Below are 57,671 nucleotides of genomic sequence, written 5' to 3' on the forward strand. Positions count from 1 at the left end.
AAGAAAATGAAATCATTGAACTCATTTATGATGCTGCCTTAAATCCAGAGCTTTGGAATAAAGTGCTGGGAGAAATTGTTGCTTTTACCCAGAGCACCACTGCGATTTATACCTACTTGGATCAGTTAAATCCTGCACAGAATTTTGTTTTGACTCATAATATTCCTGCTGAAGGCCTGGCGAACTACCATAAAGAGCATCTTGATGTAATTGACATGAAATTACATGGGGAGACGATGAAAATATTAGGCGTGGGGCGCAGTTATACCTTGGATAGCAAACCCTATGAGTTGATGAAGAATACAGATGCACAGAAATTTTATTTAAAATGTCTAAAACCTTCCAATATACGCTACCTGAATGGGGTGTTATTGGAGCATGGTGCTTATAAGTGGGCGATGTTTGCAGTACATCGTGCAGATCAATTGGAAGGTTATAGTGAACAAGATAAAAAAATTCTGGAAAGATTTGGAAAGCATCTAAGACGATCACTACAAATTTATCGACAGATTATTGAATTAAAAAATGAAAATAGTAAAAACACTCAAATTCTGGATAAATTGAAAGTGGGTGTGATTTTACTGAATGAAAATATGGAACTTAGATTCAGTAACCAGTATGCTCAAAATATTCTGAATCAAACTCGGTTATTATGGGTTGATCAAAAGCAACGTATAAAAACCTTAGCACAGTACCAGCCACAATTAGAAAGCCTGATCCAAAGTGTGTTAAATAAAAACTCTAAAGCTGCAATCAATCATGAAATAGGCGGAGTACTCTGTATTAAAAACGCAGAAGAGCATCCACTGATGTTAACTGTAGTGCCTTTAAATTATATTCCAGATCATGAATTTATAAAGATTAATAAAGCAGTCGCAATTTTTATCAGTCAATTAAATTCTCGATATTCACTGTCTACTAAGGTCATGAAAGAGGTATATGGTTTATCACCAAGAGAAATTGAAATTTGTGAGCTATTTTTAAATGGCTATGATTTAGAGAGTATTAGTCAGTACTGTAAAATTACCATGAGTTCCTTAAGAACATATTTGAAAACGATTTATTCTAAGACCAAATGTACTTCCCAAGTGGAATTACTTCGGTTGTTGATGAGCTTAACTTTGAATTTTGAGCATATTGAATAACTTAGCCTAATCAAGTATTAGGCTAAGTATGTGTAAATTATTATTTGTACCGATTTAAGGTATAGCTACCTTCTCCTGCAACTGTGAAGGTTAGTTTATCTGCCTGAATATTCAGGGAAAGACCTGATTGCGCATTCGTATCTGATAAACCTGCACAACCATTGGTGTCAATGATAATATCTCGAGGATCGATGTAGAGTTTATTATCTAAAACACGATATTTTCCATATTCAATCCCAGGGCCACCACAAGGTGTATCTCCAGGTTCTACTTGGTCATCACCCACTGGATCAATTAGGAAATAGGTATTATTAACATTGAATATGAAGATATGGGAACTCGGACTCTGCCAAGCACCAATAATTCCATTAACATTGTTTGCTAATCGGCTAAAAGTCGCACCTTCTTCTGCATTCTCAGCTTCTTCAATTCTTAGTTTTTCACCATCAAATTTAAGAACCATAGAGCGTACTTTGTGTGGGTCATGTAATCCCCAATCATCATTGGTATCAATAGTAGTCTCTGCTGTAAAGATACCAGTTAAAGGATCTAACTTGATCTTACCAACTTCCATTCCATTGAATTCTTTATCTTCTTCGTTAAAGATGGCTTCACCCATGGTATAGCTACCATCTTCTTTTATGATCAGGGCTAGTTCTGATTCTTCTTTATCACTTCCCTGAACATACCAGATCCCAGCAATGTCTTTTAAGATAGTTTTACTAAAATTTTCTTTAGCTTTTTCAGGGCTAACTACCGTATTATTTTTCAGTTCAGGAATATTTTTTAATTGAATTTGTAAGTCTTGAGCAAATTCTTCGGGTTCAGCTGAAAAATTAATTGTTTCTTTAGAAAGTGATGAAATATCTGAGGGGAGTTTGATGCCATCATCATGATCACCCTCTGTATCAAGTGATTGTAAGAAAACCATTAGATTAAGCTGAGTTTTTTCGTCTTTTGCTAATTCTAGTGGAGTAATTCGGCTATCACCTTTTACTTTTCCAATTTCAATATCGCCAACACTAAAGGTGATTTCATCTCCTTCTTGATATTCAAACTCTCCTCGTTCATTGGTCTGCTTAGTCACACCATTAATGGTGTAATTTGCACCTATAATGACACCATCAGTCAATACACCAATTTTTGATGAACTTTGTGGTGGTTGAGGCGTAGATGAAGAATCATTTGATGAGTCCCCGCCACAAGCAGTTAATAGTCCAGATAATGTAAGTGCAAGTAATGTTTTTTTCATTTCGCTTCCCTCACGTATTAGTCTTGTTAATATAAAGATTCATATGAATAAGGTGATATCCCTATTTAGGGAGGGTGTTATAATAAATTATTATTTTTATGAGCTAATTTATTTTAATATCTATTAAGAATTTAATTTATTGCTTTATATATAAGGTCTTGGAGTGTGTTCTTTAATTGATATATTTTATAATGTTTTAATAATGATAATTGATCCTAGACAGTATCGTGGACAATCGATCCCTCTAAACTTTTAATATATTTCTGTTCAAAGGCTTCTGGACTTAACCAACCGTTTGCAGAATGCCTTCTGACCCGATTGTAATAAATCTCAATATAGTCAAACAAGACCGCATTCGCCTCTTTTCGAGTGACAAACACACTGCCATGCACCACATGGCCTTTCAATGTATGAAAGAAGCTTTCAGTCACGGCATTATCCCAACAGTTTCCTCGTCTAGACATACTTTGAATACAATCATTTGTCAGCAAGAGTGCTCTAAAATCACGACTACAGTACTGACTGCCTTGGTCCGAATGAACCATAACACCTGTTGGATAGCCCTGACGAGCCATTGAATAATGAAACGCATCACACACCAATTGGCGGTCTATTCGATGGCTAGTTTGCCATCCCACGATACGACGACTAAATAGATCCAGCATCACACATAAATACAGCCAACCTTGCTTGGTACGGATATAGGTAATATCCGTTGTCCAAACCTTGTTAGGCTGCATGACTGTAAATTGGTGATCTAACAAGTTTGGTGCTGTAGGCAAACGATGCTTTGAATCAGTCGTAGGCTTGTATTTACGTGCAATCTTGCTCCGTAGACCAAGTTTTTTTAGCATTCTTCCAACGGTTCGTTCGCTCATGGTGTACCCTAAATCATGCATGTCATGTACTAATGAAGGTGCACCCAATCGTGCATGATGCTGCCAATATACGGCTTTTAAATCATTATATTTCTGCGCTGGATTGGCCTGGCGTTTTCGCCAGGCATAATAGCCTGAAGTGCTGACACCCAGGCATTTACAGGCAGAAGATACAGTGACTTCATTCACATCCAGATCTTGAATTACCGTGTACTTTTCTTGGCATGATCTGTCAGAAAGTACACATGCGCTTTTTTTAAGATGTCATTGGCTTCCCTGAGCTGTTTGACTTCTTTCTCTAATTCTAAAATCCGCTGTTGTTCTGGTGAAAGTTGGCGTTTGCTTGAACCCGCCGGATTGATTTCACGAATCCATTTATCCAATGTTGAATAACCAACACCTAATTTCTGGGCGATTGCAGCTAAAGATTCGTGCGAGTTTGAAAGTGCATAATCAATTGCTTGCTGTTTAAATTCAGGACTAAAACGTTTAGCCATTTCTTGAATCTCCAAAGATTAAAGTTACGTTATCTTTAGAGGGACGTGCTGTCCATTATTTTGTCTAGGATCACTAGCTTGGCTCGACAAAAGCTTACATGATGAGGACAAATTTTATCGGTGGTATTTTGAGTTTGCCTTCTGGACAGGCTGTAGACCTTCCGAAATGATTGCTCTTAGAGAAAGTGATATTGACTGGTTCAACGGTACATTCAAGGTCAGCAAAAGCCGTGTACGTGGTTTAGAAAAAAAGGTGACAAAAACACATACGTCTCGAGAAGTATATCTGAATGAACGATCAATTCTGGCTTTGAAAGCTTTGCTTCAATTTAAAAAGGATCAAGGCTACCAAACAGACTATGTGATGCTATGTCCTAAGACTAAGGAACCCTTCTTTAATGAAAAACCACCTAGAGAGCGTCTTGTAGAAGCGATGAAAGCGTGTTCTATACGTCACCGCCCTGCATACAATGCAAGGCATACTTATGCGACGATGTTGCTGATGGATGGCGTCAATCCAATGTTTGTAGCCGATCAACTTGGACATAGTCTACAAATGCTGATCAAACGCTATACAAAATGGTTGCATGGGGATAAAAATAAACAAGAAATTGCGAAACTTAGCGTAACTCGTACAGCCTAAATACGTCGAAATCAAAAGCTCTTGCAATGAAAAATGTGGCAAATGTGTGGCAATAAAAAAGCCACTTAATATAAGTGGCTGATTTATAAAAAGAATCTTGGTGGAGATGGCGGGAGTTGAACCCGCGTCCGCCAACACTACGCTCGAGAATACTACATGCTTAGATATCGTCTATTGTTTTAACACCAAGAGACCCGACGAACAGGGTTCAAGGTGCGATCCTCTAGATTTGGTATAAAGCCCCGAGGCTTGACTCTATACGGACTTGTGTGCGTTCGCTTCAGTCGGGATCTCTAACCACAAGTATTCAGAGATGCGGACAAGCAGCCCTTAGGCTGCTAGAGCGTAAGTTTCGTCGTTTGCGACTATTTAAATGCAAATTTTATTTACGAGAGAAAATGCGCTCTCGGCATGCATCTATGAGTTTCATCATCGGCGTCGAAGCCAAGAACATCCCCAAAGTACAAGCTCATCATAGCATAACTGGCAAAAAATACGATGCATTTTCTACACAAATACACTTTTGAATGCGCCTGATTACATAATTGCGCTAATATTTCATAATTCAAGTCAGCATTTAAAAAAATTATGAGCTATTTATTAGCACTCGATCAGGGAACGACGTCCAGCCGTGCAATCATCTTTAATGAACATGGGCAGGTCCAGGCAACAGCTCAACGCGAAACTCATATCCAGACCCCACATTCCGGCTGGGTTGAGCAGGATGCACAGGAAATCTGGAGCTCGCAGATTGCAGTGGTACAACAGGCCTTAGCCACTGCCCGTATTCTAGCTAAAGACATTAAAGCGATTGGACTGACCAATCAGCGTGAAACGACTGTGGTATGGGATCGCCGTAATGGCAAGCCTCTTGCACCAGCGATTATCTGGCAGGATCGTCGTGCAGCCGACTGGTGTAATCAGCTGATTCAGCAGGGCTTGATGGATCAGGTACAACGAAAAACCGGATTACGGATTGATCCCTATTTTAGTGCCGGGAAACTGGTCTGGTTATTAGAAAATATTGATGGCTTACGTACACTCGCAGAGCAAGGTCATGTGGCTTTTGGCACCATTGATAGCTGGCTGATCTGGAACCTGACTCAAGGTGCTGAGCATATTATTGAAGCGAGTAATGCTTCCCGCACCATGTTGATGAATCTGCAAACTCAACGCTGGGATGACGAACTACTCGACCTGTTTAATATCCCCGCTTCAGTTTTGCCACGAATCATCAGTTCTGATTGTCATATTGCAGATACGGCACCGGGTTTATTAGGGGCTACGATTCCCATTACCGGTATTCTGGGTGATCAGCAATCTGCCTTATTTGGCCAGTCTTGCTTCGAACCCGGTATGGCAAAAAATACCTATGGCACCGGCTGTTTTATGCTGTTCAATACCGGTCATGATATTCAGCTCAGCCAGAACAAATTACTTTCTACCCTCGCCTGGCAGGCACAGGAACAGACCAGTTATGCCCTGGAAGGTAGCGTTTTTATGGCCGGTGCTGTGGTGCAGTGGCTGCGTGATGGGCTCGGCATCATTCAGAAAAGCAGTGATATAGAGAAGCTGGCCTGTAAAGTAGAAGATACTGACGGCGTGGTCTTAGTCCCCGCCTTTACTGGGCTCGGTGCACCGCATTGGGATAGTGAAGCGCGTGCCCTGCTTTGTGGCATGTCGCGAGGAACCAATAAAGCCCACATTGCCCGAGCTGCATTAGAGTCCATTGCTTTTCAGGTCTCCGATGTACTGACTGCAATGCAATCGGATATTGCCCACCCTTTAAAAGAGTTACGGGTTGATGGCGGTGCGAGCTGTAATGATATGCTGATGCAGTTCCAGGCTGATCTGCTCAATGTGCCTGTTTTACGTCCGAAGATGCTGGAATCCACGGCTTGGGGAGCAGCAGCCATGGCAGGTCTAAAGTCCGGGGTATTTTCTAACCTAAATGAAATTTCTCAATCCTGGCAGCTAGATCGAGCCTTTGAACCAAAAATGCAAAATGATGAACGTGAAGCGCATTTAGCCAAATGGAAAAATGCCTTGAAACGAGCCAAATCAGATTTATAAGATCGAAAAAACCGCTAAATAGTTAGCGGTTTTTTATTTTGGAAAATATTAATGTGATGGCATTCCACCCACACCCGCTTTAGGTCGTGGTGCCAACCAGACGATTAAAGCAGCAAAAACAAAGACCATCGCCAAAATCAAAAATAGGTGATTGGCAGACAGCGTTAATGCTTCTTTATCCACCAGACTGGAAATATAACCCAAGGCACTGTCCGAACTCATACCCTGAGATATTAAGGTATTCTGGGTTTCTTCAACATTCAGTTTACCGACCAGCTCACTGCGGGCCACTTTACTATGATCATCCCAGATCGTGACTGCAATTGAAGCCCCGATCGCCCCTGCCATAGTCCGCAGAAAGTTCATCAAACCTGCGGCTGATGCCATTTCTTGTGGCTGTACTGAGGCTAATGCCATATTGGAGAGTGGAATGAAGAAGAATGGTACCGCAAAACCTTGCAGAATCTGCGGCCAGGCCAATGCCATAAAATCCGCATCCGTAGTCCAGAATGCCCGCATTAAGGTCACCACGGCAAGCAAGGTCAAACCAAAACTGGCCAGAATGCGCTGGTCATATTTAGTCGCCATCTTCGCCACAATCGGTGACATCAATAGACTGCCAAAACCCATGGTCGCGGTTAAATAACCTGCCCAAGTGGCGGTATAGCCGAGATTAATCTGCACCCATTGTGGAATAAGAACAATACTGGAGAAGAAGGCACCAAAAGCAAAGGCCAGTGACAGTACGGCAAAAGTAAAACCGCGATATCGGAAAATCCGGATATCTACAATCGGATGCCGTTCAGTCAGTTCCCAAATAGTAAAAATGATTAAACCGACCACAGCAATCACTGCCAATGTGCCGATAAAGGAGCTGCTAAACCAGTCATGTTCATGACCAAGATCCAGCATCAATTGCAGCGCACCAATCCACAGAATCAGCAGGAACAAACCACCTTTATCAATCTTCAGGGCATTGGTTTCAGTTTCGGCTGGTTTTAATAGCTTCAATGCAGCCAGACCACAAAACAGACCCACTGGAATATTGATAAAGAAAATCCAGTGCCAGGACAGGTTATCACTAATCGTACCGCCGAGAATTGGGCCTAGAATTGGTCCAACAACAGTGGTCATCGCCCACATACCCATCGCTTGGGATTGTTTTTCAGGTGGGAAGATGCGTAGCAATAAAGTCTGGCTGAGCGGCATAATCGGGCCGCCAAACAGCCCCTGCCCGATCCGGCAAAACACCAGCATTTCCAGACTGGTCGAAATCCCGCACAGAATTGAAAAAATGGTAAAACCAAGCAAGCAGACACCAAACAGGCGTACGCTACCAAAGCGACCCGCCAGCCAGCCTGTCAAAGGTACACAGATCGCTTCTGCAACTGCATAAGACGTAATGACCCAGGTGCCTTGCGAGCTGGACACTGCCAGACTACCGGTAATATGCGGCACCGAGACATTGGCAATGGTCATGTCCAGCACGACCATGAAATTGGCCAATGCCAGAACAAAGGCCGCCAGCATCAGCTTGCCGCCAGTCAAATTCCCATATGGAACATATTTATTCATAGGGAATTACTTCTTAAAGTGGATTTCGGCTTCCATCGACAGACCCACACGTAGCGGATGCTCAGCCAGCTCTTTCGGATCCAGCTGAATACGCACTGGCAAACGCTGTACCACTTTGATCCAGTTACCCGTTGCATTCTGAGCCGGAATCAGAGCAAAAGCTGAACCTGTACCGCCAGAGAAGCCAACCACGGTGCCGTGATATTTCACCGATTTTCCATACAGGTCAGAGGTCAGTTCAGCTTTCTGCCCCACGCGGACCTTCTCCAACTGGCTTTCCTTGAAGTTTGCATCAACATAGAGCTGATCTACTGGTACGACCATCATCAGCATTGTACCTGGTGCAACACGTTGACCCACCTGAATTGAACGGCGTGAAACCACTCCATCAAATGGTGCCTTAATTACAGTACGTTCTAAATCCAGTTCAGCCTGTTTCAGTTTGGCTTCAGCCACGAGTACATCAGGAGTCGAATTTTCATTCGCACCTTGAATCAAGGCCTCATTCGCCGCTAAATTGCTTTGCGCTGCTTTCTGGCTGGATCTTGCTTGTGCCAGACCCGCTTCAGCAGAAGCTACGCCTGCTTTGGCAGTATCCAATGCAGATTGTGCGGTACTGAGTTCTTCTTTAGACACTGCACCGCTCGCACTGAGTTTTTCACGACGCGTATATTCATCTTGTGCCTTATGTAAGGCTGCCTGAGCCTGAGCCAGCTGAGCTTCGGCACTGCGAATCGCATCATCACTAACCCCAATCTGTGAGCTTAAAGCCCCACTATTGGCCGCAGTCTGTTTGTACTGGCGCTTGGCTTTGGTTAGCTCTGCACGTGCCTGAGACACTGCAATTTTGGCATCACGGTCATCGATTTTGGCCAAGATATCGCCCTGTTTGACCGCTTGAGTATCATGGACAAGTACTTCAGCAACCTGGCCACTCACCATAGACGTGATAGAAGCCGTTTCAGCACCGACATAAGCATTTTCAGTACTGACTGAATTGTTCAGAAAGAATTTCCACACCAGAAACAGCACCAGTGCAATCACCATAAGGAGGGCAACAATACTCAGGGCTTTTTTACGTTTATTTTTTAAAGCTTGATCCGAAGTTGTATCTGATGCGTTTTCTGGCAGGGTGTCTTGTACATCTGTCATTGATTTTTTCCTAAATCCAACAGACTTGGTCACGCAGCCACACTGACCAGCACTGACATGAATGTATAGATTCATATCCCGTTTATTGATCAATGGGTAAAATGAGAAAGCCGTATTAATTTAATTTTCATGCATTCTAATAATAAAAATTAGAAAATATGCAAAAAAATATTACTCGGAAGTTTAAAAAACTAAGCCCCTATTCCAGGAATAAGGGCTTAGTTCGGGCCCGAAGTGAGCCAGGATCGAGGAGATAAACTTAATTAATAGGCATATGAAGCAATCGCTGTGGCAATCGGCTTGTCATCATCGTTGACCATGGTCATGCGCATGGTGCAGCCCTTACGCCCCAAACGTAAGGTTTCTGCACGGGCAATAAAATATTTACCACGACCGGGAGCCAGATAATCCACGCGCATATCTACCGTCGCCAGACGTGATACCTTTTTAATCGTATCGGCAATGGTTTCCGGTTCGGCTTTCTTATACAGCTCACCCATCGCCACAATTCCACCAATACTGTCGAGTATGGTGGCTGCAAGACCACCATGCAGAATCTGAAAAGCCACATTGCCAATCATAAAATCCTGCATTTCAACATATGCTTCGATCTGACCATCGACCACCCGCATGGTCATGCCATTATGCTTAAAAAAAGGAGAGGTATTAAAAGCGTGTACTAACTGGTTTAAGACCACTTCAATATCCACTTTTGCACCTAAATGTATATTACCTGTCCAATTTCTTTCTGTCTTAGTCATAAGTCTGCCCGAAGCTACAACAATAAAAAACCGCTAATTTATGCCCAAAAAATTCAGATAGGGCTACAATAGGGGCCTAGTTTAATACTGATTACTGAGATTTTTATGACCTATACGTTCAATCGTCCCGCGTTTCCTGCAACTCGCATGCGTCGTATTCGTAAAAATGAGCATTTACGTTCTATGGTACGTGAAACCCATCTCAGTGCTGATCACTTGATTTATCCAGTATTTGTGCTGCCGGGACAAAACCAGACCCAAGACATTCCAAGTATGCCAAATGTGCAGCGCCTGTCTGCTGACTTGTTGTTAAAAAAATCAGAACGTTTATTGGAACTGGGTGTCAATAAACTGGCGCTGTTCCCGGTCACACCACAAGAAGATAAAAGTCTGACTGCAGAAGCGGCTTGGCATGAAGATGGTCTGGTACAGAAGACTGTTCGCCTGCTGAAAAAAGAATTACCGGAAATGGTACTGATTACCGACGGCGCGCTAGACCCTTATACCACGCATGGCCAGGACGGCATCATTGATGAAACCGGTTATGTGCTGAATGATGAAACGGTTGAAGCACTGATCAAACAAACTTTAAGCCATGCCGAAGCCGGAGCTGATATTGTCGCTCCAAGTGACATGATGGATGGCCGCATCGGTGCAATTCGTCAGGCCTTTGAACAGAATGGCCATATCTATACCTCTATTATGGCTTATTCAGCCAAATATGCGTCTAGCTTCTACGGTCCATTCCGTGATGCGGTTGGTTCTGCCAGCAACCTGAAAGGCGGCAATAAATACAATTACCAAATGGATTTCGGTAACCGTGCCGAAGCACTGCATGAAATTGCCCTCGATATTCAGGAAGGTGCAGATATGGTCATCGTTAAACCGGGGATGCCTTATCTGGATGTGGTTCGTGAAGTCAAAGATACTTTCGGTATGCCAACCTTTATCTATCAGGTTAGTGGCGAATATGCCATGCTGGCCGCTGCGATTCAGAATGGCTGGTTATCTGATAGCGTGATTCTTGAGTCCCTGATGTGCTGCCGCCGTGCCGGTGCAGATGGCATTTGGACCTACTTTGCGGAAGAAGCTGCGCTCAAACTGAAAGACATGAAATAAAATAGAAGGACCTTGGCGCAATGCATATCGCCATTATCGGAGCGGGCATCACTGGCTTGATGTCAGCTCTGGAATTGCTTGAACAGGGATGTTCTATTACGATTTTTGATCAACACGCGGCTGGACAGGCAGCTTCTTGGGCCGGAGGTGGCATTCTCTCCCCGATGTATCCCTGGCGTTATCCCGATGCCGTCAATGCCCTCGCCCGCCATGCCAAACCCTTGTATCAAGCCTGGAACCAGAAACTGCAACCGATCACCGGGATTGATTTCCAGATTCATGAAACCGGTATGCTGATTTTTGATGAAACGGATTTTGAAATCGGACTGCGCTATGCCGAGCAATATCAGGATCCACAGCAACATGCCGAATATCTGAATCAGCCTCAAATCCAGCAGATTAATAGTAAAGTAGATCCAAAATTTAAACAGGCGATCTATTTTCCAGAACTTTCCAATATCCGCAATCCGCGACTATTACAGTCCATTATTGCTTACCTCAAGCAGCATCCGCGTGTCAGCTGGCAAGAGCATTGCAAAATCACTCAGCTAAGTATCCGGCAAGATCATGTGCACAGTGTTTCTACTGAAAATGGCCTGAGCTTTAAAGCAGATCAGTTCGTCATTGCCACCGGTGCATGGTCTGCACACTGGTCTGAACAGCTCGGTCTGGATATTCCAGTTCATCCGGTTCAAGGACAAATGCTACTGTTTAAAACACCAGAAAACTGGCTGCCAACCATGTGCATGAACAAGGTCTTGTATCTGATTCCACGTCGTGATGGTCATGTACTGTGTGGTTCCAGCATGCGTCAGGTCGGTTTTGATACTTCGCCTTCTGCTGAAATCCGTCAGGATATTTTGGAAGCCTGCCTGGAAATGGTACCAGAATTGGCTGATTTCCCAATTGTGAAACAGTGGGCTGGTCTACGACCAAGCTCTCCTCATGGCATTCCCTATATCGGCAAAATTCCACACCTAGACAATCTCTGGACCAATTTCGGCCAGTTCCGTAATGGCTTATGTATGGGCGCTGCTTCTGGAAAACTGCTGTCTCAGTTAATCCTGGAACAACCGACTATCGTAGATCCACAGCCTTATAGTCCGATACAGCGTTTACAGCTGCACTCTTTAACGGTTTAAAATTTCAATCAAGGCTTCTTTCAGGGTCGGATAGCTAAATTCAAATCCGGCTTCCTGCAAAGCTTTGGGCTGGACATATTGACCATTCAGAATCAGTTGTGACTGTTCACCCAGCATCATTTTCATACTGCAAGCTGGTAAGGGCAATAAAGGTTTTCTTTTCAGCACCTGTGCCGCGATCCGGGCAAACTGCGCCTGACTGACTTTTTCTGGAGCAACTACATTAAATACCTGTTGCTGGGTTGGCTGCTGCATCAGAAATTCAATCGCACGCATGACATCCTGTAGGTGCACCCAGGTCACCGGTTGGCGCCCATGGCCAATCCGGCCAAACATATTCAGCTTAATCGGCAATAACATCTGCGGAAGAATCCCGCCTCCTTGACCAAACACCACAGCAAAGCGAACAATTTTGGTGTCCTGCCCGGTATAGGACAAGGCCAGTTTTTCCCATTTCTCACACAGTTCTGACATAAAAATGGATTGTGGTGGACTTTGTTCAGTACACACCGTATCCCAGCGTTCTTGCGGATCGATTCCGTAGTAGCCAACCGCTGAAGTCGAAATAATACGTTTGGGCTTGATCTGATTTTTCTCTAGATAATCATATAACTGCTTGGTGGTATTTAATCGACTGTCCAGCAATTTCTTTTTGCGTGCAACTGTCCAGCGACCCTGACCGATACTTTCACCGGCCAGATTAATCACATAGTCAATTTGATGTTTTTTCAGTTCTTCCAGATCATTAATCCAGTGAAAATCAGGATGTTCTTCTCGCAATTTTTTCTGTCGGGTCAGGCCGATCACTGCATAATCACGAGCCAGTAAAAATTTCACCAGATGGCTGCCAATAAAACCGCTGGCGCCTGTCATAAGGACTACAGGTTTATACATGGTTATTCTGAGCCATTATTATTGTATTGCCCAAATTATACGTCACTTATGAATCAGAATGTTGGATGAAATAGGCTGGATCGGTAAATGAGGAATTGTTATCAGGCTATACGGAAAACTTCTGATTTTCTATCAGCCTGATTTAGCATCTTGAATTTGATCTCAACGATTTTGATATAAAGCGTAGGAAATTTTAGCCAAACATTTTATCAGCCATACGCTGTGCCTGTTTGCCATAAAACCAGTAGGTCAGCAGATAAAGCGGAATCGCGATGAGCAGGAACATAATCACGACAATGCTCATAAATTGTGGCTGTTGCAGATATAGTAAAAAGTCCTGCCAGGCATTCGGATTGGAACGCGTCGCAATGGCAATCCCTAAAATTAAAAATGCCAGGTTATAGCCCCAATAAATCAGGCTAAATCCCAAGGTGAATTTTTTACGCTCTACCTGGGTGGGCGCCCGTTGTTCCTTTTTTAAAAACTTAAACAGTACCCAGATCATCGCCACCAGATAAGGCACAATGGTTAATACTGCGCCCATGCCAGTCGGCATCAACGCCGCCACAACCCCGCAAATGCAGGTAAAAATAAAGCATAGGAAGAAAAACCAGAGAAAATAGCGAGTTAGAGACACCATCAGCAGGACTCAAGGACGATTAATCAACTAGTATAAAAAAAATTAATTTTTTTTTCATTTTATTGTCAACCTAAAGCGAGATGCTGACGTTATATAGGGTACAAGGTTCGGAAATTTGGACTGGCATCCACAAATTTTCGTTCTCTTTGCTAAAGCAATAAGTCCAGTGTTTTAGAAAATTTTGAATAGCAGCCAAAATTTTCACTATACACAAATCTTTGACCGACGATTTCATCATCACTCGAATCGTCGGTTTTTATTTTTTGGACGAACCGTTTTTAGCAATTCGCCTGCAAATTTTTATCAGTTTCTTATGCAGCATAAAATAATGATCGGCTGCATTTTTTCAAGTCTGTTTTTAGCAATTTTTATAAAAAATATTGGTTCTGCGATTCAGATGTTATGAAATTGCCTGAAGTAAAATTTAAAATAAAAACGCTGTATTCAATACTTTATATATGAACATCACATTTTATTGATTTCACTAGTATTATTCTGATATTCAAAACTACGCTGAAAATAGTTTCAATGACGTGTAGCAATGAAATAGATCAAAATATTTTTTTCAAGTAGATTTTTAGCTGGGCTTTTTTCTATAGTAGGAAGGCAAAAATAAAGGTGGGTATACATGGCAGTTCATTTTCTACATACTTCTGATTGGCATTTGGGACAGTTTTTCCATAACCATGACCGTGAATTTGAACATGCACAATTCCTGAATTGGCTCCTTGAACAAATCAAGGAAAAACAGCCACATGCCCTACTGATTGCTGGTGATATTTTTGACGTCATCAATCCTGCTTCCAGTGCCCAAAGACAGCTATACCAGTTTCTTGCTGATGCCCATGAACTGGCACCGTATATGCAAACCCTGATGATTGCCGGCAACCATGATTCAGGTTATCGAATTGAACAGGTTCAGCCTTTATTGACCAAATTTAATGCCAAAGCGGTGGGTATTGTCGGCCGGACTGCGGACAATGCTCTTGATCTGGATCGTTTGCTGGTTCCGATTTATGACCAGCAGCAAGAGATTATTGCCTGGTGCCTAACCTTGCCTTATTTACGCAGTGCCGAAATTACCGGCATTAATGAACATACCCATAATAGCCAGAATGCCATCAGCTATCTGCACCAACAGTTGATTGCCGAAGCCAAAGCACGTAAGCAGCCACATCAGGCACTGATTCTCATGTCACATGCGCATATGCAAGGCGGTGAAACTTCCGATTCCGAACGCCCCATTATTGTCGGCAATGAAGAAGCTCTCTCAACGGCGTTATTTGATGAAGTCATTGACTATGTCGCTCTGGGACATCTGCACAAACCACAAAAAGTCGGTCAGCCGCATATCCGCTATAGTGGCTCCCCGATTCCCTTATCCTTTAGTGAGATCAACTATTCGCATCAGGTCGTTGAAGTCAGAATCGATCCTGAGCAAAATGCTGAACAGCGTTTTCAGTTTGAAGCGCTGAAAGTTCCTCGTACTGTCGAGCTGTTTAGAATCCGGGAAAATCTGGAAAATCTGCTCAGCAAAGTAAAAGCACTGCCGACTGGGGAAATTGAGCATCTGGCAGCACGACATTTTCTGGAAATTGAATACACTACCGATGCACCGCCACCGGTAGATTTACGTCAGCAGATTGAACAGGCACTGCCGCCAAATCGTTATCGTCTGCTACGCATCAGCCGAATTTATCAACGACAAGCAGAAGATCAGGCTGATAGCTCTAAAATTGACTTGGCACCTCCAACACCTGAATCACTGTTTTTCAATATCTGGGAAAAAATGGGCTATAGCCAGGATCATTCGGTGCAGCAGGATTTTCAGCAGTTACTGGTCGAAGCCCAACATGAACTTGCACAAAAACAACAAGCTTAGGATCAGCCATGAAAATTATCCGTCTGAGCCTAAATAACCTCGCCTCTCTCGCTGGTACACATCATATTGATTTTGAATCGAATCCACTGGCACATGCCGGACTGATTGCGATTACCGGAAAAACCGGTGCTGGTAAATCTACTCTGCTCGATGCCATGTGCCTGGCGCTGTATAACGAAATTCCACGTTTAAAAGGTGCCACAGGTAGTCTGAAAGATGCAGGTGGACAGGATGTCTCGATCAAGGATTCCAAAAATATTCTGCGCCGTGGTTGCGTACAGGGTTTTGCCGAGCTTGAGTTTATTGCCTTAGACCAAAAACGTTATACCGCACGTTGGGAAATTCGTCGTGCCCGGCAGAAAGTGGATGGTAATTTAAAGGTCGATCGTGCCATTACCTGTCTGGATGATCAACGGATTCTAAACCAGAAGATTTCTGAATGCACGCCGCTGATTGAAAAACTGGTCGGCTTGAGTTTCGAGCAGTTTACCCGTGCGGTTCTATTAGCACAGTCTGAGGTTGGTGCCTTTTTAAAAGCCAAAGATAATGAACGTGCCGATTTACTCGAATATCTGACCAATTCTCAGATTTTCAGTCTGGTCAGCCAGAAAGCATTTGAAAAACACAGTGAAGTGAAGCAGAAACGCGCTGACCTGGAAAAATTAATCGGTCATCTGGAACTATTATCTGAAGAAGATATTGCTGCCTTACAGCAGCAACACACTATTTTAAAACAGGCGGTTGAGCATCTAAACCAGAGCGAAAAGGTACTGGAAAATGACCTGAAATGGCATCGCCAACAGCATTATCTCTATACTGAAATTCAGGCCAAAAAAGAAATCTATACGGTTCAGCTGGATGCTGAACAGAAAATGGCACCGCAAAAACAGTTATTAGATCAACTGGACCAGTTTCAGCAGATTCGGGAACAGTTTGTCCAGCAACAGCAGTTTCAGAAGCAGCGTAGCCATTTACTGACTGAGCAACAAAACTTTGTTGCCGAATTCACGTCAGTGCAGCAGCAGCGTGATAGTGAACAGCACAAGTTGCACCACATTCAGCAACAGCAACAACAGCAGCAACAAGACTTTCAGAAGATCAAACCTTATCTGGATCAGGGACTCAAGCTGGATCATGAAATGCTGTCGATTGGCGAGCAGTATAAACAGCTTCTAGCTGAACAGCAGACCTATAGAACCCAGCAGATTCAGCCTGTTCAGAATCAACTGGTGCAGACTGAACAGCATTTACAACAGGTTCAGGCTCAATATCTACAGATTCAAAAGCAACTGGAACATCAGAGCTTCTTAGCGGTTTTTGATGACGAACCCCAGGCGACTCTGCAACGCTTACAGGATTATCAGGAACTGCACCAGAAATTCATGCGGCAGCACCCGGCACTTTTCCAATCCAGCCGGCCTGAATTGGAACAGCAGCAACAGGCTTTATCTGCTAGCTTGCAGGAACTCACTCAGCGTTATACTCATCTGGATCAGCTTGAACAGCAGATCCAACAGTTCCATACGCAACAGCAGCAACTCAGTACCCAGCATTCGAAGCTTGAAGCTTTAATGCGCACTGTACAGCAAATGGCTGGCTTAGAAACTGAAAGCCTGCAATTGAACCGCGAGTTAGAAAGCTATCATGACCGCTTAAAGCAACTAGAAACTGAGCTGGTTCAATTACAGCAACAACGTCAGGAAGCAGAACAGGCTTTCGAACAATTGCAACAAGTATTGGCTCAGCAACGTTTATTACAGGCACAAAGTGTGCAGGAATTACGTGCACAGCTGAAACCAAATGAGCCTTGTATGGTCTGTGGCAGTCATGAGCATCCTTTTGTACAGCATCAGGAACTGCTAGAAAATGCTTTGCAACAGCTACATGACCAGCAGCTTCAGGAAGCTCAGAAAAAACTACAGCAACTGACTCAGGCATATCAGCAAGCACAAATCCAGCAATCTCAACTACAAACCTTAATTGAGCAACATCAGCAACGCAGCAGTCAGCTCAATACGACACTACAACAGCAGAAGGTTCAGTTGAATCAGGATCTTCAGCAATTTGATTTGCTGTTGGATTTAAGCCAGAGTACAGATCATTTGCAGCAACAGCTTGGCCAGTATGTGCTTCAACTTCAACAAGAGCAACAGCAGCTAGCACAGACCCTGCAAAATCAGCAAAGTGACTGGAAACAATGGCGTCAGCAACAGCAACAGCTGGATCAACTACGTTTTAGCATGCAGCAGCATTCACAGCTAGAACAAATGAGTCAGCCAGTTCTTCATCTACTGCCTGAGTCCTTGCAGAAATCCTGGATTACTGATGCCTCATCAAGCTGTCAGCAGTTATCTCAACAACTGCAACAACGTCAGAAACAGTCTCAGGAATTCAAAACCCTAGAGACTCACATGCAAAGCTTAAATCAGCAGATTGAAAAGGCACGTGATCAGCTCAGCCTGCATCAACAATATGATGGACAGTTACAGCAAAAGATGAATACGGCGCTGAATATGGGTAAAGCGCTACGTGAACAGCTCAACCACCTGACCCTTACCCATGCCGGACAGATTTATCCTAAGGCACAGGAATGGCGTGACCGTTTGGAGCAACAACAACAGGCGTTGGATGAACAGCTACGGGCACAGAGTCTGATGACCCAGCAGCATGATCAGCGTTTACAACAGGCTGAGCTGAAAAAGCAGAGTTTCATCACCCAGATTCAGCAACTGGAACAACAGATCAAGCAATGCCAGCAATCTATTCAGGACTGGCAAAATACACATCCTGCGTTTGACGCTGAACATATCCAGCATTGCCTGAATATTGACTTGCAACAGCATCAGCAAATTCGCCAGCAATTACAGGCACAACATCAGGCGGTTGAAAATGCCAAAACGGCTTGGGACATTCTGGAAGAACAATATCAGCATCATTTGAAGTCCAAGCCTGAACTTAGCTTTGAAGAAGTTGAACTGCGCTTAAGTAGTCTGGCACAGGAAAAAGCTGAACAGGAAAATGCCTGTAATGAAGTAGCCACCAAATTAAGAATACATGCCAATAACCAGTCGACCTTACAACGCTACCAGCATCAGATTGAACAGGTCAAAGCTGAAGAATATCGTTGGGGCCGGATCTATGATCTGATCGGCCATAAGGAAGGCACCAAATTCCAGAAAATCGCGCAGGAACATCATCTGGATATTCTGGTCGAATATGCCAATCAGCAACTACAGCCTCTGGCTCCGCGTTATCAGCTGTACCGGATTCCAGACAGTTTGAGTCTGGCGATTATCGATCTGGATATGAACAGCGAAGTGCGTCCTGTCCTGTCACTCTCTGGCGGTGAAACCTTCCTGGTCTCTCTGGCTCTGGCCTTGGCGATTGCCAATATGGCTTCCGGCTCAATGAAACTAGAATCGCTATTTATTGATGAAGGTTTTGGTACTTTAGACCCGGCTTCCTTACATATGGTCATGAATGCACTGGATCATTTGCAGAGTCAGGGCCGTAAAGTAGTGCTGATTTCACATGTGCAGGAGATGCATGAACGGATTCCGGTTCAGATTCAGGTTAAACCGGTTGGTGCCGGTGCCAGTACCATTCAGATTATAGGTTAAAGCATGAACTCCACCCCGAACAAGCTCTCGCCCCATTTCAGCTTACAGCTCGAGAGCTTGCGGGGGATCAGCGCCATTGTGGTGCTATTTAGTCATAGTTTTCAGGCCTTTATTGCACCTTTTGATCTGAGCTTATATTCCTGGGTACGTCTATTAGGCCAGGCTGCTGTGATGATCTTTTTTGTGCTTAGTGGCTATTTAATCGGGACTTCGGTCCAGAACAACATCCAAAAACATGAAAATTTTAATCTGCGGCAGTATATACGGCAGCGTTATCGCCGTATTTTACCGCCCTTTCTGTTTGCATCCGCTTTCAGTCTGATTCTATATGTACTAGCACCTACATTTTTTGCTTCACATAGCCATGAGTTCCAGAACAGTTTCGGCATGATGATGCGGACTGCCTATAACATTGATACTCAGGATTTTTTGGGTTCTTTATTCTTTCTCAATGGCTTTATTACACCGACGGTATCTGCCAATGCTCCGCTCTGGAGCCTGAGCTTTGAAGTCTGGTTTTATGTGCTGGCCGGATTTCTGCCTTTTTTAAAAGATTCTGGAATCGCTAAAATCGGCTTTTTTATCTTGCTTCTAGGGCTTTCCATACTGAACTTTCAGTTTCTGTTTTATTTTCTGCTCTGGCTGGTTGCCTTTGCCAGTTCATTCCGGCAGATCCAGCTGCATTTTTTGAGTCGACTACAACCCGTTAAATTAGTGCTCTTTGGTTTGGCGTTTATGATTGCCTGTGCGGATGCTTACCAGTTTCATGTCATTGAACAGGCTGACTTATATCGTGTAAATTATTTTGTGCCGTTTAACCTGTGTATGGGACTCGCCTTTGTCTGCTGGATTGTGCAGCTGCAACATCAACAAAGCCAATTTCAACCAGTTTGGCCTCAGTCTGCAAATTTCTCCTATACACTCTATGTCACCCATTTCCCTTTACTGCTTTTTATTCTAGGCTGCTTTCCTGCAACGCTTGATCATGGTCTTGAAGGTGCCGTTTTATCCTTATTTATGAGCATGTGTAGCTTAATTTTCTTTGCCTGGCTCATGGCCCTATGGCTGGAACCCCAAAGAAAAAAAGCGTTATCAACTACTCTGCAATAACGCTTTTCCATAACTCAATTGTCTGTATACATCAGTCCGTTTTTTTAGGACGTGCGCCAAACAAGGCTGTTCCCACACGTACCATGGTAGAACCTGCTGCAATCGCCTCGGTCATGTCGGCAGACATCCCCATACTTAAAGTATCCCAGTCTTCAGGTTTTGCATGATGGCTTTTGACCTGTTCGAACAAGGCTTTGGCATCTGCAAAGGCCTGGGTATTTTCTGGCGCAGGAATGACCATCAGACCACGTAAGCGCAAATTCGGTAATTGACTGATCTGTGCGACCAGATCAGCTACTTCCTCAGGTTGACAACCGTCCTTGCTATCCTGTCCATCAATATTGACTTGCAGACAGATATTAAGCGCAGCTTGAGAATCACTACGCTGATTAGATAAACGTTCAGCAATAATCAGACGATCTACTCCATGCACCCAGGCAAAATTTTCTGCCAGGTGTTTGGTCTTGTTGCGCTGCACATGACCGATAAAATGCCACTCAATATTCAGATCTTTGAGTGCCGTGATTTTTTCCAGCGCTTCCTGTAAATAGTTTTCACCAAAAGCATGCTGACCAGCCTGATACATTTCTGCCAGCACAGGGCTAGGCTGGGTTTTGGAGACGGCCAGAAGTTGCACCGAATCCGGCTCACGCCCGGCCAGAGCGCAGGCGGACTGGATCTGAGCTAAAACCTGATTTCGTGACTGTTGCAGCATTTTCATTGATGGGGTTCTCATTTCGTGCGGATTTTTTTCCCTTGCTCATCAACTAAGTGTTGGTTAAGCTGTGGGAAAGCCTTATTATTCTAGCAAAATAAATAATATTTTAATGAACTCGGGGACCTTATGGATATTACAGAACTGTTAGCCTTTTCTGCTAAAAATGGTGCGTCGGATTTACACTTATCAGCAGGCTTGCCACCCATGATTCGTGTGGACGGGGAAGTACGCCGCATCAACCTGCCTGCACTAGAACATAAAGAAGTACACAAACTGGTGTACGACATTATGAATGACAAGCAACGCCGTGATTATGAAGAAAATCTGGAAACTGACTTCTCTTTTGAAGTTCCAGGCGTGGCCCGTTTCCGTGTGAACGCATTTAACCAGAACCGCGGTGCAGGCGCAGTATTCCGTACCATTCCATCGAAAGTGCTGACCATTGAAGATCTAGGCATGGGCCAGATCTTTAAAGATATCTGCGAATATCCACGTGGTATTGTACTGGTAACAGGACCAACCGGTTCAGGTAAATCAACGACGCTTGCAGCGATGCTGGACTATATCAATGACAACCGCTATGACCATATCCTGACCGTCGAAGATCCAATCGAATTTGTACACCAATCAAAAAAATGTCTGATCAACCAGCGTGAAGTGCATCGCGATACGCATGGATTTAATGAAGCATTACGTTCCGCATTACGTGAAGACCCGGATATTATTCTAGTCGGTGAGATGCGTGACCTTGAAACCATCCGTCTGGCATTGACTGCTGCGGAAACCGGTCACTTGGTCTTCGGTACCCTGCATACTACCTCAGCAGCAAAAACCATTGACCGTGTGATTGACGTATTCCCGGCCGAAGAAAAAGACATGGTCCGTGCCATGTTGTCAGAATCTCTACAAGCCGTTATTTCACAAACCCTATTGAAGAAAAATGGGGGTGGTCGTGTGGCTGCACACGAAATCATGATCGGTATTCCGGCGATCCGTAACCTGATCCGTGAAAACAAAGTGGCACAGATGTACTCTGCGATTCAAACCGGTGCCAACTATGGCATGACCACGCTGGATCAAAGCCTGAAAACGCTGGTATCGAAAGGCATTATCAGTCCGCAAGTCGCCCGTACTGCAGCAAAACAGCCTGAATCATTCTTATAAAAATAATTAATTTTTTGGGGTTTTATCATGGACTTTAACGGCTTACTCAACTACATGGTAGAGAAAAAGGCCTCGGATCTGTTCATCACAGCCGATGTTGAACCCTCTATCAAAATTAATGGTCAGATTGTACCGATTGGCTCGGTGAAATTACCGGGCGCGGCTGTGGGACAGCTACTTAACTCGATCATGACCGAGAAGCAGCGCAAGGAATTTGCTGACACACGCGAATGTAACTTCGCCATCAGCAACCCGGACAAATCAGCACGTTTCCGTGTCAGCGCTTTTCAGCAACGCGATCAGCCAGGCATGGTATTGCGCCGTATTGAAACCGTCATTCCGACTATGGATGAGCTGAAGTTACCGCCTATTCTAAAAGAACTGGCGATGACCAAACGCGGAATCATTATTTTTGTGGGTGCAACCGGTACGGGTAAATCGACTTCCCTCGCCTCTTTGATTGGTTACCGTAATGAAAATTCCAAAGGTCATATCATTACTATTGAAGACCCGATCGAATTTGTGCACCAGCATAAAGGCTGTATCATCACCCAGCGTGAAGTCGGGATTGATACCGATTCCTTTGAAATTGCCCTGAAAAACACCTTACGTCAGGCGCCGGACGTGATTCTGATTGGTGAGATTCGTTCGCGTGAAACCATGGATTATGCGATTGCCTTTGCCGAAACCGGCCATCTGGTCTTTGCGACCCTGCATGCCAACAACGCCAACCAGGCCATTGACCGGATCATTCATTTCTTTGAAGCAGACCGGCATAACCAGCTGTTCATGGATTTGTCGCTGAACATGAAAGCCATTGTGGCACAGCAACTGATCCCAACCATCGATGGCAATGGTCGTCGTGCCGCGATTGAGATTCTGATTAACTCCCCCCTGATTGCTGACCTGATCCGTAAAGGTGATGTGCATGAGATCAAGGACCTGATGAAGCGTTCCCGTGAACTGGGCATGCAAACCTTCGATCAGGCACTGTATGACCTGTATAAGGCCAAGCAGATCAGCTATAAAGATGCGCTGAAACATGCGGATTCACCCAATGACTTACGTCTGCAAATCAAACTGGCAGAAGAAGGCGGCAGTCATTTATTACGTGCACATTCCAATATCACCTTTGATGGCCAGTCCTGATCAGATTGAGCACATAAAAAAACAGGCTTCAAGAAGCCTGTTTTTTGTTTCAACCGGAGTGCAAATTATTTTTTACGAAACACTTCCTGACAGGCCGGCGCATCGCAGTAGCCATACAGATTCAGAGAGTGACCGGTTAATTCAAAACCAAATTTTTCAGCAACATCATGCTGCTCTTTTTCAATCGTATCATTGATGAATTCAACGACTTTGCTGCAATTCAAACAGACCAGGTGATCGTGGTGATCTTCCTGCATGATCTCGAAAACGGAATGATTGTTTTCAAAATTATGACGCTCAATAATACCCGCGGCTTCAAACTGTGTTAACACACGATACACAGTTGCTAAACCTACATCTTCACCCTGATCGAGTAAAGTCTTGTAAATATCTTCCGCACTTAAATGATGTTGTCTTGAATTTTCTAATAGTTCTAATATTTTAATTCGTGGAAGGGTAACTTTCAGTCCAGCTTTTCGTAAATCTTGGTTTGAAATAGTCATGTAAAAAGGTCTCTCAACAAAATCAAAGTTGGAATAGGCAACAAAGTTTAGATGCAGTATGATCTATCCTTGGATCAAATGCATCATAATTAATTTGGGATAGTGTAGCAAAATGCAAAAAATCATGCTGACGTTATTCGTCACTTCATTGCTTGTCGGCTGTTCGACATTAGGTGTGTACAAAGTTGATATTCCTCAAGGAACACCTTTAACTCAAGCACAAGCCTCTAAAATTCAGGTAGGAATGAGCCACCAACAGGTGCGTTTCCTGCTCGGTAGTCCAACAGTATCTGATCCGCTCAATCCGCTACGCTGGGACTACATCTACAACTATACCCCAGGAACCTATGCTAAAAAAGCCAAGATCCCAGCAGCCCAAGGCCAGCATCTAAAAATTTACTTTAATCAGTCTGGTATCGTAGAGCGTATTGAAGGTCTGGAAACCATTCCAGAATCTCAGCCAGGTCTACCAGGTTCCAAAGAAGCGATCTTAAATGCCCCACCACTATAATCGGTTTTGCATAAAAAAACCCCTGTATGATCAGGGGTTTTTTTAATTAAATAGATTGATTTATCAAATAATCAGACCATCTGTTCAATAAAGCCACATTCCACTAATCTGAACGTTTATTTTGCTTGAAACGGTTACCTTTGGCATAACGACCCACCGGATTCTTTTCAGCGCGCTTACGGCGGATATCCTTGGGGTTGATGGTTAAAGCACGATAAATTTCTACCCGATCTCCTGCTGCCAATGGCTGGGTATGATCCTGTAGCTTAACGCCAAAAATGCCCAGACTCAGAGGTTCAGGCAATTCCACCTGTGCACGGATGCCACTTTGGTCAATTGCATCCAGTGCAGTCATGCCGGGCTGGAAAGGTACGGCAATATGAAACTGTTGTTCCAGGGTAGCATAGGCTACCCAGATCATTGCCTCAGTCATCAGAAAAATTGTCCTAATACAGCAACAATCGCCAGAATAATTGATACTGGCAAGACAATACGAACCGCAATACGCCAGATGTTATATACCGCTTCTGAGCTGAAGTTCATCGATTTACGCAAATGACTAATCTTCATGATCCAGCCAGCAAACAAGGCATAAATCAGACTGATCACCAGTCCCCAAAGAATCAGCAGATTATTGAAAATCGGTGCAACATTTGGAATTAACCAGACCAAGGTGGCAGCGATCACAATCGCCCACTGAATGATGATATTCATTTGGCGTTGCTGTAACTGCTCACGTGCCATTTGCATAAGCAAAGCAGCGGCTGCGACAATGGCTGCGATTAAAGCAAATGCAGGGATTTCAGCTTTTACTGCAAAGAAACCAAAGGCGATGATCGCTAATAGCTGCGCGACCCAAATCGGTAAGGCTGTTTTAGTCGCAACATCCTGCTGTTTTACGACAGCCAGACTTGATTGCCAATACAGCCCCATACCTAGACCACTCGCCACCAAAGCCAATACAGTGGCATTGCCCCACTCTACGAATTGGACGGGTGTTACCTGCCAAGCCGGTAATTCAGTTCCCATCACATTCGCCATAATCAAAGATGCAAGTACGCCGATCGCAGTGATCCCAACCAGAATTAAACGTGGCACCAGCGATAATATAAATGCAGCAATTGCCAGCACCGCAAAAATCACTGGCTGCTGAACATCAAGATTAGCAACTGCAATCACATTAGAAGCATGATTAAGCATTGCACCCGCGAGGAATGGAATAAATACAACTGCCAGCCAGCCGACGATCCGCCAGCGCTGAGAACTATCAGCTTCACGGGTAAGGCTCGACAATGCCTGTAGTGCAGTGGTTTTTGAGCGTTTCGCCAGAGCAATTTCCAGATAACAGACTGGAAGGGCCAGAATTAGCATGGTCGCTAACCACAACATCCAGAAATCAAGCTGACGGTCAATCTGAATACCTGTTATCGGTGCGAGTGTCGCAATAATAAGAAAGGATAAACAGAAAGCCATCAGAGGCGATAACCATTTTGACATAGCATTGTCCTGCATGATGTATTCCTATAAAAATCTAGCGCTATTTTGCCTTGTGAGGCGATGAAAATCAAAAACAAAAAAGCAAACCACCATGCCCGTGATTTGCTGCGCAAATTTATTATTAAGCTTTATTTTTTATTTTCCCGATTTGTCTTTATTCTAAGAACAATCGAGTTATGAGAAGAAACGGGCAAACCAGTTTTTACCCTTTTTCTTTTCTTTATCTTTAATGATTCCCATCATATTTTCTTTTACCGCACCGACATAATCCGCGTCATCGTGCTGAATATGATTGATCAGCCATTTAGATAATACTTCATGTAATTCCGCTTCAATAGATTGGCCCAATTCAAAACGGTCACGATAAGATTCAATCTTTTTAATAAACAGGTCATGCACACGTTTATGCGGCACACGATATTTATAGCCCGCTTCTTCCTGGAGTGATTCTTCAAAGGTAAAATGCGACTGGGTATAATCAATAATATTTTCTAGAATCTGTTTAATACGAGCACGATCGGTATTGGCATCAATTCCATCAATCTCATTGATATAATCGAGAATTCGTTTGTGCTGATCGTCAATCACATCGATACCAGTATTATAATCTGGAACCCATTTCATTTTCATTACGACCACCTATTGATATTAATGATTTATCGCTTGAAAAAGATCATATATCTAATTGATTTAAATAAAAATGAAGTAAATCGGTTGGTTTTCAGTTTATTTTCTATTTAATTAATGTAAATCATTGTTTATCCAGTCAATTATATTTTAAACCCGACCACAAGAATAAAGTATTTTTTGATCGATTTTATATTTCATGGTTTATTTATTTTAATGATTTCACTTTAAAATAAATATCAAATTCAAAAAAAAACAGGAGCGATATCCTGTTTTTTAATATCGAATTTTAACCAGATTTAATATAAATCTGCTTTAGTCACCCGTTTTAGCGAAGGATTCAGACGCTCTCGTTCCAGACGAGCGACATGGGTCAATTGGGAACGATATTTGGCCCCATCTCTGAACAAAATCATTTCACCCTCCTGAAAGGCTGTCCATTCTTCATTCTGCGTTAGCGGCTCTGTGGTAATCACAGCGACCCGATCTTCAGGCGTGGTGACCTGACTAAAATCCACTTCAACTTCGATATCAATCAGTTGAGCTGGCTTAAATGGATATTCACGAACCAGCCAATGCAGTTTAGTCGTTGCATAGGTAAATAATGCCTGACCATTGGACAGACAGAAATTAAAAGTGCCATGCTCTGCAATGGATGGAGAAATCTCAGCCAGCAAATCAAAGACCTGATCCAGCTTCGGTTCATCATAACCAAAACGTTTCACCAGCTGATCCAGCAAATAACAGAAAGCACGCTCACTATCAGTGTTACCGACTGGCGTAAAACGTCCCGAAAGTTCAGGTAAAAAATCTTTTAAATCACCATTATGAGCAAAGATCCATTGTCGTCCCCATAATTCACGGCTAAACGGATGCGAATTTTCCAGATTAATCTTGCCCTGTGTAGCCTTACGGATATGCGCAATTACATTACGGGATTTGATCGGATAATTACGCACCAATTCTGCAATCGGTGATTCAACAGCTGACTGATTATCAACAAATAATCGGCAGGCCTTATCCTCAAAGAAAGCAATTCCAAAACCATCAGAATGATCTGAGGTAATCCCCGCCCGCTGAGAAAAACCTCGAAATGAAAAGGTAATATCTGTTGGTGTCGCACAATTCATTCCCAGTAGCTGGCACATAATCTTCATTCAGGTCACAGAGTATTCTTAAGGTTATTGTGCATCACAGGCTGAACCTTTTCAAATCTCGATCATTGCAATGCTATGCGCTAAAAATGCTAATAAACTATTTTTTTATATTTAATTTAGCAAAAGGAGTTTCAGTTTTAAAGCTCAGCTTAAAAATGCATATCTTAAATTTAACTTTAATATTTATAGTGATCAAAATATTAAAATAAAAGAAATAAAAAAGAGCCTCAAGTGAGACTCTTTGATATTCAATTTATCTTTATGGACGATGTGGATTAGAACGATTGGTAATTAAAGTTCCCACACCATGATCAGTAAAGATTTCTAACAGGCTGGCATGTGGTACGCGACCATCCACGATATGTGCACTGATCACGCCGCCTTTTACTGCGTCAAGCGCACAGCCGACTTTAGGAATCATGCCGCCATAGATCACACCTGTTTCGATCAGACGATCAACCTCCTGAGTCGTTAAACCGGTCAGCAGATTTTTATTTTCGTCGAGCACACCGGTAATATTCGTCAGAAGAATCAGTTTTTCTGCCCCTAATGCTTCTGCCACTTTACCCGCGACTAGATCGGCATTGATATTGTAGGTATTGCCTTCTTCATCGACACCGAGTGGTGCAATCACTGGAATGAAGTCACTGTTGGTAAACATTTCCAGTACGTCAGTTTTTACACCCACCACTTCACCGACCATACCCAGGTCTACTTTCTGGATTGAACCGTCTTCAGCCGTCTTTTCCATTAATAGCTTTTTGGCACGCAGCAAGTTGCCATCTTTACCAGTTAGACCAATTGCACGACCACCATGTTTGTTGATCAGGTTCACAATTGATTTGTTTACGCTACCGCCTAGAACCATCTCAACCACTTCCATGGTTGCCGGATCTGTCACACGCATACCGTCAATACGGTCAGATTCACGACCTAGCTGTTTCAGCATAGAATCTACTTGTGGACCACCGCCGTGTACCACAATCGGGTTCAAACCCACGGTTTTTAATAAAACGATATCACGTGCAAAAGAGCTTTCCAGCTCAGGATCCGTCATCGCGTTGCCACCGTATTTTACCACCAGGGTTTTACCCGCAAAGCGTTGGATATACGGCAAAGCTTCAGTCAAAATTTGTGCTTTGTCGATGCCTGTATGCTGATTTGGCATTCGCCTCTCCTTATTGAGCATCTAAAATGTCTTGAGCGATCTGTGGATAACGGTCACGCAACATGGATACAAACAGATGTCGAATTTCATTCAGGCCCTGTGCATCATTGGCATCAAAGCGCACCGTGAAATATTCACCTGTATTGGATGCTCGAATGATGCCAAAACCATCATCAAAATCAAGACGTATCCCGTCAATTTTACTGATTTGTGCATTTAATTGCGTAGATTGCTGCTCAACAAAGTTTAAAAGCTCAGCAGGCTGCACCTGATGAGTGGAAATATATAAGTCTTCTGTTCCATGACGTTTTGGATAAGCACGCAAGGCTTCACTTAAAGTTACACCTTTCTGGTCCAGATATTCCATGACCCGAAGCGCCGCATAAAGACCGTCATCATAGCCCCAGCCACGTCCGTCATTAAAAACATAATGCCCCGCATATTCACCACCAAAAATGGCCTGATGCTGGGACTGTGCCAGATATTTTCGCAGGAATGAGCTGCCAGTACGAATCATCACCGGTTTTCCGCCCAGGCGTTGAACTGTATCGCGAATCAGGGTTGAACATTTAACGTCATAAACAAACTGACATGCTTCTGTGCCAGTCATACAAATTTCTGCGAATAAACAGAGAAGCTGATCAGCACTAATAATGACACCCTGCTCATCCACCAATACCAACCGGTCCCCATCACCATCTAGGGCAATACCCAGATCCGCCTGCTGTTGCATGACAACCTGACGCAAGGTTTGTAAATGTGCTTCCTGAGAAGGATCAGGCGCATGATCAGGAAAATGCCCATTGGCTTCACAACGTAAGGCGGTAACTTCACAACCTAGTTTTTGCAGTACCAAGTTGGCACAGCGTCCTGCTGAACCGTTCAGACCATCCAGCACCACTTTAAAAGGACGCTTCAGCTGAATATCTTCAAGCATTTCCTGCTGATATTGCAGACAAAATTCGGGAATAATTTGGTGAGGCAAATCATTCAAACACGATAAAGAACTATTTACATGAAGTTTTGCTTTTTGTGCGACCTGCTGAATCATCTCGGGACAAGGCGGCTCCCCTGCAATAATCCATTTAATTCCATTATCTTCTTTAGGATTATGGCTGGCCGTGACCATCACACCATTACCATCAAACTGACGCGCTGTGTAGTACAGCATCGGACTGGAACAACAGCCGATAATGGCGGCTTCAATAGCATAGTCCTGAAAAATACAGCGTATGGTTTCAGCAAAAGCCGGACTGCTGATTCGGGCATCATAGCCAATCGCAACCCGAGTCTGTCCCGCAGCTTGATATTGCTGAGCCAGACCATGCGCAATAGCATCAATCACACCTGTACTGAGTAAACTGACTTTACCCCGGATATCGTAGGCACGAAAAATGTGAGCCGGAAAGGGTTGATTCATGGATCCCATAAACTGTTCTTTTCACTATTGAATATAAGGAGATAAAATAATGATTAAGCAATCATCATGACTTTAAACATTTGTTTTTGTTTTAAGACTCTGTATTTTTATATGAATTGAATGTGACAATCAATTATAAAAGTATAATTATTAATCTTTTATGTATTTAATTTGTACAACTAGTAAAATAAATAAACCCAACTAAAAATGATTTCTTGCATTATTTATCACCTATTTTCTTAAATTCTAAATGATTTTATTTTTCTATTTAAATGATACTAAAAATTTATTTAAATATTTTTCATTAAAATTAAATTCAAGAATAAAGTTTATTAAATAGCTCTGTCATTTTTTTATTATTTTTATGATTAAAACTACAAAAAAATGACTTAACCCAGAACATCTAAGTTAAGTCATCCTTTAATTTTAGTTTTTACCGGTATGACCGAAACCGCCCGCGCCACGCTCGGTTGCTTCAAACTCATTCACCAGATCAAACTCAGCCTGTACCACAGGGACTAATACATATTGGGCTAAACGCTCACCAGGTTCCAGGCTAAATGCAGTCTGACTGCGGTTCCATACAGAAACCATCAGTTCGCCTTGGTAATCTGAATCGATCAAGCCAACCAAGTTACCTAAAACGATACCATGTTTATGACCCAAACCAGAACGTGGCAAGATCAAGCCAGCAAATGCTGGATCTTCAATATAAATCGCCAAGCCAGTTTTCACTAAAATCGTTTGCCCTGGTTCAATCACAGTCGTTTCGTTGACACATGCACGAAGATCGAGTCCTGCTGAGCCAGTCGTTGCATAAGTCGGCAATGGCCATTCCTGACCCAGACGTGAATCAAGGACTTTCACCTGAACTTTCATGTATTTATTCCTGTTGTTTAATATCAAAAAATTTAAAGAATCAAAATCGTAGCGTTCTGTTACTTTTACCGTTTAATCAAGGCACGTAAATTATCCAGATAATGCTGAGCCTGCTGTTTTGGGTCGATATTACCAGCCAGTTTTTTCTTGCGGCCTAACCATTCCAGTTCATCTTCTGGAAGCTCATCCAGAAAGCGGCTTGGGGTCATCTGTTTCATCTGACCACCCGCCTTACGTTGCTCAGCCAAGGTAATAGTCAAGCCCTGACGCGCACGGGTAATTCCCACGTACATTAGACGGCGTTCTTCCTCGACTGTTTCCGCAGCAATCGAGTTTTTATGCGGCAGAATTTCTTCTTCCAGTCCAATTAAGTAGACATAAGGAAATTCCAGACCCTTGGATGCATGCAAAGTCAGCAAGTTTACCTTATCGGTATCTTCCTCTTCCTGCTGCTGTTCCAGCATATCGAGAAGCACCATCTTACGAATAACACTTTCGATATTTTTTTCATCAACATCTTCTGCACGATTAATCAGGCTCTGAATACTGCTATACAGCACTTCAATATTATCAAGCTTGGTTTTTTCCTGTGCCGGAGTCGCTGCGGATTCCTTGATATAGTCAATATAGCCTGCTTCAACCATCATCTGACGGATTATTGGTACGGGTTCATCATCTTCCAGCAAGTTACGGGTAAAGTTATTAATAAAATCTGAAAATTCTGCCAGTTGTGTGGTTGCTTTCTTTGGAATCGCCATCGTCAGCCGCTGATCGCCTGCCGCTGACAGTAGAGACAGATTATTTTCCTGGGCAAACAGACCGAGTTTTTCCAGCGTCACCGGGCCAATGGCACGTTTCGGCGTATTAATAATCCGCAGGAAGGCACTGTCATCTTCCGGGTTAATGATCAGACGCAGGTAACTCATGATGTCCTTGATCTCTGCACGCGCAAAGAAAGACTGGCCACCTGAAAGTTTGTAAGGAATCTGCATCTGGCGCAACTGGGTTTCCAGAATACGTGCCTGGAAATTACCGCGATACAGAATCGCGTAATCTTTCCAGTTTTTACCATTCATCAGCTTATGCGTGATCAGGTCTTTGACTACGCGTTCTGCTTCATCATCATCATTACGACAGGTGATGACCCGAATCACTTCACCATGACCTTTATCTGACCAAAGCTTTTTATCAAAGATATGCGGGTTGTTGCCAATCACGGTATTGGCAGCTTTCAGAATACGGCTAGTGGAACGATAGTTCTGTTCCAGCTTGATCACTTTCAGATTCGGGAAATCCTGTTGTAACAGCGCCATATTTTCAGGTTTAGCACCACGCCAGGCGTAAATCGACTGATCATCATCCCCTACAGCGGTGAACTGCCCCATGACCCCGACCAGTAATTTCACCAGAATATACTGTGCAGTATTGGTATCCTGATATTCGTCGACCAGCAAATAGCGTACACGGTTCTGCCACTTATCCCGAACTTCGGCATTTTCCTGTAGCAGACGCGTTGGCATAACAATCAGGTCATCAAAATCGACGGCGTTATAGGCACGCAGATTACGCTCATAAAGTTGGTATAAATGCGCGAACTGAACATCTTCCGGGGTTTCACAAGTCGTGTGAGCCTGTTCTGGTGGAATCAGATCGTTTTTCCAGTCCGAAATCATCTTCATGGCTTTAGCAATCAGTTCTTTGCTTTCTGCACCTGAAAGATTATCGCGATGCATCAGATCCATCAGAATCCGCTTACAGTCATCGGCATCCAGAATCGAAAAATTATTTTTTAGCGGTGTGTGTTTGAGCTCTAAACGTAATAAATTTAGACCAAAAGTATGGAAGGTCGAGACTGAAAGGCCTTTGGCTTCTTCTCGGGTCAGCAATTTGGTGACACGCTCTTTCATTTCACGTGCTGCCTTGTTGGTAAAGGTCATTGCCGTGATCCGGTGGGCCGGAATACCACAATGCTTGACCAAATACGCGATTTTTCTTGTAATTACCGAGGTCTTGCCTGAACCCGCTCCGGCAAGTACTAACAAGGGTCCTTGAGTATATTTCATGGCTTCAAGTTGCTTGTCATTTAACTGACTGGCGAGTGACATATGGCTTCCTCTTCTAGATTCGGCTCCGATTATAGTCATCTCATGCCCAGATGCCTAATTGAAAATTCATTTTCCTGCGTCATCTTTCAGACATAAAAAAACCACCCGAAGGTGGTTTTTCTGCAAAATCAGTGATTACTGAACGGCATATACTGCGATTTCAACACGACGGTTTTGTTCTTTACCAGCCGCAGTTGAGTTGTCTGCGATCGGGTTCGCTGAACCAAGACCTTGTGCATTAATACGAGTACGTGCTACGCCTTGACCAGCAAGGTAGTTCGCAACAGATTGTGCACGTGCTTGAGACAATGGAATGTTGATTGAGTCATTACCAGTGCTATCTGTATAACCAGTTACCAAAATACCGCTTTGGCTGTCTTCAGTCAGAACTTGAGCAACTTTGTTCAATGTTGCATAGAAGTTTGGTTTGATGTTTGACTTGTTAGTGTCAAATGTAATCGCACCAGGCATTACCAGGTTGATTGAACCATCTGGATTACGGTTAACGTCTACGCCTGTACCCGCAGTAGCCTGACGTAATTTTTTCTCTTTATTGTCAAGATAAACACCAGCAGCACCACCTACAATTGCACCAATTGCAGCTGCACGGTTGTTTTGACGGCTAGTATTGGCATTACTTTTAGAAATACCATAACCTGCAGCAGCACCAATTACTGTACCCAAAGCTGTTTTGTCGTACTCAACACCACCCAGGTTATTGCCAGTAGTTTGACAACCTGTAAGTGCTACTGCCCCTGCTACAGCTGCTGAAATTAATAGTGCACGCATTGCATGCCTCCTTTGTAGTGTAATTTGTATCTTAGATCAGATAATGATTTAAAAATAATGGGATAACCATTGAATTTTTGTTAATAATAAATCTTTTATTAATATTTTGTAATGTTTATGTGTAACCAATTTCCTGAATTTCATCATAGTTTCTTCATAGTTTAACGATCAGACTTTCCTATTCGCTCAACTCCCTCTATATTGTTCAAAATGTGATGAAATTTAGACGATTATTCTCTGGGACTGTTTTTATATGTCATCTAAAAGCAAGCAACAAACGACTTTAAAAAAACTTACCCGTGGCCTCACGGTGACATCCGTCATGACTGGCAGTACTTTTTTCCATGGGCCACCCGTACTGGCTTTGGGGCTGACCAAACTTTTTAAGAAATCTTCTAAGATTGATGAAACCAATATCAAGATTACCAATAGCTGGTTAAGCGTAAATAACTGGCTGATTGACAATGTCCTGAAAAATACCAAATGGCAAATCAGCATTGACGAATCTCTGGATCTGAACATGCAGGGTCGTTATTTAATGACCTGTAATCATCAGAGCTGGGTAGATACCACAGTAAACCAGTATTTCGGTTTAACGCGTATGCCTCTCACCCGCTTCTTTACAAAATGGGAACTAATTTTTATTCCATTTGTAGGTCAAGCCTTTAAAATTCTGGGCTTCCCGATGATGAAACGGCATAGCAAGGAACAGATTGCCAAAAACCCTGCCCTGAAATACCGGGATATGGAAGAAGCACGCAAGGCATGTGAACAACTGGTTAGCCAGCCATTTACCTTGCTGAATTATCTGGAAGGCACACGCTTTACCCCAGAAAAGCATGAACAGCAAAAATCGCCTTATAAGCATTTATTGAAGCCCAAAGCAGGTGGTCTTGCGCTGGCACTGAACATCCTGGGGGACAAAATTGATGCACTGGTGGATATGACTATTGTTTATCCTGACGGTGTGCCAGGTTATGGGGAATTCTGGTTAGGCGAAGTTCCGCGTATTGCCGTGAACTTAAGAAAAATTGACATTCCGGACTGGGTACTCGGCAGCAATTATGAAGATGATGCAGATTACCGTGCACGTTTCCAGCAATGGGTAGACCAGATCTGGACTGAAAAAGACCAATTAATTGAGCAAATGCAGCAGAATCTGATTTCCGCTTCTGCCTGACATTTGCCAGAGAGACTATGAAGAACGACAACCCGGACCTCGTGTCCAGCTCATTTAAGTTTATTCGCAAAGGTACCTGGGGCTGGAAAATTGCACTGATTTACGACATTTTCATGATGGTTGTCATCATCATCAATTTGTTCTGTCTCTGTGCCAATGCCATTCTGATGAGCGATTTTGGGCACTGGTTGTTTGATTTCATTCGTCTGCCTGATGTCCTGCAGTTTTATAAAAGTGAATTACGTCCCTGGGTAGTGATTACCGAGGGATGGTTTACCACCTTCCTGATTATTGAGCTCATCGTTCGCTGGTTCATTGCCATTATTATGCGCCACCATGCCCGCTGGTGGTTCTTTCCCTTTGTGCACTGGTATGAAATTTTATCCATCATCCCCCAGCTACGTTTTTTGCGTTTGTTACGTGCAGTCGCGATTGGCTACAACCTACATAGCCATGGATACAAAGTCATACCCGCAAGCTGGTACAGACGGGGCAATTTCTACTATAACCTGCTGATGGAAGAACTTTCGAGCCGTGTAGTATTGACGGTACTGGATGGTATTAAACGTGAACTCAGCACCAGCACATCACATAAACAATTAATTGATGATTTGGTGGAACATCACCGTAAATTACTGGCTGTTGCTTTGGCAGATATCTTGCAAGAATCTTTGGGCAAGGAATTACAGGCACAGCGCTTCATGATTTCAAAAAATGTCGGGCAAGTCGTCAATCAGGCCATTGAAGATACACCTGAACTCACCCAGCTTCTGCGTCTGATTCCCATTGTAGGCGGGCGGCTGGAACGTCAGATCCAGAGTATTGGTCAACGTCTGGGAGAAAATATCACCCAAGGTCTGATCGATCCTTTTACACATAACGGATCACAAGAAAACCCGACTTTTGCCATGATTTCAGATAAGATTAGCCAGATTCAGATTGAACATAATCCACATATTGATAAATTGGTCGAATCGGCTGTTTTTGAGACACTTGAAGCCATTCAAAAACAGGTCAAAGTGAAACAGTGGCAACAGATTTTAGAAGAACACGAACAAAATCAGGGCTCAATCGATAGATAAGTTTTCATTTGTGGAATCGGCTAAGATAAGTGGATTCTATTCGTATAAAAAAATAACTTGGATCGCTAGAGAATTAACGAAATTTGTTCTAGGATTTGCACTATTTACAACATCGCTTCGACATAAAACAGCAAGTCAGAAGTATTAAGGAAAAATTATGGCTGACATACGGATAAAAGGCAGAATGGTCAATGCGCTACGCATTAGCCTCGATACCAATGATCATGATGCAATCCGCCAGCAACTGAAACCAAAATTACAAGCGGCTTTTCCGCCAGGCACATTGGCGGTGATTGAAAGTTCAGTCGACCAGGAACTGATTGCCCTGATCCAGTTACTGATTGATCTCGAAGTTCAGCCTATGGCAGTGACTGAAGGGATTCTGGGTGATCAGGCTCGTGCGATTCAGTTCCCTGTTCTGCCACCCGACCGTCAGTTGCAAGAAATTAAGGCGACCAAAGAACAGGTCGTGGAAGTCAAACCCGAATCTGCTGCTGACGATAAAAAAGCTGATGCAGCACCGATTGTTGCGCATGTGACTTCTTATCATGATGAAATTCTGCGCACCGGCCAATGCATTGTGCAGAATCAGGGTGACATTATTATTACGGCTGGAATAAACAGTGGTTCAGAAGTGATTGCTTCAGGCAATATCCATATTTATGGCAGCGCGCGTGGCCGTGTGATTGCAGGTGCGGGTGGCAATACTGCAGCGCGTATTTTCTGCCATGCGCTGGAAGCCGAACTGATTTCTATTGCAGGTACTTACTGTGTGGCCGACGACATTCCACCGAATGTTGTGAAAAAACCCGTGCATATTTACTTGAATGATCAACAAGAGCTTGTATTTGAAGCTCTACAATTTTAATGTATAAATAAACACCAAAAACCCCATTTTATAGGGGATTTGAACCATAACAGGAGTGGATTCGGTGGCGAAAATTGTTGTCGTAACATCAGGCAAAGGTGGCGTAGGTAAGACTACAACAAGTGCATCTTTTGCAACAGGTTTAGCCCTACGTGGCCACAAAACTGTGGTAATCGATTTTGATGTAGGCTTGCGTAACCTTGATTTGATTATGGGCTGTGAACGCCGTGTAGTATATGATTTTGTAAATGTTCTCAATAACGAAGCACGATTACAACAAGCACTGATTCGCGATAAAGATATTGAAAATTTATATATTTTACCTGCTTCACAAACACGTGATAAAGATGCTTTAACTGATGAAGGCGTAGAACGTGTAATGGATGAGCTTTCACAGGAATTTGATTATATCGTGTGTGACTCACCTGCAGGTATTGAACGTGGTGCCATTTTAGCCATGTACCATGCAGATGAAGCTATCATTGTGACTAACCCTGAAATTTCTTCAGTACGTGACTCTGACCGCATCATTGGCATGTTAGATAGTAAAACTAAAAAAGTAGAACAAAACGAAGGTCGCATCCGTAAACACCTGTGCATTACCCGTTTCAATCCGGAACGTGCCGATAAACAGGAAATGTTAACGATTGACGATATTTCTAAAGATATTTTACGTGTTCCAACCTTAGGTGTTATTCCTGAGTGTCCAAGCGTTCTACAGGCATCGAATGAAGGTAAACCAGTGATTCACTTTACCGAATCTGCCGCAGGTCAGGCTTATGATGACCTTGTAGCACGTTTCCTGGGTGAAGAGCGTCCTTACCGTCATATCGAAGTAAAACCTAAGGGCTGGTTAGCACGATTATTTGGAGCGTAAACATGGCTGGATTCTGGAGTAAACTTTTTAGTAGTGAGGATAAACCATCAAGCGCACAAACCGCGAAAGACCGTTTGAAAGTCATTGTTGCTTCTGAACAGGGTTTAGGGCGCCGTTTGAGTCAGGATAAAATTGACCAGATGAAGACAGAAATCATGCAAGTGGTAAATCGCTACGTCCGCGGGGTTGATGAACAGCACATTCAGATGCAGGTACGTTCTGAAGCAAATATTGAAATGCTTGAAATGAATATCAATTTACCTGAAGAGCGATAATCTGAATTTTGATTAGTCAAGTAAATTGATTCAAGGCAAAATATGAGCCTCAACAAAGCGCCGCTTTGTTGAGACGCAAGACAAGAAGTTTGGCTTCGCGTTGACTTGATAGTAATTACTATTTTACCTAGTCTCAAAACGTGAAGTGATACTTCGAATGGACAAAGTGCATGATAAGACTTTGCCTCTTGCGAACTCATATTTTGCCTTTTTTCATGCCGAAGAATTACATCAAGGAGATTGCGATGGCATTATCTCAACCAGCGACCTTTAACGAAGAATGGTCAGATGAGCGTGTATATGCCTACCTGAATCAGCTTCCTCCTGCAGGCGTCAATGCAGATTTCCATGTGCTTTATCATGCATTCAAGCATATGCGCCCTTTTGACTATGAGCGCCTGCTAACCAAATTTGTCGCAGACGGTCGCGATCTTAACGCCACCAATCCGGAAGGACAGCGCATTCATGACGTGATTGCCACTTATCCGCGTCAAAGTGCCGAGTTCTTGGCAGTATTAGAAAAATTTGCATAAGTCAAAATGCATAAAAAAGCCTGCTTAAAGCAGGCTCTTTTTAATCGCTAGAGATTCTGGATTTAAACCAGAATCTCACGCTTACCATTGGCACCCATTGAGCTGACAATGCCATTTTCTTCCATCTGGTCAATGATCCGTGCAGCACGGTTATAACCTAGACTGAACTTACGCTGCAAAGATGAAGTTGATGCTTTGCGGGTTTCCAAAACAAAAGCCACACACTGGTCATACAGCGCATCTCGATCCGATCCACCATCTCCACCATCTTCAAAACCACGACTAGACGGTTCTTCATCAAATGGAGTCAGGATCTCATCCACATAGTTAGGCGCTCCACGTTCACGCCATGCATCACAGATCCGGTTCACTTCATCATCGGCAATAAAGGCCCCGTGTACGCGCTCCGGCTCAATTTTACCCGGGCCAAGGAACAGCATATCACCATGACCGAGCAAGTCTTCTGCACCACCTGCATCGAGAATGGTACGTGAGTCAATTTTCGAGTTCACACGAAGTGCGACACGTGTTGGAATATTGGCCTTAATCAGACCGGTGATGACATCTACCGATGGGCGCTGAGTTGCCAGTAACAGGTGAATACCAGCAGCACGGGATTTCTGTGCCAGACGGGTAATCATTTCTTCGGCTTTTTTACCAACCTGCATGATCATATCTGCGAACTCGTCCGCTACGATCACAATTGAAGGTAGTGGTGTCAGACGTGGCGCACGCTCCCCTGCCACAGATTCACTGGCTTTCCAGGTTGGATCAAATAGCTCTTCACCATTGGCAAGCGCCTCTTCCACCTTACGGTTATAGTCGCTGAGCTTACGGATTTTCAGGAAAGACATCAGTTTGTAACGACGTTCCATTTCATTCACACACCAGTTCAAGGCACTGACCGCATCTTTCATATCGGTCACAACTGGGGTTAACAAGTGTGGAATATCATTATAGTTGGCCAATTCAAGCTGTTTTGGATCGATCAGGATCAGGCGTAACTGGTCTGGTGTGTACTTCAATAACATCGATAGAATCATCGAGTTAACCGCCACCGATTTACCAGAACCTGTAGTCCCTGCCACCAGCATATGCGGTGCTTTACCCAGTTCAGTAATTACCGGATTGCCCGAAATATCCTTACCCATGGCCATCGACAAAATGCCATCAGGATCATTGAATTTTGGAATCTGTACCAGTTCAATCAAACGCACCATTTCACGGCTGCTGTTCGGAACCTCAATCCCGATATAAGGCTTACCTGGAATGACTTCGACTACACGTACTGAAGCCATTGACATCGAACGGGCCAAGTCACGTGAAATATTAGTGACTTTGGAAGCTTTCACGCCAGGTGCAAGGTCCAGTTCAAAACGTGTCACGACTGGGCCTGGTTGAGCCTCGACCACTTTGGCTTTAACGTTAAATTCCTGAAGTTTGATTTCCAGAAGTTCTGATAAACGGGATAATTGCTCTTCAGTGAAATTCACTTTTTTGTTCGGATCGACTTTATCCAGCAATTCCAGACCCGGCAATGGTGACAGGTCTTTACGGCGCTCAGCGACCTGCATGGCGCGTGACATTGGACGTCCAGCGGCATCCGTCAATGGCGCATCGAAATCAAACTCGTCTTCATCCTGAGGCTTACCGGCAGTTTCATGCCAAGCTTCAATAAATTCTTCTTTGGACAATGCTTCCTGAACTGCTGCATTAGTCGCTGCGGTTTGAGCTGTTGTCTCTACACGCTGAATCGGTGCCTGAACAAAAGCAGAAGACTGGGCATAGCTTGACGCACGTACAGGTGCGGGTTTTGGCTCATCGGCTTCAACAAGCAAGTCGTCCAGATCATCAAAATCTGCTTCCAGGCTGGTATTTTTAATCGCATGTGCAGCCATGAGCGGAACAGCAGCAGTGGAACTGACCGTTCCAGCATTTTCTACAATTCGAAGGGATTTTTCAGCTGCTGCTGAATTAAACGGACTATGCACATCCGTTGCTGTTTTACCTTGCGGAACTGCGGCCAATAACTCATCAAAAATTTCATCATCATCCCAATCCAGATTATTCTTAGCTGTAGCGGATGATGTCACTTCATGAGCACTATGATTCGTTGGTGCAGCTGCAAATGCGTCAGGAGAAAAGTCAGCTTGCTCTTCTTCTGCAGCTTTAAGTAAGGCATCGATATCCTGCTTGTGACGCTGGTCTTCATTGGAATGTAACGCACGCCACACCTCCCCTGTTGCCACCACACGATCCGGCTCTGCTGTTCGCGGTGCTTGTTCCTGAACAGGTTCTGCAACTGATGTCTGTACAGTTTCAGAAATATCTTCTTCATAGTGGTGAGGCTGGTGCGATTCTTTATCTGCAAAATCCTCAAACAGGCGTTCAGCGACATGATCGCGAACTACAGGGTCGACTTCTACCAGATCATGTTCAGGTGCGGCAGTGACCGGTACTGTCACTTTTTTGGCAGCTGCTTTTACCGCTTCTTTTTTCATTACAGGCGCAGTACGGTCAAAATCCGACATGCCTTCTGGTACATTACGATAGAACAGATCTTGCAGATAAGCAGGCGTTGCCTTGAGACTGCTCCAGGTCTTGTTCCATTTCACACCAAATGCCAAGGTAAACAGAACCACCCAAAGCACCAGCAAGAAAAAAGCTGCGCCATAGACGGTTAGTAATTGTTCAAGACTTTGGCCCAGCTCATAGCCAATAATGCCGCCTGAAGAATTATCCAGCGTATCGGCTGGAACTTGCCAGAACAGGAACAGCAACGCCGATGTAGTCAATAACAGGAAGAATTGGGCAGCATAACGGAATGGACGGTTCAGGAAGCTGCGCGGCCACCAGACCTGGATTGCTTCCATAAACAGATACACAGGGATCAGCAGGCTTGCCCAACCGAGAAAACCAAATAACAGGTCTGAAATCCAGGCCCCTGCAACCCCACTCGCATTTGAAACTGTCTGCGTATCACTAGAGATATGCATCCACCCCGGATCAAATGGTGTATAGGTCACTGTTGCAAGAAACAGATAAATCCCAAATGAGACTAAAAATAATGTCATTACTAAGCGCTGTGCATAGGCACTCGACACCGCTGTCATATACTGTCCTGTAACCAATTCTTCATGAATATTCTTTTGCTGGTATGCTTCAAAAAAAGCGTCGCAATAAAATGCATATTATGCACCTGTTGCATCAAAAAAGATGCATTATTGTGTACTTCTTCTATATAGCCCAAATCGATTTCGATGATCAATAATATCGACTTTAATCTCACACCACTGTTATACAGTTTCACGTATAATTCAATAAATTTCTAAATAAAAAAGGATACAGCGAATGAGCGCACGTCACTCACGACTGATTATTTTAGGTTCTGGCCCTGCTGGCTATAGCGCAGCAGTCTATGCAGCGCGTGCAAACTTAAAACCGACCCTGATTGCAGGTCTGCAACTGGGTGGTCAATTAACCACAACGACTGAAGTAGATAACTGGCCTGGCGATCCTGAAGGTCTGACTGGTCCAGCTTTAATGGAACGTATGCAGGCTCATGCAGAACGTTTTGGTACTGAAATTGTTTATGATCATATCAATGAAGTTGACCTTAACGTTCGTCCATTCGTCCTGAAAGGCGATATGGAAGAGTTCACTTGTGATGCCCTGATCATTTGTACTGGTGCAACTGCGCAATACCTGGGTCTGGAATCAGAAGCTGCATTTATGGGTCAAGGCGTGAGCGCTTGTGCAACCTGTGACGGTTTCTTCTATAAAGAACAAAAAGTGATGGTTGTGGGCGGTGGTAATACCGCTGTTGAAGAAGCGTTATATCTCTCTAACATCGCTTCTCACGTGACCCTAGTTCATCGTCGTGATACGTTGCGTTCTGAAAAAATCCTGCAAGACCATCTTTTTGAAAAAGAAAAAGAAGGCAAAATCAGCATTATCTGGAATCATCAGGTAGAAGAAGTGTTGGGTGATACCACTGGCGTCACTGCGGTACGTTTAAAATCAACTCAAGATGATTCAACTCAGGATGTTGAAGTTTCAGGTCTGTTTGTTGCTATTGGTCATAAACCAAATAGCACCATGTTCGAAGGCCAGCTAGAACTGCGTGATGGCTATATTCAGGTACAAAGCGGTACAGCGGGTAATGCCACTCAGACCTCTATCCCGGGTGTATTTGCTGCAGGCGATATCGCAGACAGCATCTATCGTCAGGCGATTACCTCTGCAGGTTCAGGCTGTATGGCAGCACTGGATGCAGAAAAATATCTCGATGCAATGGGTAAATTAGACTAAGCATCGAAAATAAAAAGACCGTCCATCATGGGCGGTTTTTTTATGTATGATAAAAACAGTCTATTACAAGATCAGGGTTCTGCATGCATCTTCTTCCTCCTTCACAGTACATTTTCCCCAATCCTGAAGAAGCGGATCTTGAGGGCGAAGGCCTGATTTGTATCGGTGCAGACCTCTCCCTTTCTACTTTGTATGAGGCCTATACCCATGGTCTCTTCCCTTGGTTTTCTGAAGGTGATCCGATCTGCTGGTGGAGTCCGGAACCACGCTGCATTATTCGACCAGAGGATTATCATCCCAGCAAATCCCTGCTTCGCAGTATGAAAAAACGGGATTATAAAATTACGGTGAATCATGCTTTTGAAAGAGTCATCCGTTCCTGCTCATTGCCTCGCGCTTACGCAGATGAGACCTGGATTAGTGAAGAGATCATTCAAGGTTATTGCGATTTGTTCGACGCAGGCTATGGCTATAGTATTGAGGTTTGGGATGAAGATCGCGTAGTAGGTGGACTTTACGGGGTGACCATTGGTAAAGGCTGTTTCGGTGAATCCATGTTCAGTACCCAAACCGATGTTTCTAAAATGGCTTTTTATACCCTGATGCTGATTGGCAGAGAAAATCAGTTGCCCTGGATTGACTGTCAATTGGTGAATGATCACTTGATGAGTCTAGGTGCCTGTACAATTTCTCGCCATACATATCTTAAATCGTTACAAGATGTGATAAAACAGCCTGCGATCAATTGGAAAAAGTATCAAGACGGTGTATTTTCAAGTAAAACAATAGCGCAGTCTGCGCGATTAAGTGAATGAAAATAACAGAGGGCACTTGTTATGAACTCTTATCAACCACAGTCCCTACTGAACGATTTACAGTATTATATTACGCCGCCGCATGACTGTAGCTATCTGCTCAACAAGTCCGCGCGCATGGTTTTTCTTGATCCAGCGCACCGTATTGATGTAGTGACGCTGTCCGAGCTTTCTCGTACCGGTTTCCGTCGTAGTGGTGATTTTGTCTATCGGCCTGAATGCCACCTGTGCCGTCAATGTTTATCTTCACGTATTCCTGTTCATGAATTCCAAATGAACAGCTCGCAAAAAAAAGCCTGGAAACGTAATCAGGATTTGACGGTTAAAATTACCCATCCTGAACAGGCCACAGATATACATTACGCCCTCTACGAACGTTATATTAATGAACGCCATGCAGATGGTGATATGTACCCACCTAGCCGTGACCAGTTCGAAAAGTTTTTACTACAAAGCTGTACCGATAGTTTCTTTCTGGAATTATGGAAAGATGACCGTCTGATCAGCGTATCGACTTGTGACCTGCTCGATGATGGCGTTTCAGCGGTGTATACTTTCTTTGATCCTGATGAGAACCGCCGTTCCCTGGGTGCCTTTGCGATTCTGAAACAGATTGAGCACACTCAAAAACTTGGTTTGCAGTTTGTGTATCTGGGCTACTGGGTTCCACATTCAGCCAAAATGAACTACAAGTCTCAATACCTGCCACTTGAATTATTAATTGACGGGCAGTGGCGCCGATTAAACCGCACCCTTACTCCGGTGGAGATTGAACATCTGGGAAACTCCTTGATGACGACCTTGCCTAGCGGATGGAATAATCCCATCATCAAGTAAGTTAGTCGTCAAATAAGAGCTGGAATATTATTTAAACAGGCTGGCAAAATCATCAGTACAGGACTTCACCATAATAATGGCATGTTCCCGAGTGCCATTCGAATTCGGATAATAGTTCTTGCGCAGATCAATCTGATGAAAACCGGTTTTTTCATACAGTTTAATTGCAGCAGTATTGCTTTCCCGTACTTCCAGAAAGATTTGTACTGGACTATTTTTCAATAATGCAATTGAGGCATCTAGCAACTGATAACCTAAACCTTTGCCCTGTTGCGCAGGATCAATTGCCATCAGTAATAAATTGGCTTCATCCAACACCGGCTGTAAAATGCAGAACCCTACGACTTGCCCTGCTTGTTCAATCACAGTGCTTTGATAAGCAGTAACAGCATCTTCAAATTGTTTAAAGGTCCAGGGATGGGATTGTACTTTGGTTTCAATCTTGGCAACGGCTGGTACATCCGCAGCTTGCATCAAACGAATCATCTTCGTTCATCTTATCTAGAATTAACCTCCGCATTATAGAAACTTTATTTAAAAAATCGAGCAAAAAAAAGAGCAACTTAGGTTGCTCTTCAGTCTTTTAATCTAGTTTTAAATTAAAGGCCCAGTTTTTGTTTCCAGCTTTGTAATAAGCTATGGGTGTCATGATCATTTGGATGAAAACCAGGTTTAAAGTACATCAGCATTTCTTTACCCATACCGGTAATAATTCCTTTAGATGGGCTATAACCATAAGTATAAATTTCTTTTAAAGCTCCAAGACTTAACTGACGGTCTTCTTTCAATAAACGCAATACAAAGTAGCTTTGTACAAAGAATAGGGTGACCATTGCAGCGACTAATGAAGTGGTACGCAGCAGATAAGATTTTAAGCCTTTACCGAAAACACCTTCGAATACATCATAGGCCACGGCCTTGTGTTCATTCTCTTCAATTGCATGCCAGAGCCACATGGTTTTCATGGTGTCATCTTTCATCAGTTCCTGAATATGATGATTGGTCAGTAACTGAGATGCAATGGTCGCAGTAAAATGTTCTAGTGCAGTCGTCGCAGTGAGGTCCACCATTTCCTGGGTAATACCGACTGGCTTACCGACTGCCGCAAAGATTTTGCGTGCAGTTTGAATGACTCGGTCAGTATAACGATCTAGCGTATCAACATCATGACCATGACGTTGCGCTGAAGCATTAAAACCCACATGTTCCTGGGTATGCATGGCTTCCTGACCAATAAAGGCAGAAATTTCCTTTTGCAACGCCTCATTATCTTTAATGGCTGGATGCTGACGTACAGCACGAACAGAATCAATAAAGAATTTTTCGCCTGCCGGGAATAGTGCAGAGAGTGCAGTCATAAAGTGAGTCAGTCCTGCTGAACCATTCATCCAGTATTCTGACACTTGATCAAAATCAAAACTCATACGACGTACCGGAAAACTTGCGCCTGCACGATTGGTAATTTTCACTTGAGCATTCATACACTTACTCCCCTCAGTTCTATATAGAGCTGAAATCTAATTATTAAAATTCTTATAGTTATATTACTGCGTTGAATTTTTCACATAAGTGCAGATAAGGTCAGTGAAATATCACTTAAGGACAGCTTATAAATATATTGTTAGACAATTTAAATATGCTTGAAAATGAGTAAGTTGAATTTACAGATATAAAAAAAGCGTCCCAAAGGGACGCTTTTTTCACACAATCAGCGATTATGCAGTTACTTTAGCAACTACACCAGCACCAACTGTACGACCACCTTCACGGATCGCAAAACGTAGACCTGGGTCCATTGCGATTGGGTGGATTAGTTCTACTGACATTTCTACGTTGTCACCAGGCATAACCATTTCAACGCCTTCTTTCAAAGAAATCGCGCCAGTTACGTCAGTTGTACGGAAGTAGAACTGTGGACGGTAACCATTCAGGAATGGAGTGTGACGACCACCTTCGTCTTTAGAAAGTACATATACTTCTGCATCGAATTTAGTGTGCGGTTTGATAGAACCTGGTTTAGCAAGTACTTGACCACGTTGTACGTCTTCACGTTTAGTACCACGAAGCAAGATACCACAGTTCTCACCAGCACGGCCTTCGTCAAGAAGTTTACGGAACATTTCAACGCCAGTTACAGTAGTCTTAACTGTGTCTTTGATACCCACGATTTCAACTTCTTCACCAACTTTGATGACACCAGTTTCAACACGGCCAGTTACTACTGTACCACGACCAGAAATTGAGAATACGTCTTCGATTGGCATCAAGAATGCTTGGTCGATTGCACGTTCTGGTTCTGGGATGTAAGAGTCAAGCGCTTCAACAAGTGCTACTACAGCTGGTTCGCCGTATTGACCAGCTTCACCGTTAAGTGCAGCAAGTGCTGAACCACGGATTACAGGAGTGTCATCACCTGGGAAGTCGTAAGTAGAAAGAAGTTCACGAACTTCCATTTCAACCAGTTCAAGAAGCTCTTCGTCGTCTACAAGGTCGCATTTGTTCAAGAATACAACGATGTAAGGTACACCTACCTGACGAGAAAGCAGGATGTGTTCACGAGTTTGTGGCATTGGACCGTCAGTCGCAGCACATACAAGGATCGCGCCGTCCATCTGAGCAGCACCAGTAATCATGTTTTTAACATAATCGGCGTGGCCCGGGCAGTCTACGTGAGCGTAGTGACGAGTTGGAGAATCGTATTCTACGTGTGAAGTATTAATTGTAATACCACGTGCTTTTTCTTCTGGTGCAGAGTCGATTGCAGCGTAGTCTTTCGCTTCACCACCGAATGTTTTAGCACATACAGTTGCAATCGCAGCTGTTAAAGTTGTTTTACCATGGTCAACGTGACCGATTGTGCCCACGTTAACGTGTGGCTTATTACGTTCGAACTTAGCCTTAGCCATGAGATCTTCCTTTTTAAACTGCCTGTAGGGGGTGAGCCCTACAAGCGATTTTGGTTTTTAACTATGAATTAGTTTGGGCTTATAGTAATCGAAAGATTACTCGTCGTCACCTTTTTTACCGCCAGACTGGAATTTAGCGATAATGCCTTCAGCCACGTTACGTGGAGTTTCAGCGTACTTAGCGAACTCCATAGAGTAAGTCGCACGACCTTGAGACATAGAACGCATATGAGTTGCGTAACCAAACATCTCAGAAAGTGGAACTTCTGCACGAATCGCTTTAGTACCGCCAGGTAAATCGTCCATACCTTGAACAAGACCACGACGACGGTTTAAGTCACCCATGATATCGCCCATGTAGTCTTCTGGAGTTTCTACTTCAACTTTCATGATAGGCTCAAGCAAGATAGGATCTGCTTTCATGAAACCATCACGGAAGGCATAAGAACCTGCCATTTTGAACGATAATTCGTCAGAGTCGACATCATGGTAAGAACCGTCGAACAATGTCGCTTTGATGCCAACTACTGGATAACCAGCAAGGACACCATTCTTCATACGTTCTTGGATACCTTTGTCTACAGCACCAAAGAATTCTTTAGGTACTACACCACCAACAACTTCTTCAGCGAACTCGTAGTCTTTACCAGTTTCAGGGTCAAGCGGCTCTAAACGTACGTATACGTGACCGAATTTACCTTTACCACCAGTTTGACGAACGAATTTACCTTCTTGCTCAACAGATTTCTTGATCGTTTCGCGGTAAGCAACCATTGGTTTACCAATGTTCGCTTCAACGTTGAACTCACGCTTCATACGGTCAACGATGATGTCAAGGTGAAGCTCACCCATACCAGCAATAATTGTTTGACCAGATTCTTCGTCAGTACGTACACGGAACGATGGATCTTCTTTCGCCAAACGACCTAAAGCAACTGACATTTTTTCTTGGTCAGCTTTAGTTTTAGGTTCAACTGCAAGTGCAATTACTGGCTCTGGGAATTCCATACGCTCAAGTGTAATGATGTTGTTTTCATCACAAAGCGTATCACCAGTTGTCGTATCTTTAAGACCTACACACGCTGCGATGTCACCTGCACGAATTTCTTCGATGTCATGACGGTCATTTGCGTGCATCTGTACGATACGGCCAACACGTTCACGTTTCATTTTTACTGGGTTATAACACGGGCTACCCGCTTTAAGAACACCAGAGTAAACACGTACGAATGTCAAGTTACCTACGAATTTGTCGTTCATGATTTTGAACGCAAGCGCAGAGAACGGAGCATCGTCAGACGCTTCACGAGAACCTTCAGTTTCGTCTTTGTCGTCTAAGATACCTTTAATTGCTTCAACGTCAGTTGGCGCTGGCAAGAACTCAATAACAGCATCCAACATACGTTGAACACCTTTGTTTTTGAACGCTGAACCACAAAGCATTGGTTGAATTTCATTCAACAATGTACGTGCACGCAGACCAGAAACGATTTCTTCTTTAGTCAACTCGCCTTCTTCAAGGTACTTGTCCATGAGTTCTTCTGATGCTTCCGCAGCAGCTTCAACCATGTTAGTACGCCATTCGTTAGCTAGCTCAACTAAGTCAGCAGGGATTTCACCATATTCGAACTTCATACCTTGAGACGCTTCGTCCCAGATAATCGATTTCATTTCGATTAGGTCAACAACACCTTGGAAGTTTTCTTCAGCGCCAACTGGAATCACGATTGGCACAGGGTTACCGCCAAGACGTGTTTTTACTTGTTCCACAGCACGGAAGAAGTTCGCGCCAGTACGGTCCATTTTGTTTACGAACGCAATACGAGGCACTTTATATTTGTTTGCTTGACGCCATACAGTTTCAGACTGAGGTTGTACACCACCTACAGCACAGTAAACCATACATGCACCGTCAAGAACACGCATAGAACGCTCAACTTCGATCGTGAAGTCAACGTGTCCCGGGGTGTCAATAACGTTAATACGGTGTTGGTCGAACTGGTTAGCCATACCTTTCCAGAAGCATGTTACTGCTGCTGAAGTAATGGTAATACCACGTTCTTGCTCTTGTTCCATCCAGTCAGTTGTTGCTGAACCTTCGTGAGTTTCACCTAGTTTATGGCTCTCACCTGTGTAGAACAAAATACGTTCAGAAGTCGTTGTTTTACCAGCATCGATGTGCGCGGAAATACCGATGTTACGGTAACGAGAAATTGGGGTTTGACGTGCCATGATTTCTAGCATTCCTAAATTTTGTTGTTTAAAACAGGACGCTTTAAGTTGCTAGCAACTTAAAGCGTTTTGATGACGATTGGATGAAACCCATATCATCACCGTCCTGATAAGGGCCTGTTTTATGTGCTTAGAAACGGTAGTGAGAGAAGGCTTTGTTGGCTTCAGCCATACGGTGCACATCTTCACGTTTTTTAACCGCTGCGCCTTTACCTTCAGCTGCATCAAGCAACTCGCCAGCAAGACGTAAAGCCATAGTTTTTTCAGAACGCTTAGCAGCAGCATCTACTAACCAACGCATAGCTAGGGCAGTACGACGGGATGGGCGTACTTCCATAGGTACCTGGTATGTAGCACCACCAACACGGCGTGCTTTTACTTCGACCATTGGACGAACTTTTTCAAGAGTAGCCTCAAAAAATTCAACTGGGTCTACTTTAGATTTTTCTTGAACGCGGTCCAAAGCACCGTAAACGATACTTTCAGCAATAGATTTTTTACCATCTTGCATTACGTGGTTCATGAATTTAGCGATTGTTTGGCTGCTGAACTTAGGATCCGGAAGGATTTCACGAGCAGCGACTACGCGACGTCTTGGCATTTTAAAACTACCTATAAATATGACACTTCAGGTTTATCCAGCATGAGTACAAAGTGTCATGTACATTCGCTGGCCTTACTACACGTCGCTTGAATTTCACAAAATAAATGCAGAAATCAGACAAGCGAGACGATAAAGGATTGCAGTTCTACGAACTAAGAAATTAATCTCGAAAGATCAATTATTTCTTAGGACGTTTAGTACCGTATTTAGAACGAGACTGGTTACGATCTTTAACACCAGCACAGTCTAAAGAACCACGAACGGTATGGTAACGTACACCTGGTAAATCTTTAACACGACCACCACGGATAAGAACAACACTGTGCTCTTGTAGGTTATGGCCTTCACCACCGATGTAGCTTGATACTTCAAAACCAGAAGTTAAGCGAACACGGCAAACTTTACGCATTGCTGAGTTAGGTTTTTTAGGTGTAGTTGTGTAAACACGTGTACAAACACCACGACGTTGTGGACAAGCCTTCAACGCAGGAACTTTAGATTTTTCAACTAAAGTCGTACGACCCTTACGGATCAACTGATTTGTTGTTGCCATGTGGCAATTCTCCCGTTAATAAAAAGCCCCAAAAACATACTACTTTTTGAGGGCATGCAATTGTATGTCAAGATGCAAAATCGGTCAATATGCCGGAGTCAGGCAAAACACGATCGCATCTCGACTTTAAGCGTTTATTTTATGGTGAAAATCATTCATTTTTTCGATTTCGTGGCAGCATTTTTTGTAACATCTTCCGTAGTTTCCTCAGCTTGCGTTTGTTTGTCTGCAGTCTCGGAGTTTTCTGGATTGTTTGTATCCGTCTCTTCTTCAGCGGCTGCCTGTAACATTTCTGTGTCATTTTCCTGCAAGCCGAGCTCTTCTTCTAGGGCTGCATCTGCATCAAAAGAATCTTTTGGAATAGCCGGTTTTTGTTCCTGTCTAGCGTCAGCATGTTCAACCAGTTTATCGGTCAGTTCATCCAGACCTTCGCTGACCTTTTCATCTTTTTTCACTTCAGCTTCTTCCGGACTCAAGCTTTCCTGATCTTTCTTGACCAGTTTGACCTGCTTGATGGTTTGATTGCCTTCAATTGGGATTTCTTTATCCAGAATTGGCTTATCTTTATCAGCGGCTGAATGGTCAAGATTTTCCATCAGCTTCGGTGCCGCCTGCTGGAGCAGATCAACTGCTTTTTCATAGGCAGCATATGGTGACAAGTCTAGATCTTGATGTTGTTGCAGATACTGACGGGCATGCGAGAATACTTCTTGAGCTTTCTGGTTCACGTCATTCACAAAGCGATGACTATAGACTGCGCCAATCCCTGCACTCGCCAATGGAGTCAGTTTGGTTAGCTGCTCTAATAAAGACAGTTTCGGGAAATGGTTCATCCATTCCCACTTCATGCTACCATCCTGATTGCTGAGCCATTTTTTCAGTGTTTCCACATCATTGCTTGATCCAAGCATAGTCTGCAACTGGGAAAGGTCATGTGTTTTCAAAGTACTGCTCAGCGCTTTAAGCCCCATCAACAGCGCCTGTTTTTCTGCAATCAGACTGAGATCAATCTGTCTAAAGATATGCTGTACAATTTCCTGATCGTCTTCCTTGCTCAGGTCAAAACCATAAGAACGTCCCACTTGATAGATGGTACGCAGTGCCATCAGTAAAGAAGCTGGAATATCAATCGCAGTTCCCAATACCCCAGTGACACCACTTACAGCGCCTTGTACCGTCGCCATCCATTTATTTTGTTCAGCAAATGCCTGAGAAATGCGTTGAGAACGCGTAGTGTCCTGAGTTAATTCTTCCAAATCCTTCGCCCCTGCTTCATTCAGGATGGCATCAACCGAACTCATCTGGTTGCTGAACTGATTCAGGTGATTATAAAAGTAGTCAGATACTTTGTCGGCCAGCTGGGGAGAAACAAAATGCGCGACATTATTCACGGTATTAAAACGACGGCCCAGCAGCTGACGGGAAACATTTGGAAGATGTTCGCGTAGCATGTCTTTGGGATTTTCATATTTTTTTGAAGCAAAAGGGCTTTTGACTTTTGCCGAGCCATCAACAGCATGATCGGTATTGAAGGTTTTAGTCACAGAATCGGGTGCAACATGATTTAACAGTTCCAAACCTGTTGAACTGAACTTTTTCGCCACTCCAAAGGCATTCGAAATCAGACCATTAGATTGTTTATTATTAGCATTTACCATTTTTACCTCAGCATGCACGTGCTTGTATTTGGTATAAATACTAGGTGTAGTCAGCATTTATCTCAACCTTATTCTGTTTCATTTAGTAAAAGCTCTACACAGTACTTTATAAACTCAACCTACTGTCACACGGCATAACATTTGCCATAAGATTTCAAAAATCTTTCTGCTATGATGTTCTGCATTGTGAAATAGGGGTTAGCGCTATATTTTGCTGTCTTATCAATGCCGAGTATCTCCCGCTGCCCCAGAGATAAACTATAAGGATCTGTAGATGAAACGTGTTGTCATCACTGGTATGGGTATTAACTCGTGCATTGGTAATACATTAGAGGATGTGAATCACTCTTTACAAAACGGGATTTCAGGAACACGTTTTAATCCGACTTATGCTGAACTGAATTTCAAGAGTCATGTTAGCGCTGCTGCTGAACAGGATTTTGATGGTATTGACCGTAAGCTGAAACGCTTTATGGGCGTGTGTGCAATGTATGCCTACAATGCTGCTGTTGCAGCCGTTGAGCATGCAGGTTTAAAACAGGAAGATCTGGCGAATAATCCACGTTATGGTATTGCCGGTGGTTCAGGTGGCAACTCGACAGCTTCTGTAGTAGAAATGACAAAATTGCTGGAAGAAAAAGGCGCACGCAAAGTTGGTCCATTCTTCGTACCACGCAACATGTCGAATACCATTACAGCAAACGTCGGTGTCGCATTTAAATTACAAGGGATTGCACACTCGATTACTAGCGCTTGTGCAACTTCTGCCGATGCCATTGGTTATGCTTATAATCTGATCCAACTGGGTAAACAGGATTTAATGCTTGCCGGTGGTGGTGAAGAAGATCACTGGTCTCAAAGCCTGCTATTTGATGCGATGGGTGCACTGTGCTCTAAATACAACGACACACCTGAAACAGCTTCTCGTCCATATTCAGCAGACCGTGACGGTTTCGTGATTGCTGGCGGTGGCGGTTTCGTGGTGCTTGAGTCTCTAGAACATGCTCAGGCACGTGGCGCGAATATTCTGGCTGAAGTTGTGGCTTATGCAGCTAACTCTGATGGTGCTGACATGGTTGCTCCATCTGGCGAAGGGGCAACACGTTGTATCCTGATGGCTCTAGAAGAAGCCAAACAGCATGGTGTAGATAAAATTGACTATGTGAATACACATGGTACTTCTACTCCAGCAGGTGATGTTACTGAACTTAAAGCTATGGCACGTGCCTTCGGTGAAGGTCAGGTTCCTCCACTCAGCTCGACTAAATCTATGACAGGTCACAGCCTGGGTGCTGCAGGTGTTCAGGAAGCGATCTACTCTATCCTGATGATGCAAAATGACTTTATTGCACCAAACATCAATGTGACTGAACTGGATGAAGGCGCAAAACCATTTGATATCGTACTTGAAAAACGTGACGCAAAATTGAATACTGTGATGAGTAACAGTTTCGGTTTCGGCGGCGTAAATGCTTGTCTCGTTTTCAAAAAATGGGAAGGCTAAGCCGCCCATTTTAGGGTGACTTGATGGATGCTCCTTCTGATGCTTTCTTGTGGGTAAAAGCATTACATATTATTGCTGTGGTTTGCTGGTTTGCTGCATTGTTCTATCTGCCACGGCTTTATGTCTACCATGCCATGAGCGAAGATGTCGTAAGTCATCAACGCTTTGAAATTATGGAACGCAAGCTGTATCGCGGGATTATGTGGCCAGCTATGGTCGCCACGCTGATCACAGCACACTTTCTGGTCGATTGGGGTGATGCAACGCGTCATTACCATGAAGCCTTATGGTTCTATCTGAAAGTCGGCTTGGTTGGCTTGCTAGTCATTTACCATTTGGTATGTGGTTATTACCGCAAGAAACTGATGGAAAATGCCCATTACAAGTCACACAAGTTCTGGCGCTTCTTTAATGAAATGCCAACGCTGATTTTATTTGCTGTGGTGATTTTAGTGGTTGTAAAACCTACTTTCTAAGATTCCCTAAAATTAAAAAATCCCCGATTGATCGGGGATTTTTTATGTCTTGTATTTTAAATTTTTACACAGCTATCCTGTTTCAGATTCAGCTCAGGCAATTTCAGTTTGCGCAATGTCAACTTCCTACACAACTTATCCTTTTATTAGAAGGTAATATTAGCTTTATTTTTAAACAATTTTAAATATAATATTTTAAAAATCAAAATTATATAAAAATGAAATCAGACTCATTTACACAACAAAAGGAGCTTAATCTGGAAGTTTCAGAGCGGATTCTTTTTCAGGGATACCCCAAACAGATCGGAGGGATCAGTCTAATAATATTTATGGCTATTATTGTCGTCTGTTTTCTACCTTCGGGCGGTTTAGCTTGGCAAGTCATCCATGCCTTTTTCTTTTTACTGATCTATTGCTACTTCCTTACATATCGACTCACTATCACAACACACAGAATTATTCTGCATTATCCATTTGGTATGTTAACTCAATATGTTAAGCAGCAAGATTTAGCCAAAGCACCTTATCTCATTCGACCATCATTAAATGGCAACCTACTCAGGAAATGGCTAAGACTGCAAAATAAAGATCTGTTTCCTCATGATGCCTCGATAAAATTTGTAGAACATCCTTATACAAATTCCACGCTACTGACTCGATTAAATGTACTTTTCCCACTTATGTTTAATCGCCAAGATCAGGAGCAAATTAGCCAAGCGTTACAGCAATATTGGAAATTTGATCCACAATACATTGCTTATGAATCTTTGTATGGAACCAGTGCAGAACAGGAACGCCTGCGCAATGACATTGGTCAAAGTCCGCTTTATCTTCTAATCTTAGCGATCACTCTTGGCATAGGTAGTTTCTTTGTACCTTTTAGAGGTGTGCATTTTGGTATCGAGTCCTACCTTGGCTTAGTCCCTGCTGGGATATTGGCATTTTTAATATGCTATGTCGTAATCCGTAGAGAAAATAAAAAATATCCATTCGCAACGGCGCTGGTCAGTAGCCTTTTGCTCGGTGCAAGTTTTTATAGCATAGGGTTACACCTTAATCGTTGGTATAGCGAATCACAACCGAGCAATCCTCAAACTTACATACTAAAGCTCACGGAAACCGGCAACCGTTACCAGACATGGCAACTCACGCCCGAACTTCAAGAAAAAACGGGATTGGATGAAATTTATATCAATGAAAAATGGGCAGGCTTCAATCGCAATTTAAAGCTTGGGCAATCTTACCCTGTCAGCATTTATGAGGGACATTTTAAAGATTATTGGATTCAAGAAGATGCTTTTAAACAACTAAAACTCGCACAGGAGTCTCAACCTTGATGACACCTGAACATAACATTCAGCATGCTGTTTGCACGAATAAAGACGACAAAATAATTTTTGAATATCAATTATTAGCGCAAGTAAAACGCGATTACCAACATTCAAAAATCAATGCAATTGCACTCCATCAAAATACCTACAAGGCTCTCTTTTTTATCTTGATTGCACTCGTAGCATATGGAAAAGATCAGCTTATACTGGGAATTCCAGTCAAATATTACGGTTACTGCATTCTTACGCTAGCTGTATTACAAGGGCTTTATTCAGAATGGGTTGATCGTAAAATCAAACGAAAAATACAAGCTAAAATCAATCAATTTGCTTATTTTTCAACAACAGGCACAATCAAAAAAATTATCTCCCATCGCCCCAAAGACAATATTATTGAGTTTGAAATTGAATATCTCAATCCAAAATCTCAAATTCAAACGCGTATTTTTAAGCATTTTTACCAGACTGATACTTATAACCCAAATGATTTTAAGGATCGTGAAAATAGCATTGATACTTTAATCAATGCACCTGTAACACTCTATTTATCTGCCGAATCAGAAACTCTCATTCAGCTATATTTAACAAACTCAGCAGAATCACATGTGTATTTTAAAAAAGGGCGCTTTTTTCAAAATAAAAACCGTTGGTGGTATTTCCATCGTGGGCCACTGCTCAGCCCTGTGTTTTTACATCCTGATGATCTGCGAAAACTTTATCTCCACTATTCAACGCAAGATCAAAATTGGCACTATATCTTTCAAGGTGAAATTTTTGAAAATGTCACCTTACGTAATCATATTCTCAATATTAGTGATTTTGAACTTGCGCTCTCACATACTTTACCTTCTTTCGATCATATACAGTATCAAGCAATTAAAGCCAGCCACCCTGAACAGCCTCAATTGATCTGGGAACATACAAATCCACTGACCTATATAGAAAAAAAGAATTACGCAAAAAACTTGCGATCAAATTAAGTCTCTATGCGACTGTACTGAGTATATTCACTGCTACGATAATCCTGTCCACCACACCATTTAAAGTGCTAGATGATATTTTCCTTAATATTATGGTTGGAACACTCAGTACTGCACTTATTGGACTTGCGTTAATCTATTGGTTTTATGCGCTTTGTCGACGTAAGCATTATTTAGCAGCGGATAAACAAGTTGCGCTTTTTCAAATTCAACCTTGTAAAAAGGGAGTACATCAATGAATGCTCCATTACGCCCACATATTAAAAAATTACTCAGTGAAGATCGACAAAAATTATTTAAAAAACAGATTGCTCAATTATGTAATCCATCATTTGTATTGCGTTATAAGCGTTATATTGAAAAACCTCTTGAAAAATTCATCTCTGGTATTTTTCCAGCCCTCATATTTGTATTAATAGCAATTCAATTTGGTTTTATTTCAAAGCAAACTTATTATGATTTTCGGTGGTTGTGGAGCATTTTCATGATCATAGCGATCAGCATGGTAGCTGTAAATTTAATAATCTGGTTCACTCAAAATTACAAAACATCCCCATACAACCAAGAACTCGAAAAAGC

Annotated in this window: 50 protein-coding genes, 1 other RNA gene and 1 pseudogene (2 of these 52 running past the window's edge); 25 read left to right on the forward strand and 27 right to left on the reverse strand. The window is 43.1% G+C overall.

The genetic code is table 11. The features are described from left to right. Positions 1–1,145: the 3' portion of a helix-turn-helix transcriptional regulator gene (locus AC4MCD_RS10980; RefSeq protein ID WP_436906324.1), read on the forward strand. 13 nt of this gene lie to the left of the window's left edge; 1,145 of the gene's 1,158 nt are visible here — the last part of the coding sequence; its start codon lies off the left edge, out of view; its stop codon occupies positions 1,143–1,145. 40 nt (positions 1,146–1,185) lie between these two features. On the opposite strand, the gene AC4MCD_RS10985 is transcribed toward AC4MCD_RS10980, so the two are convergent. Then, a complete protein-coding gene (locus tag AC4MCD_RS10985) occupies positions 1,186–2,397 on the reverse strand; it encodes a hypothetical protein (protein WP_491876102.1) in 1,212 nt (403 codons plus the stop codon). A 215-nt stretch (positions 2,398–2,612) separates the two neighbouring features. Continuing rightward, positions 2,613–3,772, reverse strand: a protein-coding gene (locus tag AC4MCD_RS10990) for an IS3 family transposase (RefSeq protein ID WP_491876103.1) whose coding sequence is annotated in 2 segments (ribosomal slippage) — positions 2,613–3,538 and positions 3,538–3,772 — 1,161 coding nt in all. Because the reading frame shifts where the segments join, the coding sequence is not laid out codon by codon here. Between the two features lie 73 nt (positions 3,773–3,845). Between AC4MCD_RS10990 and AC4MCD_RS10995 the strand changes: the two are divergent. Further along, positions 3,846–4,415 (forward strand): annotated as a pseudogene (locus AC4MCD_RS10995) (site-specific integrase); the annotation flags it as partial. Positions 4,416–4,513: 98 nt separating this feature from the next. On the opposite strand, the gene ssrA reads toward AC4MCD_RS10995, so the two are convergent. Beyond that, positions 4,514–4,873, reverse strand: a transfer-messenger RNA (tmRNA) gene (ssrA, locus tag AC4MCD_RS11000). A 130-nt stretch (positions 4,874–5,003) separates the two neighbouring features. On the opposite strand from ssrA, the gene glpK reads away from it, so the two are divergent. Beyond that, positions 5,004–6,488 (forward strand): glycerol kinase GlpK, encoded by a 1,485-nt coding sequence (gene glpK / locus AC4MCD_RS11005; RefSeq protein WP_491876104.1) that lies wholly within the window; start codon positions 5,004–5,006, stop codon positions 6,486–6,488. A 48-nt stretch (positions 6,489–6,536) separates the two neighbouring features. Here glpK and AC4MCD_RS11010 read toward each other — a convergent pair whose 3' ends face one another. The 3 genes from AC4MCD_RS11010 to AC4MCD_RS11020 form a co-directional block, all read right to left on the reverse strand. Continuing rightward, a complete protein-coding gene (locus AC4MCD_RS11010) occupies positions 6,537–8,063 on the reverse strand; it encodes a DHA2 family efflux MFS transporter permease subunit (RefSeq protein ID WP_491876105.1) in 1,527 nt (508 codons plus the stop codon). Between the two features lie 6 nt (positions 8,064–8,069). Then, a complete protein-coding gene (locus tag AC4MCD_RS11015; protein ID WP_491876106.1) occupies positions 8,070–9,215 on the reverse strand; it encodes an HlyD family secretion protein in 1,146 nt (381 codons plus the stop codon). Between the two features lie 263 nt (positions 9,216–9,478). Continuing rightward, positions 9,479–9,976, reverse strand: coding sequence for a thioesterase family protein (locus tag AC4MCD_RS11020; protein WP_034703122.1), 498 nt, complete (start codon positions 9,974–9,976; stop codon positions 9,479–9,481). A gap of 105 nt (positions 9,977–10,081) precedes the next feature. Between AC4MCD_RS11020 and hemB the strand changes: the two genes are divergently transcribed. Next, positions 10,082–11,095 (forward strand): porphobilinogen synthase, encoded by a 1,014-nt coding sequence (gene hemB, locus AC4MCD_RS11025; RefSeq protein ID WP_491876107.1) that lies wholly within the window; start codon positions 10,082–10,084, stop codon positions 11,093–11,095. Positions 11,096–11,115: 20 nt separating this feature from the next. Next, complete coding sequence (gene thiO, locus AC4MCD_RS11030) at positions 11,116–12,237, forward strand: glycine oxidase ThiO (RefSeq protein WP_491876108.1); 1,122 nt, start codon at positions 11,116–11,118, stop codon at positions 12,235–12,237. On the opposite strand, the gene AC4MCD_RS11035 is transcribed toward thiO, so the two are convergent. After that, complete coding sequence (locus AC4MCD_RS11035) at positions 12,226–13,131, reverse strand: TIGR01777 family oxidoreductase (RefSeq protein WP_491876109.1); 906 nt, start codon at positions 13,129–13,131, stop codon at positions 12,226–12,228. The genes thiO and AC4MCD_RS11035 overlap by 12 nt on opposite strands. Before the next feature lie 193 nt (positions 13,132–13,324). Beyond that, positions 13,325–13,771: an ABZJ_00895 family protein gene (locus AC4MCD_RS11040; protein WP_419363095.1), complete on the reverse strand. Its 447-nt coding sequence runs from the start codon at positions 13,769–13,771 to the stop codon at positions 13,325–13,327. A 628-nt stretch (positions 13,772–14,399) separates the two neighbouring features. On the opposite strand from AC4MCD_RS11040, the gene AC4MCD_RS11045 reads away from it, so the two are divergent. The 3 genes from AC4MCD_RS11045 to AC4MCD_RS11055 are packed head-to-tail and all read left to right on the forward strand — an operon-like array spanning position 14,400 to position 20,383. Beyond that, the gene (locus AC4MCD_RS11045) at positions 14,400–15,653 is read left to right on the forward strand and encodes an exonuclease SbcCD subunit D (protein ID WP_419375206.1); all 1,254 of its coding nucleotides are present in this window, start codon (positions 14,400–14,402) and stop codon (positions 15,651–15,653) included. Between the two features lie 8 nt (positions 15,654–15,661). After that, positions 15,662–19,273, forward strand: coding sequence for an AAA family ATPase (locus tag AC4MCD_RS11050; RefSeq protein WP_491876110.1), 3,612 nt, complete (start codon positions 15,662–15,664; stop codon positions 19,271–19,273). A 3-nt stretch (positions 19,274–19,276) separates the two neighbouring features. After that, the gene (locus tag AC4MCD_RS11055; RefSeq protein WP_491876111.1) at positions 19,277–20,383 is read left to right on the forward strand and encodes an acyltransferase family protein; all 1,107 of its coding nucleotides are present in this window, start codon (positions 19,277–19,279) and stop codon (positions 20,381–20,383) included. Between the two features lie 31 nt (positions 20,384–20,414). On the opposite strand, the gene AC4MCD_RS11060 is transcribed toward AC4MCD_RS11055, so the two are convergent. After that, a complete protein-coding gene (locus AC4MCD_RS11060) occupies positions 20,415–21,104 on the reverse strand; it encodes a YggS family pyridoxal phosphate-dependent enzyme (RefSeq protein WP_491876112.1) in 690 nt (229 codons plus the stop codon). A gap of 123 nt (positions 21,105–21,227) precedes the next feature. On the opposite strand from AC4MCD_RS11060, the gene AC4MCD_RS11065 reads away from it, so the two are divergent. Beyond that, positions 21,228–22,265: a type IV pilus twitching motility protein PilT gene (locus AC4MCD_RS11065; protein WP_004783232.1), complete on the forward strand. Its 1,038-nt coding sequence runs from the start codon at positions 21,228–21,230 to the stop codon at positions 22,263–22,265. A 27-nt stretch (positions 22,266–22,292) separates the two neighbouring features. Beyond that, the gene (locus AC4MCD_RS11070; RefSeq protein ID WP_491876113.1) at positions 22,293–23,414 is read left to right on the forward strand and encodes a PilT/PilU family type 4a pilus ATPase; all 1,122 of its coding nucleotides are present in this window, start codon (positions 22,293–22,295) and stop codon (positions 23,412–23,414) included. 65 nt (positions 23,415–23,479) lie between these two features. Here AC4MCD_RS11070 and fur read toward each other — a convergent pair whose 3' ends face one another. Continuing rightward, on the reverse strand, positions 23,480–23,917 hold the full coding sequence (fur, locus tag AC4MCD_RS11075; protein WP_005096051.1) for a ferric iron uptake transcriptional regulator: 438 nt from the start codon (positions 23,915–23,917) through the stop codon (positions 23,480–23,482). A 112-nt stretch (positions 23,918–24,029) separates the two neighbouring features. Here fur and AC4MCD_RS11080 point away from each other — a divergent pair, with 112 nt between their 5' ends. After that, positions 24,030–24,428, forward strand: coding sequence for an outer membrane protein assembly factor BamE (locus AC4MCD_RS11080; protein ID WP_004783238.1), 399 nt, complete (start codon positions 24,030–24,032; stop codon positions 24,426–24,428). Positions 24,429–24,531: 103 nt separating this feature from the next. Here the strand turns inward: AC4MCD_RS11080 and AC4MCD_RS11085 are convergent, their stop codons facing one another. From AC4MCD_RS11085 to AC4MCD_RS11125, 9 genes are all read right to left on the reverse strand, one after another. Continuing rightward, entirely contained in the window at positions 24,532–24,861 is a 330-nt protein-coding gene (locus AC4MCD_RS11085; protein WP_180179926.1) for an RnfH family protein, read from the reverse strand. Further along, on the reverse strand, positions 24,861–25,940 hold the full coding sequence (locus AC4MCD_RS11090; RefSeq protein ID WP_180179925.1) for a hypothetical protein: 1,080 nt from the start codon (positions 25,938–25,940) through the stop codon (positions 24,861–24,863). Before AC4MCD_RS11090 ends, AC4MCD_RS11085 begins: the two co-directional genes overlap by 1 nt. Before the next feature lie 159 nt (positions 25,941–26,099). Beyond that, positions 26,100–26,555 carry a bacteriohemerythrin gene (locus AC4MCD_RS11095; protein WP_004783243.1) on the reverse strand — a complete coding sequence of 152 codons (456 nt, stop codon included), beginning with the start codon at positions 26,553–26,555 and terminating at the stop codon, positions 26,100–26,102. Between the two features lie 296 nt (positions 26,556–26,851). After that, a complete protein-coding gene (locus AC4MCD_RS11100; RefSeq protein ID WP_180179934.1) occupies positions 26,852–27,700 on the reverse strand; it encodes a class II glutamine amidotransferase in 849 nt (282 codons plus the stop codon). Between the two features lie 268 nt (positions 27,701–27,968). Beyond that, positions 27,969–28,877, reverse strand: coding sequence for an acetylglutamate kinase (gene argB / locus AC4MCD_RS11105; RefSeq protein ID WP_159123314.1), 909 nt, complete (start codon positions 28,875–28,877; stop codon positions 27,969–27,971). Positions 28,878–28,887: 10 nt separating this feature from the next. Continuing rightward, positions 28,888–30,306 carry a phosphomannomutase/phosphoglucomutase gene (locus AC4MCD_RS11110; RefSeq protein ID WP_419363085.1) on the reverse strand — a complete coding sequence of 473 codons (1,419 nt, stop codon included), beginning with the start codon at positions 30,304–30,306 and terminating at the stop codon, positions 28,888–28,890. A gap of 417 nt (positions 30,307–30,723) precedes the next feature. Beyond that, entirely contained in the window at positions 30,724–31,176 is a 453-nt protein-coding gene (gene dut / locus AC4MCD_RS11115; protein ID WP_313483909.1) for a dUTP diphosphatase, read from the reverse strand. Positions 31,177–31,241: 65 nt separating this feature from the next. Further along, on the reverse strand, positions 31,242–33,281 hold the full coding sequence (gene rep, locus AC4MCD_RS11120; RefSeq protein WP_253171965.1) for a DNA helicase Rep: 2,040 nt from the start codon (positions 33,279–33,281) through the stop codon (positions 31,242–31,244). A gap of 135 nt (positions 33,282–33,416) precedes the next feature. Further along, positions 33,417–34,070 (reverse strand): YiaD family glycine zipper/OmpA-like lipoprotein, encoded by a 654-nt coding sequence (locus tag AC4MCD_RS11125; RefSeq protein WP_416657008.1) that lies wholly within the window; start codon positions 34,068–34,070, stop codon positions 33,417–33,419. Between the two features lie 253 nt (positions 34,071–34,323). Between AC4MCD_RS11125 and yihG the strand changes: the two genes are divergently transcribed. From yihG to AC4MCD_RS11155, 6 genes are all read left to right on the forward strand, one after another. Further along, on the forward strand, positions 34,324–35,250 hold the full coding sequence (yihG, locus tag AC4MCD_RS11130) for a 1-acylglycerol-3-phosphate O-acyltransferase, YihG family (protein ID WP_491876114.1): 927 nt from the start codon (positions 34,324–34,326) through the stop codon (positions 35,248–35,250). 17 nt (positions 35,251–35,267) lie between these two features. Next, a complete protein-coding gene (locus tag AC4MCD_RS11135) occupies positions 35,268–36,332 on the forward strand; it encodes a preprotein translocase subunit SecA (protein WP_491876115.1) in 1,065 nt (354 codons plus the stop codon). 157 nt (positions 36,333–36,489) lie between these two features. After that, positions 36,490–37,200, forward strand: a complete 711-nt coding sequence (gene minC / locus AC4MCD_RS11140) for a septum site-determining protein MinC (RefSeq protein ID WP_491876116.1) — start codon at positions 36,490–36,492, stop codon at positions 37,198–37,200. 64 nt (positions 37,201–37,264) lie between these two features. Further along, positions 37,265–38,077, forward strand: coding sequence for a septum site-determining protein MinD (gene minD, locus AC4MCD_RS11145; protein ID WP_166137968.1), 813 nt, complete (start codon positions 37,265–37,267; stop codon positions 38,075–38,077). 2 nt (positions 38,078–38,079) lie between these two features. After that, positions 38,080–38,352, forward strand: coding sequence for a cell division topological specificity factor MinE (gene minE, locus AC4MCD_RS11150; protein WP_004783265.1), 273 nt, complete (start codon positions 38,080–38,082; stop codon positions 38,350–38,352). Positions 38,353–38,597: 245 nt separating this feature from the next. Beyond that, positions 38,598–38,885: a PA4642 family protein gene (locus tag AC4MCD_RS11155; RefSeq protein WP_004783267.1), complete on the forward strand. Its 288-nt coding sequence runs from the start codon at positions 38,598–38,600 to the stop codon at positions 38,883–38,885. 62 nt (positions 38,886–38,947) lie between these two features. On the opposite strand, the gene AC4MCD_RS11160 is transcribed toward AC4MCD_RS11155, so the two are convergent. After that, entirely contained in the window at positions 38,948–41,998 is a 3,051-nt protein-coding gene (locus AC4MCD_RS11160; RefSeq protein ID WP_491876117.1) for a DNA translocase FtsK, read from the reverse strand. A 238-nt stretch (positions 41,999–42,236) separates the two neighbouring features. Between AC4MCD_RS11160 and trxB the strand changes: the two genes are divergently transcribed. The 3 genes from trxB (at position 42,237) to AC4MCD_RS11175 (ending at position 44,848) form a co-directional block, all read left to right on the forward strand. Next, the gene (gene trxB / locus AC4MCD_RS11165; protein ID WP_004783272.1) at positions 42,237–43,196 is read left to right on the forward strand and encodes a thioredoxin-disulfide reductase; all 960 of its coding nucleotides are present in this window, start codon (positions 42,237–42,239) and stop codon (positions 43,194–43,196) included. A gap of 83 nt (positions 43,197–43,279) precedes the next feature. Further along, complete coding sequence (aat, locus tag AC4MCD_RS11170; protein WP_491876118.1) at positions 43,280–44,011, forward strand: leucyl/phenylalanyl-tRNA--protein transferase; 732 nt, start codon at positions 43,280–43,282, stop codon at positions 44,009–44,011. Positions 44,012–44,032: 21 nt separating this feature from the next. Continuing rightward, positions 44,033–44,848: an arginyltransferase gene (locus tag AC4MCD_RS11175; protein WP_491876119.1), complete on the forward strand. Its 816-nt coding sequence runs from the start codon at positions 44,033–44,035 to the stop codon at positions 44,846–44,848. A 27-nt stretch (positions 44,849–44,875) separates the two neighbouring features. On the opposite strand, the gene rimI is transcribed toward AC4MCD_RS11175, so the two are convergent. From rimI to AC4MCD_RS11210, 7 genes are all read right to left on the reverse strand, one after another. Next, on the reverse strand, positions 44,876–45,334 hold the full coding sequence (gene rimI, locus AC4MCD_RS11180) for a ribosomal protein S18-alanine N-acetyltransferase (protein WP_180002414.1): 459 nt from the start codon (positions 45,332–45,334) through the stop codon (positions 44,876–44,878). Positions 45,335–45,447: 113 nt separating this feature from the next. After that, positions 45,448–46,329 carry a metal-dependent hydrolase gene (locus AC4MCD_RS11185; RefSeq protein ID WP_419363072.1) on the reverse strand — a complete coding sequence of 294 codons (882 nt, stop codon included), beginning with the start codon at positions 46,327–46,329 and terminating at the stop codon, positions 45,448–45,450. A 234-nt stretch (positions 46,330–46,563) separates the two neighbouring features. Then, complete coding sequence (gene tuf, locus AC4MCD_RS11190) at positions 46,564–47,754, reverse strand: elongation factor Tu (protein WP_491876120.1); 1,191 nt, start codon at positions 47,752–47,754, stop codon at positions 46,564–46,566. Between the two features lie 96 nt (positions 47,755–47,850). Then, complete coding sequence (fusA, locus tag AC4MCD_RS11195) at positions 47,851–49,986, reverse strand: elongation factor G (RefSeq protein WP_067728661.1); 2,136 nt, start codon at positions 49,984–49,986, stop codon at positions 47,851–47,853. A gap of 130 nt (positions 49,987–50,116) precedes the next feature. Then, positions 50,117–50,587, reverse strand: coding sequence for a 30S ribosomal protein S7 (gene rpsG, locus AC4MCD_RS11200; protein ID WP_067728659.1), 471 nt, complete (start codon positions 50,585–50,587; stop codon positions 50,117–50,119). Positions 50,588–50,768: 181 nt separating this feature from the next. Continuing rightward, positions 50,769–51,143, reverse strand: coding sequence for a 30S ribosomal protein S12 (gene rpsL, locus AC4MCD_RS11205; protein ID WP_002050319.1), 375 nt, complete (start codon positions 51,141–51,143; stop codon positions 50,769–50,771). 155 nt (positions 51,144–51,298) lie between these two features. Further along, on the reverse strand, positions 51,299–52,801 hold the full coding sequence (locus AC4MCD_RS11210) for an EcsC family protein (RefSeq protein ID WP_491876861.1): 1,503 nt from the start codon (positions 52,799–52,801) through the stop codon (positions 51,299–51,301). A gap of 274 nt (positions 52,802–53,075) precedes the next feature. On the opposite strand from AC4MCD_RS11210, the gene AC4MCD_RS11215 reads away from it, so the two are divergent. The 5 genes from AC4MCD_RS11215 to AC4MCD_RS11235 form a co-directional block, all read left to right on the forward strand. Further along, a complete protein-coding gene (locus AC4MCD_RS11215) occupies positions 53,076–54,305 on the forward strand; it encodes a beta-ketoacyl synthase N-terminal-like domain-containing protein (protein ID WP_005234293.1) in 1,230 nt (409 codons plus the stop codon). Between the two features lie 23 nt (positions 54,306–54,328). Continuing rightward, complete coding sequence (locus AC4MCD_RS11220) at positions 54,329–54,781, forward strand: CopD family protein (RefSeq protein ID WP_004783286.1); 453 nt, start codon at positions 54,329–54,331, stop codon at positions 54,779–54,781. 218 nt (positions 54,782–54,999) lie between these two features. Continuing rightward, complete coding sequence (locus AC4MCD_RS11225; RefSeq protein WP_491876121.1) at positions 55,000–56,118, forward strand: hypothetical protein; 1,119 nt, start codon at positions 55,000–55,002, stop codon at positions 56,116–56,118. Next, positions 56,118–57,092, forward strand: coding sequence for a hypothetical protein (locus AC4MCD_RS11230; RefSeq protein WP_491876122.1), 975 nt, complete (start codon positions 56,118–56,120; stop codon positions 57,090–57,092). The genes AC4MCD_RS11225 and AC4MCD_RS11230 overlap by 1 nt, the downstream gene beginning before the upstream one ends. Before the next feature lie 235 nt (positions 57,093–57,327). Continuing rightward, positions 57,328–57,671 carry the 5' end (the start) of a hypothetical protein gene (locus tag AC4MCD_RS11235; RefSeq protein ID WP_491876123.1) on the forward strand. Its footprint extends 862 nt past the window's final position, so only the first 344 of its 1,206 coding nucleotides appear in the window; its start codon is at positions 57,328–57,330; its stop codon lies off the right edge, out of view.

Source organism: Acinetobacter sp. CAU_H_78 (genome assembly GCF_058599365.1).

Bases quoted from the DNA above. Each gene is read 5' to 3' on its own strand.
- AC4MCD_RS10985 (WP_491876102.1), bottom strand. From the start codon at position 2,397: ATGAAAAAAACATTACTTGCACTTACATTATCTGGACTATTAACTGCT.
- glpK (WP_491876104.1), top strand. From the start codon at position 5,004: ATGAGCTATTTATTAGCACTCGATCAGGGAACGACGTCCAGCCGTGCA.
- AC4MCD_RS11010 (WP_491876105.1), bottom strand. From the start codon at position 8,063: ATGAATAAATATGTTCCATATGGGAATTTGACTGGCGGCAAGCTGATG.
- AC4MCD_RS11015 (WP_491876106.1), bottom strand. From the start codon at position 9,215: ATGACAGATGTACAAGACACCCTGCCAGAAAACGCATCAGATACAACT.
- AC4MCD_RS11020 (WP_034703122.1), bottom strand. From the start codon at position 9,976: ATGACTAAGACAGAAAGAAATTGGACAGGTAATATACATTTAGGTGCA.
- hemB (WP_491876107.1), top strand. From the start codon at position 10,082: ATGACCTATACGTTCAATCGTCCCGCGTTTCCTGCAACTCGCATGCGT.
- thiO (WP_491876108.1), top strand. From the start codon at position 11,116: ATGCATATCGCCATTATCGGAGCGGGCATCACTGGCTTGATGTCAGCT.
- AC4MCD_RS11035 (WP_491876109.1), bottom strand. From the start codon at position 13,131: ATGTATAAACCTGTAGTCCTTATGACAGGCGCCAGCGGTTTTATTGGC.
- AC4MCD_RS11040 (WP_419363095.1), bottom strand. From the start codon at position 13,771: ATGGTGTCTCTAACTCGCTATTTTCTCTGGTTTTTCTTCCTATGCTTT.
- AC4MCD_RS11045 (WP_419375206.1), top strand. From the start codon at position 14,400: ATGGCAGTTCATTTTCTACATACTTCTGATTGGCATTTGGGACAGTTT.
- AC4MCD_RS11050 (WP_491876110.1), top strand. From the start codon at position 15,662: ATGAAAATTATCCGTCTGAGCCTAAATAACCTCGCCTCTCTCGCTGGT.
- AC4MCD_RS11055 (WP_491876111.1), top strand. From the start codon at position 19,277: ATGAACTCCACCCCGAACAAGCTCTCGCCCCATTTCAGCTTACAGCTC.
- AC4MCD_RS11060 (WP_491876112.1), bottom strand. From the start codon at position 21,104: ATGAAAATGCTGCAACAGTCACGAAATCAGGTTTTAGCTCAGATCCAG.
- AC4MCD_RS11065 (WP_004783232.1), top strand. From the start codon at position 21,228: ATGGATATTACAGAACTGTTAGCCTTTTCTGCTAAAAATGGTGCGTCG.
- AC4MCD_RS11070 (WP_491876113.1), top strand. From the start codon at position 22,293: ATGGACTTTAACGGCTTACTCAACTACATGGTAGAGAAAAAGGCCTCG.
- fur (WP_005096051.1), bottom strand. From the start codon at position 23,917: ATGACTATTTCAAACCAAGATTTACGAAAAGCTGGACTGAAAGTTACC.
- AC4MCD_RS11080 (WP_004783238.1), top strand. From the start codon at position 24,030: ATGCAAAAAATCATGCTGACGTTATTCGTCACTTCATTGCTTGTCGGC.
- AC4MCD_RS11085 (WP_180179926.1), bottom strand. From the start codon at position 24,861: ATGACTGAGGCAATGATCTGGGTAGCCTATGCTACCCTGGAACAACAG.
- AC4MCD_RS11090 (WP_180179925.1), bottom strand. From the start codon at position 25,940: ATGCAGGACAATGCTATGTCAAAATGGTTATCGCCTCTGATGGCTTTC.
- AC4MCD_RS11095 (WP_004783243.1), bottom strand. From the start codon at position 26,555: ATGAAAATGAAATGGGTTCCAGATTATAATACTGGTATCGATGTGATT.
- AC4MCD_RS11100 (WP_180179934.1), bottom strand. From the start codon at position 27,700: ATGTGCCAGCTACTGGGAATGAATTGTGCGACACCAACAGATATTACC.
- argB (WP_159123314.1), bottom strand. From the start codon at position 28,877: ATGCCAAATCAGCATACAGGCATCGACAAAGCACAAATTTTGACTGAA.
- AC4MCD_RS11110 (WP_419363085.1), bottom strand. From the start codon at position 30,306: ATGGGATCCATGAATCAACCCTTTCCGGCTCACATTTTTCGTGCCTAC.
- dut (WP_313483909.1), bottom strand. From the start codon at position 31,176: ATGAAAGTTCAGGTGAAAGTCCTTGATTCACGTCTGGGTCAGGAATGG.
- rep (WP_253171965.1), bottom strand. From the start codon at position 33,281: ATGTCACTCGCCAGTCAGTTAAATGACAAGCAACTTGAAGCCATGAAA.
- AC4MCD_RS11125 (WP_416657008.1), bottom strand. From the start codon at position 34,070: ATGCGTGCACTATTAATTTCAGCAGCTGTAGCAGGGGCAGTAGCACTT.
- yihG (WP_491876114.1), top strand. From the start codon at position 34,324: ATGTCATCTAAAAGCAAGCAACAAACGACTTTAAAAAAACTTACCCGT.
- AC4MCD_RS11135 (WP_491876115.1), top strand. From the start codon at position 35,268: ATGAAGAACGACAACCCGGACCTCGTGTCCAGCTCATTTAAGTTTATT.
- minC (WP_491876116.1), top strand. From the start codon at position 36,490: ATGGCTGACATACGGATAAAAGGCAGAATGGTCAATGCGCTACGCATT.
- minE (WP_004783265.1), top strand. From the start codon at position 38,080: ATGGCTGGATTCTGGAGTAAACTTTTTAGTAGTGAGGATAAACCATCA.
- AC4MCD_RS11155 (WP_004783267.1), top strand. From the start codon at position 38,598: ATGGCATTATCTCAACCAGCGACCTTTAACGAAGAATGGTCAGATGAG.
- AC4MCD_RS11160 (WP_491876117.1), bottom strand. From the start codon at position 41,998: ATGACAGCGGTGTCGAGTGCCTATGCACAGCGCTTAGTAATGACATTA.
- trxB (WP_004783272.1), top strand. From the start codon at position 42,237: ATGAGCGCACGTCACTCACGACTGATTATTTTAGGTTCTGGCCCTGCT.
- aat (WP_491876118.1), top strand. From the start codon at position 43,280: ATGCATCTTCTTCCTCCTTCACAGTACATTTTCCCCAATCCTGAAGAA.
- AC4MCD_RS11175 (WP_491876119.1), top strand. From the start codon at position 44,033: ATGAACTCTTATCAACCACAGTCCCTACTGAACGATTTACAGTATTAT.
- rimI (WP_180002414.1), bottom strand. From the start codon at position 45,334: ATGATTCGTTTGATGCAAGCTGCGGATGTACCAGCCGTTGCCAAGATT.
- AC4MCD_RS11185 (WP_419363072.1), bottom strand. From the start codon at position 46,329: ATGAATGCTCAAGTGAAAATTACCAATCGTGCAGGCGCAAGTTTTCCG.
- tuf (WP_491876120.1), bottom strand. From the start codon at position 47,754: ATGGCTAAGGCTAAGTTCGAACGTAATAAGCCACACGTTAACGTGGGC.
- fusA (WP_067728661.1), bottom strand. From the start codon at position 49,986: ATGGCACGTCAAACCCCAATTTCTCGTTACCGTAACATCGGTATTTCC.
- rpsG (WP_067728659.1), bottom strand. From the start codon at position 50,587: ATGCCAAGACGTCGCGTAGTCGCTGCTCGTGAAATCCTTCCGGATCCT.
- rpsL (WP_002050319.1), bottom strand. From the start codon at position 51,143: ATGGCAACAACAAATCAGTTGATCCGTAAGGGTCGTACGACTTTAGTT.
- AC4MCD_RS11210 (WP_491876861.1), bottom strand. From the start codon at position 52,801: ATGGTAAATGCTAATAATAAACAATCTAATGGTCTGATTTCGAATGCC.
- AC4MCD_RS11215 (WP_005234293.1), top strand. From the start codon at position 53,076: ATGAAACGTGTTGTCATCACTGGTATGGGTATTAACTCGTGCATTGGT.
- AC4MCD_RS11220 (WP_004783286.1), top strand. From the start codon at position 54,329: ATGGATGCTCCTTCTGATGCTTTCTTGTGGGTAAAAGCATTACATATT.
- AC4MCD_RS11225 (WP_491876121.1), top strand. From the start codon at position 55,000: ATGAAATCAGACTCATTTACACAACAAAAGGAGCTTAATCTGGAAGTT.
- AC4MCD_RS11230 (WP_491876122.1), top strand. From the start codon at position 56,118: ATGACACCTGAACATAACATTCAGCATGCTGTTTGCACGAATAAAGAC.